We start from the raw sequence: 57,671 nt of genomic DNA, 5'->3' as shown, positions 1-57,671 counted from the left end.
ACTCCAAGATCGTCACCAGTTCGAGTTCGAACGGCAACTTGATTTTGTTCAACCTCTTTGTCTCCCACAACAATCATGTATGGGATACGCTGAATTGTATGCTCGCGAATTTTAAACCCGATCTTCTCGTTTCTCAAGTCCAGTTTTGCCCTAAAGCCCTTGGAATTGAATCTTTTTTCCAAATCTGAGCAATATTCGGCTTGTCGATCGGTAATATTCATAATCATCACCTGTTCTGGCGCCAACCAAACAGGGAATGATCCTTCAGTCTCTTCAATCAATATACCGATAAAGCGCTCTAGAGAACCAACAATTGCACGGTGCAACATAACCGGTGTTTGACGAGAACCATCTTCCGATACAAATTGCGCACTCAAACGATTAGGCATTGAGAAATCTACTTGAATTGTACCGCACTGCCACACTCGACCAATGGCATCTTTCAAAGAAAACTCAATCTTTGGCCCATAGAAAGCACCTTCACCTGGCAACTCTTCCCAATCCAATCCTGCTGCATCTAGAGCGTCCGCCAAAGCTTTCTCTGACTTATCCCACACATCATCAGAACCAACACGCTGCTCAGGGCGAGTTGAAAGACGATAGATAACATTATCAAAACCAAAATCTGCATAAACTTCATGCAACAAGCGAATAAATTCAGACACTTCACTCTGTATTTGATCTTCTGTTGCAAAGATATGCCCATCATCTTGTACGAAATTACGCACACGCATAATGCCGTGTAAAGCACCAGATGGCTCGTTACGGTGACAAGAGCCAAATTCGGCCATACGAAATGGTAGATCGCGGTAACTCTTCAAACCTTGATTGTATACTTGCACATGACACGGGCAATTCATCGGTTTCACTGCGTAATCACGGTTCTCCGAATGCGTTGTAAACATGTTTTCTTGGTACTTACCCCAGTGCCCTGATTTTTCCCAAAGAACACGATCAACAATCTGTGGAGTTTTTACTTCTTTATAGTCATTATCGAGCTGTTTTTGACGTAAATATTGCTCAATAACTTGGTATAAATGCCAACCTTTAGGATGCCAAAAAACCATCCCTGGCGCTTCTTCTTGAACATGAAAAAGATCCAGTTTTTTACCTAACTTACGGTGATCTCGTTTTTCAGCTTCTTCGATTCGAGTTAAGTATGCTTTTAACTCTTTCTTGTCATTCCACGCTGTACCGTAAATACGCTGCAACTGTTCATTATTGGAATCACCACGCCAGTACGCACCAGCCAGCTTCATCAATTTAAAATGACGTAAAACTCGAGTATTAGGGACGTGAGGACCACGACACATATCCAAATACTCTTCGTGATGATACAAACCAACTTCTGTTGTTGATTCATCCATATCATCAATAAGGGAAACTTTGTAAGTCTCACCACGCTCAGAAAACAACTGACGAGCCTCAGCAATCGGCGTCATTTTCTTAACCACATCATAATCCGTTTTCACTAACTCAACGATGCGTTTTTCAATTGCTGCTAAGTCTTCTGGTGTGAAAGGACGTTCGTACGCGATATCGTAATAAAAGCCTTCATTAATCACAGGACCTATGGCCATCTGCGCCGTTGGATACAATTGTTTTACTGCATGCCCAACAAGGTGAGCAAAAGAGTGACGAATGATTTCAACACCGTCTGAGTCCTTCCCTGTCACTATGCTTAATTCAGCATCGTCAGAGATTAACTCACACGCATCAACAAGTTGTCCGTTAATACATCCTGCTACAGTTGCTTTAGCAAGACCAGGGCCGATATCTTCGGCAACCTGCATAACAGTAACTGGATTAGAAAAAGAGCGTTGGCTGCCATCAGGCAAAGTAATTACAGGCATTTTATTCCCCTATCGGAGTCAGTGGTGCTCCATACTAAAGAGCACATGTAAATTTCAGCGCATAACCTACCATTTTTCTATTATTCATGCGAATCAAATTTAAATAAGACTTTTTAGTGCATGTAATGGACATCTATAAAAATCAAGCTTTTTTTCTCTCTTTCAGGCATAGACATTCTCTGTACTGAGCGTAAAATTGCCATCTGTTTCATGAATACTTTAATTGACTAATAAAACCTATGGCTCTTGATAATCTTGACGACTACTGCATTGAGACAACTCAATCAGAACCAGACCTTTTGCTTGAGTTGGTTGAAAAAACCTACTCTGACATGGGCTATCCAGATAAACTATCAGGTAAAACTATAGGACGTACATTAAAGCTTTTAGCAAAAATCGCCCAACCAAAACGTGCCTTGGAGATTGGCATGTTTACAGGCTATTCGGCCCTTTCTATTGCGGAAGGCATGCCTGTTAATGGTGAGCTGATTTGCTGCGAAACCAACCCAAGAGCGATTGAATTCGCCCAGTCTTTTTTTGATCGTAGTGAGCACGGAAAAAAAATCAATGCTATTTTTGGGCCTGCTCTTAATACGATAAATTCCTTGGAAGGGGAATTCGACTTTGTCTTTATCGATGCAGATAAGCGCAACTATTTAAATTACTATGAGGCAGTGTTGCCTCTTGTAAAATCAGGTGGCCTCATCATCATTGATAACTCTCTATGGCAAGGGCGCGTTCTAGATCCTAAAGAAAACAGTGACATTGCCGTCGACCAAGTCAACCGTTTAATCGCGCAAGACAACAGAGTCGAGAATGTCCATTTAAATGTTCGTGACGGTCTCAACATCGTCGTAAAACACTAACCCTATTTTTTAATAGAACCCTCTCACCTTTGGGTCTCCTTAGGCGATAGGGTTTTATTTGCTATTTAAAAGATACTAGTTAAGAGGCAACGATTTTGGTCGTTTTTAAAATCACAAATAATATTTCTGGAAAGCATTATATTGGCACCTCCTTTAACAGTGGATTCCAGCGTTTTGAGCAATATGTTGAAGCAACAAACGAAGGCTTAGACTTTCCTCTGTATAATGACATCAGGGAAAGTGGCATTGAAGCTTTTATTGTTGAGGAGCTTTTTGAAACCAGTGACAAGCAAGAGCTATATGAGCTGGAAACAGATTACATTTCAATTTATAACGGTGAAAGCCTACGCGGCTACAAGATTGCTCAAACAGCAGAAAAGTCGGTGAATCTAAATCTTGGCAAAAAGGCATTATTTGACGCAAATGGCGTATCCACAGCAGAGCAACCTAAGAAAACACGAAAAGCAGCGGTAAAAAAAACCGTTGAACTACCAAAGAAAACGGTTGAAGCCACACCAACAGCCAAATCTCTCTTTGGTGAGCTTATCAGTGAAGAGAGACTAGATGCACCCACTGAAAAAGTAACAGATAAAAAGAAACCGGTTACTCGCACAAAAAGCAAAGCTAGTATTCAAAAGATGCTAAACGAAGCTGAAAGAGCATCAAAGAAAGAGCGTGAAGAAAAACTAAAACTACAGCAGCAAGCTGAAGCGGAAGAAATGGCTCTTATCATGACAAAGATTGACGTAACATCCAAATCAGCCACCTCCGCTTTCAGAAAGCGTAAAGGCTAATTTAACGCCCCCTCACTCTTTTCAAAAGAAAAATCCCCGATTAAACACGCATTAATCGGGGATTTTTTTGTATATCGAACCAAACTTAAGCTCTTGATTTTTTCAGTGTCTCAGAAATCATAAACGCCAATTCCAAAGACTGATCTGCATTCAAACGAGGATCACAATGTGTATGGTAGCGATCAGCAAGGTCAGCTTCTGTCACCTCAAAAGAACCACCAATACATTCCGTCACATTTTGACCTGTCATTTCAAAGTGTACACCACCGGCATAAGTACCTTCTGTATTATGCACTTGAAAAAACTGCTGCACTTCTTTTAAAACATCATCGACACGACGAGTCTTATATCCCGTTGATGCTTTCACAGTATTACCATGCATAGGATCACTACTCCAAACAACCTGCTTCCCTTCTCTCTGGATAGCTTGGATTAACTTAGGCATTCCATCTTCAACTTTATCAGCCCCCATTCGAACAATCACATTCAAACGGCCAGCCTCATTTTCTGGGTTTAGCACATCACACAAACGCACCAAATCTTCAGGGTCCATAGAAGGACCGGCCTTCACTCCAATCGGATTTTTAACACCGCGTAAAAATTCAACATGAGCACCATCCAACTGACGAGTGCGATCACCAATCCATAACATATGCGCAGAACAATCGTACCAGTCACCAGTCAGGCTATCCTGACGCGTGAGAGCTTGCTCGTATGGTAATAACAAAGCCTCATGGGAGGTATAAAATTCTGTTTCTTTTAATTGCGCCAAACCAGAACCGACTCCGCAAGCCTCCATAAACTGCAGCGCATCATCAATCTTTCCTGCCACTCCATGGAAGCGATCGCCCACTGGGCTAGCATTTAAGAAGTCTAAGTTCCACTGATGAACTTGATGCAGATCGGCAAAGCCACCTTGAGCGAATGCTCGAAGTAAATTCATCGTTGAAGCGCTTTGATTATAAACTTGGATTAAACGCTCAGGATCTGGAACTCGTGCTTCTTCGGTAAATTCAATGCCATTAATAATGTCACCACGATAGCTTGGCAACTCAATACCATTAACCGTTTCCATTCCCGCAGATCTCGGCTTAGCGAATTGTCCAGCCATACGACCGACCTTAACAACTGGGCACTTGCCTGCATAAGTAAGCACAACAGCCATCTGCAACATAACTTTAAAAGTATCACGAATATTATTTGCATGAAATTCAGCAAAGCTTTCAGCACAATCACCACCTTGCAATAAAAATGACTGCCCATTCGACACTTGTGCCAATGCTTTTTTAAGTTGACGAGCTTCACCTGCAAAAACAAGAGGAGGCATGTTTCCTAACGTCGTTTCAACCTGAGATAAATGCGCTGCGCTAGGATAAACCGGCTGCTGTAATGCCGTTTTTTTTCTCCAACTTGCTAACTCCCACTCTTTCATAACTATTCTTAACCTTTTTCCATATTATTGTTTAGTATTTTCAACGGGCTACAACCCAAAGTATTTCGGCATCTTGTGAGGACAAAGACACCACCGCATGCCCCATAGTGGCATCATAATACACACTATCCCCTTCTTTTAATTCAATTGGTTCATAGAGCTCAGAGAAAAAATTAATTTTACCTTCTAAAACCAAAAGAAACTCTTCGCCGTCATGGCGCACCCACTCTTTAAATTCACCAAAAGACCGAGCTCGCACCTTGGTTTTAAAAGGTACCATCTTCTTACGACTAATAGAGTAATTTAATAACTCATGCTCATAAGTTGCTGTTGGATGGGGCTCTCCCTTTCCTTTTCGTGTGATATCTCTACGACCAGCAATCGAGTACTCACTCGCCTCAACAAAAAGCTGAGGCAAGTCCATTTCCAAACCATTTATTAATTTCTGGACGATGGTAAAGCTAGGAGAAACCTGGTCATTTTCGATTTTAGACAAGGTTGAGCGTGCTATGCCAGTTCTCTTTCCAACCTCTTCTAACGTCCAACCTTTCGCCAGACGTATCTCTTTTACCCGTTTCCCAAGCTCTAAGGGCTCAACAAAACGATCCGGGTCAGACGCGGTGGCAGTTTCTAATGAAGGACGACTAACCATAATATTCCAATACTACTTTTTAAATTTAACCTTACTTAAAAGCCAACAACCTAAGTACGCTTTTAAACCTCTACGTCTTCGCCAAAGGCTCCATTGCGGCAGAACAACGAGACAAGTCAAATCCTTTACCTGAGACTTGGGAAACCAACTCTTGATACCTTTCACCTTGAGCATTTTTCATCAATACCCACAAGACAGAGGAACGGGTACCCGTTCGGCAAAATGATAGCGTTTTCTCACCTTCTACCAAGGCATCACTCTGAACATCTACATGCGTCTGAGAAAGCTTAGGAAGCTCAATAGGGTTACTAACGTATTTCATACCAAGCATTTCCACTGCAACACGAATACTTTCACCAGAAGGCTGATCATCTGATTCACCATCTGGACGATTATTAATAATTTTCTCAAATCCTTGAGCTTTTAATGATGCAAGATCCTCCCTAACAATCTGAGGCGACACAAAATAAAATTCATCAAGTTGAACAAGACTACTCATAGCAGTTTCTCCACAATAGAAACATTTTAAGAACGATAAAGTACTTTTATTAAGTGAAAGCCAAATTGCGTTTTAACTGGCCCCTGTACTTTTAATAGGGGACCATTAAAAACGGCTTTATCAAAAGCTGCAACCATAGCGCCTTTTTTAAATTCCCCTAAATCCCCGCCTTTCTTTCCAGAAGGGCAAATCGAAAACTTTTTAGCTAGCTTATAAAAGTCACCACCTTTATCCAATTTTTCTTTAATAGACTCAGCTTCCGGTTTTGTTTTCACTAAAATATGGCACGCACTTGCAGTAGACATCTATAATTCCTGTTACTTAAATATACTAGATAAAACATGGTAACCTATTTAATATAATAGAAGCAGTTACTATAAATAATTAACTTCAGAACAATACAGCCGTCCATAATGGATTAACACCAACAACACTAGGCGAGTTTATCAATGAGCACTTATGCAGCAATTAGCGATCTTTCCTTTCTTCTTGTAGAGCCTTCAGACACACAAAGAAAGATTATTATAAAAGCACTGGAAGATGCCGGCATAAAGCAAATAGAATGTGTGAACAGCATCCAAGAAACGATGGACCTATTAACATCCTTCCCTCCAGATCTTGTTATTTCCTCTATGTACCTTCCTGATGGCTCAGCGAATGACCTTATCGATAAAATTCGCTCAAACGAAGACACTGAAGGACAATGTTTCATGCTAATTTCCAGCGAACGGAATAGAGATCATTTAGAACACCTTAGACAATCGGGCGTACTCGCCATTTTACCAAAACCTTTCAATCAAAAAGATCTCAAACGTGCTATACACGCTACTCTCGACTTAATCGTCGAAGAGGAAATAGATCTAGAAATGTTTGACCCTAGGACACTTCGAGTATTAGTCACTGACGACAGCCGTATGGCGAGAAAGCACATAAGCAAAACACTCAATACAATGGGAATTGTTGATATTGAGTTTGCTGAGAATGGTAAAGAAGCCATAGACATTCTGAATCAAGCAGAGTTTGACTTAATCGTAACGGATTACAACATGCCAGAAATGGATGGCAAAGAACTGACTGACGCAGTAAGACAAAGCACAGAATTAGCTCATATTCCTATTTTAATGGTAAGCTCAAATTCAGAAGACAGCCAGCTATCTAATATTGCTCAAGAAGGCGTCGATGCTATCTGTGGGAAACCTTTTGAACCAAGTGTCGTAAGAAAACTCTTAGCACAAATTTTGAACTAAAAAAAAGAGCTTCATGTTGAAGCTCTTTTTTTGACACTTAAGAATTAAACACTCAAGATTAAGTCATCCACTATTTCCAGATTCGCCTCAGGAAAGTCATAGGAAGATAAAGTCTGAACAGGCACCCAACGAACCTCTTGGCCTTCTTTTCCTATCGGGTTACCTTCAAAACCTGTAACCTGATAGAAAAGCAGATGAACTTTCTTATCGCCGTAATCATGAGAAATTTCTTTAAAGAAAGAGTACTCTGTCACAGAGATATCACACTCCTCTTTCAATTCTCGAATCAAAGCAATCTCAGCAGACTCTGAAGGCTCGCATTTACCTCCAGGAAACTCCCATAAACCACCTTGATCTTGATTACCCTTTCTCAAGGCAATAAAAACAAGGTCGTCTCTTAAAATAATACCTACTGCAACTCTAATTAACATTAGGTGCGGTACTCAGCATTAATAGTGACATATTCATGAGAGAAATCTGTCGTCCAAACCATATCAGATTCCTTACCCATACCTAAATCAATGCAAATATGGATTTCATCTGGCGCCATGGCTTTTTGGCCATGCTCTTCCAAATAGTCAGGGGATCTACCACCGTCTCGCGCGATCTCGAAACCATTAATATGCAACTGAACTTTATCAACATCTAAATTCTCAACACCTGCACGACCGACAACAGCCAAAATACGCCCCCAGTTAGGATCTGAAGCGAAAAGAGCTGTTTTCACCAGTGGTGAGTGCGCGATTTCAAATGCAGTTTTAGTCGCATCTTGTTGCTCAACGGCACCAACAACCTCAACAGTCACAAACTTAGTCGCACCTTCTCCATCTCTTACGATTGCATGAGCAAGCTCTTGCATTACTTCTGTAAAAGCCGAGATAAAGACTTGCGTCAAAGGCTCGTTAATAGAAGTCAATTTAACATTACTTGCCATTCCAGTAGCAACAGCAATACAAGAATCATTAGTTGATGTATCACTATCAACTGTAATGCGATTAAAGCTCTTATTTACAACGTCTTTTAAAATGCTGTGAAGCAAATCCTCATCCATTGAAATATCGCTGAATACATAACCCAACATGGTCGCCATGTTAGGACGAATCATGCCAGCACCTTTCGAAATACCCGCGACGGTATAAGTTCGACCTTCAAATTCAAAGGTGCGTACTGAGCCTTTTGGCAAAGTATCAGTAGTCATAATACCAACACCTGCCGCATTCCAATTATCCGCAGATAAGTTAGCAATCGCTGCCGGTATCGCATCAATGATTTTATTTACTTGTAAAGGCTCACCAATTACACCTGTTGAAAAAGGTAAAACAGCATCAACATCAACACCTACTTGAAGCGCTAACGCATCACAAGTCTTTAATGCATTTTCAAGCCCTGACTTTCCAGTACCGGCATTAGCATTGCCTGTATTAACAAGCAAATATCTACTGTTTGTCGTGCTTAAATGCTTCTGACAAATACGAACTGGCGCAGCGCAGAAAGCGTTTTGAGTAAACACACCAGCAACGGAAGCACCTTCACACAACTCAAAAAGAACAAGGTCTTTTTTGTTTGCTTTTTTAATACCCGCTTCCGTAACACCAATTCTCACACCTTTAATTTCAGGTATGAGAGGGAAATCATGCAACCCTACAGCCATTTAAATGCTCTCCAATTAAACTAGGCGACCGTGACATTGTTTGTATTTCTTACCAGAGCCACAAGGACAAAGCTCATTTCGACCTACTTTAGGGTACTCAGCACCATCATCAGACGATGAATCCGATTCATTCGATAATGAGTCTACAGAGTTGTGAACCATGTCCATTTTAGTCTTTTCTTCTTGCTGACGACGAGCTTCTTCAATCTTTTCAGCTTCTTCTGCAGACTGTATTTTTACTCTCGTGATAATTTGAATAACTTCAAATTTAATCTGGCTTAATAAACCTTGGAACAATTCAAATGCTTCACGCTTATATTCTTGCTTCGGATTTTTCTGAGCATAACCACGCAAATGAATACCTTGGCGCAGCATGTCCATGGTTTGCAAATGTTCTTTCCAAAGAGTATCAAGCACTTGAAGCAATACTTGTTTCTCAAATGATCGGAATGCAGGAGCTCCAGCAATCTCTTCTTTTTCCTTATGATTAGAAGCCACACTATCAAGAACCTTCTGACGAAGTGGCTCTTCATAAAGTTTTTTATCTTCTTCAACCCACTGAGCAATAGGCAAGTCTAAGCCGAATTCGTTGCGTAACTTCTCTTCCAGACCAGTAAGATCCCACATATCAAAGATACTTTGAGGCGGTATAAACTCATCAATCAAGTCAGAAATAACTTCCTCTCTCATTGCTGCAATAGCTTCAGATAAATCATCAGAAACCATCATATCAAAGCGCTGAGTATAGATTACTTGCCTCTGATCATTAGCAACATCGTCGTATTCTAATAACTGTTTACGAATATCGAAGTTACGACCTTCAACTTTACGCTGGGCTTTTTCAATCGCGTTAGAAACCATCTTATGCTCAATGGCTTCACCTTTTTCCATACCAAGTGCCATCATCATTTTCTTGATGCGGTCTGACATGAAAATCCGCATTAAATTATCTTCTAGTGATAAGTAGAAACGAGAAGAACCTACATCACCTTGACGGCCTGCACGGCCACGCAACTGATTATCTATACGGCGAGATTCATGACGTTCTGTACCGATAATATGCAAACCACCTGCAGTCAAAACAGCTTCATTACGTGATTCCCAATCTGCTTTAAGTGCATCAATACTTTCTTGGCTAGCGCTTTCACCAAGTTGAGCCAGCTCAACTTGCAAATTACCGCCAAGAACAATGTCGGTACCACGCCCAGCCATGTTAGTTGCAATGGTTACAGCCCCAGGTCGACCAGCATCAGCGACAATTTCCGCCTCTCTCTCATGCTGTTTGGCATTCAACACATTATGTTTTACGTTCTTTTTATTGAGATAGCTTGATAACAACTCAGAATATTCAATCGAAGCAGTACCAACAAGTACAGGGCGACCTTGATTAACCACTTCTTCAATATCTACTACAATCGCTTCAAACTTGTCTTCAGTAGACATATAAATCAAGTCATTGAAGTCTTTACGCTGAACTTGGCGATTCGTTGGAATAACAACAACAGACAAACCATAAATTTGCTGAAACTCAAAAGCTTCAGTGTCTGCTGTCCCTGTCATACCTGACAATTTTTCATATAAACGGAAATAATTCTGGAAGGTTGTTGAAGCCAAAGTCTGGCTTTCCGCCTGAATAGTCACACCTTCTTTTGCTTCAACCGCTTGGTGAATTCCTTCAGACCAACGGCGCCCAGCCATAGTACGTCCAGTATGTTCATCAACGATGACGATTTGATCACCTTGAATAACATAATCAACGTTTTTCTTGAAAATAACATGAGCTTTCAGACAAGCATGAACATGATGAAGCAAAGACAAATTCGCAGCTGCATAAAGGCTCTCACCTTCACCTAGCATGTCTTGCTCTACCAACCAACCTTCGACAAAAGAGTGGCCTTCTTCAGTTAATTCAATATTGCGCTGAGATTCATCATAAACATAATGACCCGTTATTTCGTCTTCACCTTCCGCTTCTTCTTGCTTAATAAGCAAAGGTGCCAGTTCATTGATTCGGCGATACTGCTCTGAACTATCTTCAACTGCACCAGAAATAATAAGCGGCGTTCTAGCCTCATCAATAAGAATGGAATCCACCTCATCGACAACAGAGAAATTCAATTCACGCTGCACACGATCTTCTAAACGGAAAACCATGTTGTCACGCAAATAATCAAAACCAAATTCGTTGTTGGTGCCATAAGTGATATCACATAAGTAAGCAGCTTTTTTGTCTTCTCGATCCTGCCCAGAAAAGACAACGCCAACACTCATATCTAAGAACTCATAAAGTGGTCTCATCCAATTAGCGTCACGCTTTGCCAAATAGTCATTCACGGTAACAACATGAATACCTTTTGATGATAAAGCGTTTAAATATACTGCCAGAGTCGCAACCAGCGTTTTACCTTCACCTGTACGCATTTCTGCGATACGACCTTCATTAAGTACCATACCGCCGATAAGCTGAACGTCGAAATGACGCATTCCCATAACTCGACGACTACCCTCGCGAACAACGGCAAAAGCTTCCGGTAAAATAGAATCTAATGATGCTCCGGCATGAAGACGCTCACGAAACTCACCCGTTTTTGCAGCCAAATCGTCATCAGACAATCCTTTTAAAGGCTCTTCAAATTGATTGATTTGTGAAACAACTTTTCTATATCGTTTAACTTCTCGGTCATTCTTTGTACCGATAATTTTTTTAATTACAGTTCCTAACATCTTGAACTCAACGTATCCAATTAGTAATAAACACAGTCTATCATGGTAATGTGTGACAAAACATGAAATATCAAGAACCTATATACAAAAAAACCAGACATTATGTCTGGTTTTTTTGTAATTCGATCAAGTTTTCAGCACTAGTAACTAGGCATTTGCAAAAACTGAATCCGTATAAGAAATAGGGTCAGCTTGCGCTTCATCCTCAAAGACAACATATTCCCAAGCATCTTGCTGCTCAAGCAAAGCCAACAACAATTTGTTGTTTAATGCGTGTCCAGATTTGTATGCTTTATATTCACCAATCAAACTATGACCTAGCAAATAAAGATCACCAATAGCATCTAACACCTTGTGACGTACTAGCTCATCTCTATAACGCAAACCTTCGTCATTCAATACTCTAAAATCATCAAGAACGATTGCATTTTCCATGTTTGCACCGCGAGCAAGGTTATTATTCTTGAAGTATTCAAGATCTTTCATAAAACCAAATGTTCTTGCACGACTAATTTCTTTGACAAAGGTTGTTGTCGAGAAATCGAATGAAGTACTTTGAACATCTTCACCAATTGCAGGGTGCTGAAAATCAATAGTAAAAGACAAACGAAAGCAAGAATGAGGCTCTAATGAAGCAAACTTATCGTCTTCTTCTACTTTAATTGGCTTTTTGACTCTGATGAATTTCTTAGGCGCGTTTTGAGCTTCCAATCCAGCAGATTGCAATAAAAATACAAAAGGACTCGCACTACCATCCATCAAAGGAATCTCACTAGCACTCACTTCAACATAGGCATTATCAACACCTAAACCAGCCATTGCAGATAACAAATGCTCCACAGTGCTAACTTTTACATCACCCTGACATAAAGCCGTAGCAAAATTAGTTGAACCTACCGATCGAGCATCACCAGGAATTTCTACAACAGGATCTAAGTCTGTACGAACAAATACAATGCCAGTATTTACAGGTGCTGGTTTAAGTGTCAAATACACTTTCTCACCAGAGTGTAAACCAACTCCAGTTGCTCGAATAATGTTTTTTAGTGTGTGTTGGCGTACCATTATATTCCTACAATTTTATGAATGGATACTAATCTTTGAAAAAATAGTATCAACAAGCTCTTGATTATACAATCCAACATATTGATATTTCATTATTTTTGCGCAAACTAGTCTAGTCAGCTTGTCTACGCAAGAATGCTGGAATGTCCAAATACGATAATTTATCGTCACTCGACGCTTCAGAAGAGTCAGCTGACTCTACTTTTTCATTCAAGCTTTTCTCTACCTCTTCAACCTTTGCATTAGGCAATGGTTGAGACTCAGACTGAGACGCTACAACTTGAGGCGTTTCTACACTCTCCACTACAGGTTCAGGTCTTGCCGTTACTGGTTGAGAGACAACAGATTCACCAACAGCAGATTTCATTTCAACTGCAGGACGACCCTCTAAACCAGTTGCCACCACCGTAACTCGCATTTCATCACCAACATTAGGATCAATTGCACAACCAATCACGACAGTAGCATCTTCCGATGCATATTCTTCAATAATGCCACCAACCTCAGTAAACTCAGACAAACCAACTTCTTCGTTTGCCGTGATATTTACCAGTACACCTCGCGCACCTTTAAGATTGATATCTTCTAATAATGGATTATGTATAGCAGCCTCTGCTGCAACCCTTGCTCTATCATCACCTGATGCAGAGCCCGTTCCCATCATCGCCATTCCCATCTCAGACATCACCGTTCTTACATCAGCGAAGTCAACGTTGATAAGGCCTGGTCGCATAATCAAATCTGTAATACCTTGAACAGCATTAAACAGAACATTGTTCGCTTCACCAAACGCTTTCAACAATGAAATATTTTTACCTAGCACAGGAAGAAGGCGTTCATTTGGTACTGTAATTAATGAATCGACATTTTCTCGTAATTCTTTAACACCTTCTTCGGCAACTTTTGCTCGACGGCGGCCTTCGAAAGGAAAAGGCTTAGTTACTACAGCAACAGTTAATATGCCCAACTCACGAGCAACTTTAGCAATAACAGGTGCCGCACCCGTTCCTGTGCCGCCACCCATACCGGCCGTGATAAACACCATATCGGCACCAGTTAGCAAATGTGTAATTTTTTCTTGATCTTCTAGGGCAGAGTCTCGTCCGACCTCAGGGTTTGCGCCAGCTCCAAGCCCTTTAGTGATGGCTGAACCTAATTGCAAAGAAACACCCGTATCAAAACCTATTAAGGCTTTCGAATCTGTATTGGCACAAATGAACTCAACGCCCTCTAGGCGATTTTGCAACATATGACGAACAGCATTACCGCCGCCACCACCAACACCAATTACTTTAATAACAGCATTATCGGACAAATTATCTTCTGCTAAATCAAAGACACTCATGGGCTTATCGCTCCTCAAATAAATTCATAATCAATTCTGACTAAATATAACTCTGAAACCAGTGTTTTAATTTCTGCCATGCCTTCGTTGCACTGAAAGATGGTTTAGTTTCCTTAGGTACCAGAATTGATGTTTCTCGTTTAGTTTTCGTCTTAGACATCGTCCGCTTTGAGATTTCAGTTACTTCGGTCTCTTTACTACCATAAGCCAATAATCCAACGCTTGTTGAATATATAGGGTTATCGACAATATCAGACATTCCTTTAGTACAATCTGGCACAGATAATCGAATTGGCATCTGAAAAATCTTCTCAGCCAAGTCTGCAGCGCCTTCCATAAGCGACGTACCACCAGTAATTACAATACCTGCTGGGATTCTCTCTGCGTAACCACTACGCCTTAACTCATCCAAAATTAAGGTGTAAATTTCTTCATATCTTGCCTCAACCACCTCTGTCAGGGTATGACGAGTGATTGATCTTGGTTGGCGATCACCAACACTTGGCACCTGCAAAACTTGATCTGCAGATACCATAGATGACATTGCGCAGGCGTATTTCACCTTTATTTCTTCAGCATGCTGAGTCGGTGTGCGCAACGCCATGGAAATATCATTTGTCACTTGATCTCCAGCAACGGGTACGACAGCTGTATGATGTAACGCACCATCAATCCAGACCGCAATATCTGATGTGCCAGCACCAATATCGATCAAACAAACACCTAAATCTTTTTCATCTTCACTTAATGAAGAATCACTAGAAGCGAGCTGAGAAAGAATGACGCCATCAACACCTAAGCCACAGCGCTTAATGCACTTTTCTACATTCATAACCGCATTAACGGCACCAGAAATAAGATGAACATTTGCTTCAAGACGAACACCAGACATACCTAAAGGGTCTTTAATCCCTTCTTGAGAGTCTATGTGGTATTCCTGTGGAAGAATATGGAGAACGCGTTGATCGGATGAAATTGGAACAGCTTGCGCTGCGTCTATCACTCTTTCTATATCTTCTTGCTGAACTTCACCGTTCTTAACGGCAACAATGCCATGAGAGTTCAAGCTACGAATATGACTACCTGCCACACTGACATACACAGAATGAATATTACATCCTGCCATCAGCTCAGCTTCTTCAACTGCTCGCTGAATAGATTGCACTGTAGATTCAATATTTATAACAACGCCACGCTTCATACCTTTGGCGCTATGAGAGCCAATACCGACAATTTCCAAACTACCATCAGCCAGTACTTCACCAACTAAACAGATAACTTTTGATGTGCCTACATCCAAACCGACTATCATTTCACCTTCCCGGTATTGCGTGTTTTATAACTACTGATGTTTGCGTTTATAAATAACAACAAACAAGTTAATGTCACTCTTTTGCTTTCCAACCCACTGCCACACCATGAGGGTAGCGAGCATCGACTGACGTAATTTGATCTATTCTACCCGATAAATCACTTTTATACACCGCTATAAAGCGCTGTAATCTCTCTAAAACTTCCTCTCTACCCAGCTTTACAACTATGCCGTTGGTAAAGGTAACATTCCAAGCGCCTCTAGGTTCTAAAGTTAGTGTAAAAATCCGCAAAGATGTTGCAGCCAATACCTGACTAATCAAACCAAACTGCTCAAGCACAACATCACTTGTGCCATCTGGGCCATATAAACGAGGAAGTGGCAGATCTGGAATTTGATTAGGTCTAATCACCACAGAAGATGTTGAGATCAACTGTCGATCACGCCAGTATGCGAGCGGAGTGTACTCATGAACAAGCACCTGCAATATATTTGGCCAAACTTTACGCACTTCTGCACTTTCAACCCACTCAGGCGACCTTGCAAGGTCTAAAGCATCTACCACAGAAAGACTTAACAGACTCTCGCCTAACAATTCAGAATAATGCGCTTCAAGCTCAGCTTCCGTAACATAATTCAAATCCCCTTCTATCTCGATTTTTTGAATAGCAAACCAAGTAACGGGGGAATCTTCATCCTGGAAAATGGCAACCAATATCAATAAAATCGCCCCAATAAGCGCCGCTATCCTCATAAATCAATCACGCTCTGCTTTTCCCCAAGCATCTATGGCAATTTTCTCCACCAATGAAGGGTAATCAATACCAACATGATTAGCTGCCATAGGGACAAGACTGTGAGTCGTCATACCCGGAGCTGTATTAACTTCCAACACCCAAAATACACCAGCCTGATCACGCATAATGTCTACACGCCCCCAACCAGAACAACCCAACGAACGATAAGCATCTAACGCAAGCATTTGCAGTTCGTTTTCGTCATCTTCATTCAAACCACAAGGCAATAAATATTGTGTATCTTCCGCTATATACTTAGCCTCATAATCATACAACTTGTGATCTGGCGATGCCTTCAAGCCAATTGCAGGGTAAGCAACATCATCAATGATTGTGATAGTAAACTCTGGACCATCAACGAACTCTTCAACCAACACATCGGAATCGTATTCAAGTGCTTTTAGAAGCGCCTCATCCAACTCTTCACGATTACTTGCCTTATTAATTCCTATTGTTGACCCTTCCCTAGAAGGCTTCACAATCATAGGATAAGACATGCTTTCTTCGATAACGTTCGCATCAACTTGATCAACAAACGATAAATAAGCGGGTGTTGGTATGCCAATACCATTCCAAAAACGCTTGGTTAAAACCTTGTCCATCGCTAAACCACACGCTAACGGCGAACTTCCTGTGTAGGGCTTACCTAACATCTCTAGCAAAGCTTGAACTCGGCCATCTTCCCCTTCTCCACCGTGGAGTGCTATAAACGCCAAATCAAACTCTATAGATTGAAGCTGCTGCACTGGATCTAGACTTGCCTTTTCGCCATATAAATCAAGGCCAATTACCTGACAACCTTTTGCTTTAAGACCTTCAACAACGAGCAGACCACTTTGCAAAGACACTTCACGCTCTGCAGAACGTCCACCATAGATGACAGCAATAACCAGTTCTTTTAATGACTTTGACATATCAAATACCGCTTACTGACAATTTTTTAGACACAGCACCGATATCCCCAGCACCTTGTGTAATTAACAAATCCCCATCTCGCAAAACATTACTCAAAATCGAGCGTAAATCAGATTCACCACCCACATGAATAGGGTCAACATTACCGCGCTGACGAATACTGCCACACAAAGATCGGCTATCAGCGCCATTAATTGGCGTTTCACCCGCTGCATAAACATCTAACAATAAGAGCACATCGACTTGCGATAAAACACGCACAAAGTCTTCATACAAATCTCGAGTACGAGTATAGCGATGAGGCTGATAAACCATAACCAAACGTTTTTCTGGCCACCCTCCGCGAATAGCTTTAATCGTCGCCAACACTTCACTTGGGTGATGACCATAATCATCGACAAACATCACTTCGGAGCCATTAGGAAGCGCCAGCGGCTTCTGCTCCTGAAAACGACGACCAACACCTTCAAAGCCCATTAATCCTGCTTGAATAGCGCTTGCATCCACACCAAGATCCGTTGCAACAGCAATTGTCGACAGAGCATTCAAAACATTATGCCTACCAGGCATAGGCAAACGAATCTTCAATGGTTCACCTTCTGGTCGATGCGCTAAAAACTCACAGTAGCGACCAGTTTGAACAATGTCAGTCGCATAGAAATCAGCTTGCTGCTCAATACCATAAGTCAATACAGGGCGACTCAATGAAGGTAAAATCTCCCGAACATTCTCGTCATCTACACACAACACAGCCAAACCATAAAACGGCAAATTATGTATGAACTCCACAAAAGTATGTTTTACTTTTTCAAAGTCACCATCATAAGTGTCCATGTGATCTTCATCGATATTCGTCACGATGACAGTTTGAGGCTGTAAGTGAAGGAATGAAGCATCACTTTCATCTGCCTCGGCCACAAGATAAGAGCTACTACCTAATTGCGCATTTGCACCAGCACTGGTTAAACGGCCACCAATAACAAAGGTAGGCGCTTCACCTGTCGCTGCTAAAATCGATGCCATTAAACTCGTTGTTGTTGTTTTACCATGAGTTCCCGCCACAGCAATACCATGTCGGTAGCGCATCAATTCAGCCAACATTTCTGCTCTACGAACAATTGGAATGCGATGCTCTTTACCCCAAATAATCTCTGGGTTTTCCTCGTTAATGGCTGTCGAAACAACAATAACGTGAGCGTCATAGACATTTTCTTCCAAATGCCCTAAATACACCTTAATCCCTAACTCTTCTAAACGCTCAGTCACCGCCGAGGATTTTAAGTCGGAACCAGAAACTTGATAACCTTGATTATGTAACACTTCCGCGATACCACACATCCCAACACCGCCAATACCGATGAAATGGATATTTTGAATGCGGCGCATAGTTGGAATATCGTATTGTGTCTTCTGATCAATCATCATTTTATTAACCTTAAACAGTGTGCAACCACATCTTGTGTTGCATTAGGGTGAGCCACCGCTTTCGCTTGCTCGCCCATTTTTATTAATGCTTCTTCGTTTTCAACAAACTCAGAAAGTAAAGATAGAATTTTTTCACAGGTCAGTTGTGGCTGAGGCAGCAAATACGCCCCGCCTACTTTCTCTAAATAACGGGCATTCTCAGTCTGATGATCATCAATTGCAAAAGGATATGGAATCAAAATAGAAGGCAATCCAGCTACCGCCAACTCGCTGACCGTCATAGCACCAGCACGACACAGAACAATATCCGCCCAATAATACGCTTGATCCATATTATCCAAATACGGCTCAACTCTCGCATCAACATTGGCATTTTTATATAAAGCTTTAACTTCATCAAAATTTCGCACACCTGTTTGATGCCAAACATCCAAACGCTGAGAAAAAGACCAATTAGCCAAAACCTGCGGCATCACATCATTAATTGCTTTTGCACCTAAGCTTCCACCGACAACCAACAACCGTAACGGGCGTGCTACATTTTCTCTGGTGACACGAACTTGCTGCTGCAATATATCATTTCGAATTGGGTTACCAACACTCAAAGCATTAGGCAGAGCACTATCAAAAGCTTGCAACTTCAAAGTGGCTACTTTAGATAACAATTTGTTTGTGGTTCCTGCAACCGCATTTTGCTCATGAATCACTAGTGGAATTCTCAACAGCTTAGCCGCAACGCCACCAGGGCCGGCAACAAACCCACCCATTCCCAACACAACATCAGGTTTTGTTTTTTGTAAAACAGCAACAGCCTGACCAATAGCATGCAAGACTCTAAATGGAGCAGCCAGAAGCCCTAATAAGCCTTTACCTCTTACACCTTTAATTGATAATGAATGCAGGCGAATATCATGTTCCGCGACAAGCTTTTCTTCCATCCCACCTTTTGACCCAAGCCATTCAACATCCAGACCTTTATCAATAAAAGCATGGACACAAGCTAGAGCAGGATAAATATGTCCGCCAGTTCCGCCAGCCATCACAATAACTTTTTTAGTAGCACTCATTCTGCTCTCTCTTTTTCTTGACTGTCACTTTCTAGCTTGGCGTCCGTGACACCGAGTTCCTTATCAGCGCGACGATTCTCTACATCAACTCGGGCAACCACAAACAAACTTCCCAAAGTGATAATCAAACTACTACCACCGTAACTAATTAAAGGCAGTGTTAACCCTTTTGTTGGCAAGAATCCAGTGTTCACACCGATATTAATAATCACTTGAGCTAAAATAAGAATCGCAAAACCAAAACACATGTAAGCAGCAAAAGGTCGCGATAAAAACATGGCTTTTCTGCCTATTTTAAATGTTCGCCCTATCATCACAGCAAACAAAAGAATCAGCAGCAAACCACCCAACATACCCGTTTCTTCAACCCAAATCGAAAATACAAAATCGGTATGCGCCTCAGGCAAGTAGGAAAGCTTTTGAACACTGTTACCCAAACCAAGACCAAACCACTCACCACGTCCATATGCGATAAGCGCCTGACTTAACTGATAGCCTTCATTAAAAGGATCCGCCCAAGGGTCAATAAAATTCATCAAGCGTTTTAAACGATAACTTTCAGATATCGCCACCACACCTAACATAGACACAGCACCTACCATCAAAAGCAAAAACTGGTATAAAGGCGCCCCACCTAAAAACAACAGAACCATCACAGTGCCGAGCAACACAACCGACGCCCCGAAATCTGGTTCAAGTAATAAAAACAGCAAGAAAACACTACAAAGACAAAGAGGAAGAAAGAAACCAACCCACCCTTCTCGCACTCGGTCAGCACGTCGTACCAAATAACCAGACATATAAACCACCACACAAACTTTCGCGACCTCCGAGGCTTGTAGGTTAAACACCACTAAATTAATCCAACGACGACTACCATTTACACTCTTCCCGATTCCTGGCACCAAAACCAATATCAACAAAATAAGAGACAAACCCATCATCAGGATGCCCCATTTTTGCAATTGGCTAGTGGGTAAAGACAACAAAGCCCAACCGAATACCAAACCAAGAATCAAGTACAAGGACTGACGCATCATGAAAAAGTAAGGGTGACCGTGAATGCTTTCTGACACAGAAATGGAAGCACTAGATACCATAACAATACCCAACGCCAAAATAGACACTACAGAAGACAAGAAAATAGCATCGATACGAGAAAATTCTCGCCAAGAAACCCGATCAAACATGTTTAACCATGTCATAAGGCAGTAACCAAGTTTACGAAGTGCTCGCCGCGCGCTTCATAGTTTTTGTATATATCCAAACTAGCGCAGGCCGGCGAAAAAAGGACCACATCATCTTCTTTTACCGTCGAAGAAATGTCATGAATAATTTCATCCAATGTTTCAAAGCGTTTGATATTAGCATCTAGAGACAATGCCTTCGCAATGTTATCCGCGTCTTTACCAAACAAATAAACCGTACAAACAAAATCAGATACAGGCTTTTTCAAGTCACTGAAGTCCGCCCCTTTCCCCTCACCGCCAGCAATAAGAGTAATGTTTTTATGTGACGTGGAGCCAAGCCCCTGTAAAGCAGCAAGGGTTGCACCAACGTTTGTACCTTTGGAGTCATTAATAAACGTGGCTCCGCGATAAGTACGAACACTTTCACAACGATGTGACAAACCGCCAAATTCCGCTAAAACCTTAGCAACAGCTTCTGATAGCACATCCATGCCCAATAATTCCAGCATAGCCAGTGCAGCCAAAATATTTGCGTAATTGTGCGTGCCTTTTAATGCAATTTGAGAAGTATGGTACAAGCGCTCAACACCACGACATAACCAAGCTCCATCATCATCTTTCAACATACCAAACTCTTTAAGGTCTGGACTTTTTGTCGTGAAAGCACGCACAGGGGTTGCTTCTGCCAGTAAAGGTGCCGTCAAAATATCTTGTTTGTTGCAAACTGCCGCTTTACAACCTCGATACACTCTTTGCTTCACGCGCTGATACTCGTAAAAATCACTATAACGATCCATATGATCTTCAGAGACATTTAAAAGACAAGCTACATCCGCTTGCAAAGCAGGTGTCGTTTCAAGCTGAAAGCTAGATAATTCCAATACATAATAATCCGTACCGGAAGAAAGGAGATCCAAAGCTGGCAATCCTAAATTGCCGCCTGCCTTAACATTTTTTCCGCACGCCTGAAGCAACAAAGCCACCAAGGTAGTGACTGTGCTTTTGGCATTTGAGCCTGTAATAGCGACGAACGGTGCGTCCACATAATCGCAAAACAAATCAATATCGCCTCGCATGGCCACACCCTTTTCAGCTAAACGAGACAAAACAGGCGTCCGCAATGCGATACCAGGGCTAACATACAATTCAGTTACACCAAGGGTTTCAAGTACCGCTAAATCACCTGTCAAAATACGATCTTCTGGACAAAGCAATTTTGCCTGTTCCAATCCTGGAGGGTTCTCACGAGAATCCACCACATAAAAATCAATTCCCTTGCTAGCTAAAAAGCGTACACAAGATAAACCTGTCGCTCCCAAGCCAACAACGGCTCTTACTCGATCTGACCCGATCAACGACATTTAAAACTCCTAACGTACTTTTAAGGTAGCGAAACCAATCAAAACAAGGCAAACAGTAATAATCCAAAAACGCACAATCACTTTAGGCTCAGCCCATCCTTTTAACTCAAAATGATGATGTATTGGCGCCATTCTAAAAATTCTGCGTTTTGTTAACTTATAGGAGGCGACTTGCAAGATTACAGACACGGTTTCCATAACAAAAACACCGCCCATAATAAACAATACCAACTCTTGGCGAACAATCACCGCTATCACACCCAGCGCTGCACCAAGTGCCAAGGAACCTACATCCCCCATAAATATTTGCGCTGGGTATGTGTTAAACCACAAAAAGCCCAATCCAGCCCCCGCTAAAGCGGCACAAAATACGAGTAACTCACCCGAACCATGCACATAAGGAATTAACAAATACTCAGAAAAGCGAACGTTACCGGTTAAATAAGCAAACACACCTAACGCGCCACCTACGAGTACAGTAGGTAAAATTGCTAAACCATCTAGACCGTCAGTAAGGTTGACTGCATTACTGGTTCCGACAATAACAAAATAAGTAAGCACAATAAAAAACGCGCCTAAAGGAATAGCCACATCTTTAAACAAAGGAACTATCAATGTCGTTTCGGCTGGTGTACTGGCTGTGTAATACAAATAAAACGCTGCCGCCAAACCGAATACACTTTGCCAAAAATATTTCCAACGGCTAGGTAAACCTCGAGAATTTTTTTCCACGACTTTTCGATAATCATCAACCCAACCAACAACGCCAAAAGCCAACATAACTAGCAAAACAACCCACACATATTGGTTGGTTAAATCGCCCCACAAAAGCGTACTGACCGTGATGGAAAAAATAATTAACGCTCCACCCATCGTTGGTGTACCGGCTTTGGATAAATGGGATTGTGGGCCGTCATCTCGAACAGCTTGCCCGATTTGCAAACGCTGCAATAAAACAATTACTTTATTGCCGATTAAAAGAGAGATAACTAACGCAGTGAGCACACCCAAAATGGCTCGAAGTGACAAATAATTAAACACTGCAAAAAAAGTGTGATACTTACTTAAATAAGTCGCCAGCAAAAGTAACATTGGTCAGGAACATCCTAATTATTTTAATGCTTCAATAACATTTTCCATTTTAGCGGAGCGAGAGCCCTTCACTAAAATGGCGTGATTTCTTCCAAGCGAACAAACTAACGCTGCCGCTTCATCATGTGAATTACACAACTTTGCATCACCGCCTTTTTCCATAAAAGCAGCTCCTGCCACACCTGCAACGGCACCAACACAAATCAAACAAGAAATACCTTTTTCTTTAGCGTATAAACCTAGATTTCGATGGACAGCTTCCTGTCGTTCACCAAGCTCTCCTAACGCCCCCAAAATCAGCCATGTTTTATCAACTGACTGCATAGCAAGCACATCAATTGCGGCCTCTACAGATGTTGGGCTGGCATTGTAACAATCATTAATTAAGAGAGCTTCATTTTTTGTTCTAAGGCGCTCTAATCGCCCAGATATATGCACTGGAGATTCCAATTTTTGCACCGCATCATGGAAACTCATGCCAGTTGCCATTAAAGCCAACACAACCGCCATACCATTAGCAATTTGATGTTTACCTGCACTTGCTATAAATACAGATAGCACTTCACCTTGATAGCAAAACTTTGCCTGACTAGATTCAGCGTTTAGCTCTAAATCAAAAGCATAAAGATCCGCAGACTCACCGAAACCAAAAGACAACACAGGACGCGAACCAGCCAACTCACACCAATAAGGATAAAAACCATCATCAGAATTTAGAATAATTGTCGCATCAGGGTGAGCGCCAGAAATCAAACACCCTTTTTCCTTAGCAATGCCCTCAAGACTTCCAAAACCTTCAAAGTGACTACCACTTGCATTGGTTAAAATCACCACATCTGGAAAAGCAATCTCAGCCAATCGCTCGATTTCACCCGGAATACTGGTTCCCGTTTCTACCACAGCAACATCATGAAAAGACGCTAAACCTAACAAAGTTTGCGGCACACCTATTTGATTGTTCAAATTGGCCTGCGTTTTTAACACTTTTTGATCGGTAAAGGATTGTGCCAACCAATCTTTTACAGTTGTTTTACCATTACTACCTGTAATACAAACAACTAGCTCTTTAAAAGCGTCTCGTACCAAGCGAGCAACACGTCCGTACGCAACCTTAGTATCTGTCACTTTGACATAAGATTCGACATCCACATCACGATCAACCAATACACCAACCGCACCAGAATTCATCGCAGCGGCAGCATAATCATGACCATCAAAACGCTCACCTGTTAATGCGACAAACAAACAACCATTCGATATTTTTCGAGTATCTGTTACTACCAACTGAATACTTTGGTTCGGACCAACCAGCTCTCCATGACAAGCCGCAGCGATATCCGCCAGAGTAAGATCAACCAACATAAGCTTCCAACGCCTTTAAGGCTTCCTCTTTATCATCAAAATGGTGTTTCACACCCTGAATATCCTGATAGTTTTCATGCCCTTTACCAGCAATAAGAATCACATCGTTTACATCTGCAGAGGCAATCGCTTCGCTAATTGCCATACGACGGTCAAATTCAAGACAGAACCTCTTATCATCAGATTCAACTTCCGACAAAACATCAGAAAAAATTTGCTCCATTGACTCTGTTCTTGGGTTATCAGATGTCAACCAAACATAATCCGCATTAGACAATGCCGCCGACATCATTAAAGGCCGTTTACCTCTATCACGATCACCACCACAACCGAAAACACAAATAAGCCGACCATTGGCATGCTTTTTTACTGCCTGCAACGCAACCACTAACGCATCAGAGGTATGAGCGAAATCCACAACAACAAGAGGGGCACCAGCCACTTCTACTTTGTCCATTCGACCTGGCGCGCCTCGCAATTTCGACATACCTTCGATAAGAAGCGCTTTATCGCTCGTTTGGTACCAAAGACTCGCCAAGGCTGCCAAGGCATTTTGCACATTAAAACGTCCCAACAAAGGAAGTTCAACATAGCTTTCCCCTTCAGGATGGCACAGCACAAAACGAAAACCAGAAACATCAAGCACTAGATCCTTTACGTAAAAATCCGCCAATGCATTTTCAGCACTATAATAGTGGCAACTCGAATTCAGCGCGGCTTTTGTCATAAAAGTGGCATATTCATCATCAAGACAGAAAACAGAATGAGTCAGCGTTGGAAAAGTAAATAAACGCTGTTTGGCCAAAGCATAAGAGTCCATATCACCATGATAATCAAGATGATCACGAGACAGGTTTGAAAAGACAGCTGTTTGAAAAGGAACCCCTTCAATTCGCCCTTGATCCAAAGCATGCGAAGACGCCTCAAAAGCAACAAACTCCACACCAGAGTCAGCCATTTCAATGAGTGTTCGATGAAGAGATAATAAATCTGGAGTAGTTTGTTTCGCCTCTTGCAGATTATCTAATGCGCCAACACCGAAAGTCCCCACCAAACCACTCTTTAAACCAGAATACTGTGCCAGCTGAGCCATATAGTAACAAATAGACGACTTGCCATTGGTACCTGTAACAGCCACCATTTGCTTAGGCATAGCACCAAAAAACTGCTGTAAACAAGCGACTAAAAGTTTGGCAGGATCTTCAACCGAGATAAGCTCAATTTTATCATGGTGCAAATCTATATTATTCGGAACAACAGCAACCCGACAGCCAAGAGAAGCAACATTGTCTAAGTAATCCCAACCATTAGAGCTCACTCCCGGCAAAGCAAAAAAGATCGTATCTTCATTGACTTTTCGGCTGTCTGTTTCAACAAGATTATAAAACGCAGAATGCGAGTTTTCTCCGACGGAGAAACCCGCTAAAGTAAGTAACTGCTCATGAGAGAATTGAACCATTTAACCACCTTGTACGACTTGAAGAGGGACAGTTTTCTTCGACTCCAAACGCACTTCTCTAAGACCTTCTGGTAGATCAGGGTAAATATTCAATGTTGTCAACGCTCCTTCCATGACTCGAGAAAATACTGGCGCCGCCACTTCACCGCCGTAATATTCTCGCCCTTTAGGGTCATTTATCATGACAACCATGGCTAAGCGCGGATTTGACGCTGGAGCAACGCCAGCAAATAAGGCAATGTATTGATCATATTCATAGCCTTTCGAGCCAACTTTATGAACGGTACCTGTTTTTCCCGCCACTCGGTAACCTGGAATCTGAGCCGCTTTACCAGACCCTTTTTGAACAACAGCCTCCATCATTTTGACCACGTCTTTGGCGACCTTACGAGGAATCACTTGTTTACCATTAGCAGGAGAATCTTGTTTAAAAAGCGTCACAGGAACACGATAGCCATCGTTCGCTAACGTCATGTAAGCCTGCGCCAACTGCAAAGTCGATACAGACAAACCATAGCCATAAGACAAGGTTGCAATTTCAGATGGATGCCATTTAGGATGCGACGGCAGCACGCCAGAGGCTTCACCAGGGAAACCTATTCCTACAGGAGAACCGATACCAAGCTCATAATCCATATTCCATATAGCATCTTGAGGCAAAGAAAGTGCTATTTTTGAAGCACCAACGTTACTCGACTTGATGAGCAGCTTCTCAAAATCCATATCACCATAGTTAGTCGCATCGCGAATGGTAAAACGACCAAAGCGCAAATAACCTGGCGACGTATTAATAGTCATTTCCGTGGTGTATTGCCCAGACATCAAAGCCGCAGAAACAGTAAAAGGCTTCATAGTTGAACCTGGTTCAAACAAATCGATTACCGCTCTATTTCGTAACTCCTCGTATTCCAGTTTAGATCTATCATTCGGGTTATAAGAAGGCTGATTCACCATCGCCAAAATCTCTCCCGTTTTCACATCTAGAATAACGGCAGATGCAGAAGTTGCACGATGCTCAGTTACTGCCGCTTTTAACTCTCGATAAGCCAAATACTGCAGTCTAAGGTCGACGCTCAACTCTATATTTTCACCAGGGTGCTCTGCCTCATCAACACCGATTCCGCGAATAATATTTCCTGAAAGATCCTTAACATAACTACGACGTCCCGGCTCACCTTGCAATGCTCGGTCATACGCTAACTCAACCCCTTCTTGGCCTTTATCATCAATATTGGTAAAGCCAACAACATGGGAAGCTACCTCACCAGCAGGATAAAAGCGCTTATATTCTTTCGTTTTTGTAACACCGACGACTTTCGCAGCCATAATAGCGTCCGCCTCATGAGGCGATATTTGACGACGCAAATACATAAAAGACCGCTTTTTGTTTGCTTCAAATTTTTCTTCTAACCAAGCACGTCCAACACCCATCACTTCGGCGAGGCGTGTAATTTCTTGATCTGGCCCAGAATTCGTAGATAGATCACGCTCTAAATTCCAAAGCGCTCTAGGGTTAGCCACTACAGTCCAAGTAGGCGTACTCACCGCCAAAGGCTCGCCACGACGATCTAAAATCATGCCACGAGTGGCAGGAATAGATTCTGTTCTTACTGCTCTAATTTCACCTTGATTCTGTAGAAAATCTCTATCAACAACCGTCAGGTGAAAGAGTCGCCCGCCTGCGACAAGAAACAACATCAAAGCGATAAGATAAACAAATCTAAAACGCCATTTGGCTGGGGTGTAAACACTATTTTCAGTACTCATGGTTTTACTATTACCAATTCATCCGGTGAAGGTGAGTGCATATTTAATTTTCTAATTGCCGACTGCTCTAAACGGCTCGGCTGAGTGAGAGCACTTTGTTCAAGCAACAACTGCCCCCATTTCACTTCGTAATCCACTTCGCTTTGCTTCAACGCTTGAAGATAAGAGAAGTTTTTTCTGAAGTCATAAACTTGAGCAACGACCGCTACAGAAACGATCGCCAACATCAAAACACAGGCGATAAATATCAAAGGCGAAAAAGTCGGCCTAATCACTTACTCGCTCCAAAACTCTTAACACCGCGCTTCGAGAGCGAACATTCTCACTCACTTCAGATTGAGACGGCTTAATGGCCTTACCCACTGTTTTAAATTTGATGTTGAGATGTGCATTCTGAATAGGTAAATGCCTTGGTAACTCAGGCCCTTTGGCTTTTAACTTCATGAAGCGCTTAACAATACGATCTTCAAGAGAATGAAAACTGATGACAGCCAATCGTCCGCCAACTTTTAAAGCTTCGGCAGCGGCATCAAGCCCTAACTCCAAATCACCAAGCTCGTTATTGATGTAAATACGAATACCTTGAAAAGCTCGAGTTGCAGGATTTTTGCCTTTCTCCCATGCAGGATTAGCTTCAGCTACAATTTTCGATAATTGAAGAGTGGTTAAAATAGGAGTGTGAGCACGATATTCACAAATGGCTTTTGCAATACGACGAGAGAATCGCTCTTCACCGTATTGATACATAACATCTGCAATCTCTTTTTCTTTTGCTACAGCAATCCACTCTGCCGCACTCATCCCTTCGTTAGGGTTCATGCGCATATCAAGCGGACCATCGTTCATAAAACTAAAGCCGCGTTCAGCGTCATCAATTTGAGGAGAAGAAACCCCCAAATCCATCATCACACCGTCAACCCTATCCACACGGAACACATTAGGAATTTGCATCGCCATATTGGCAAAACTGTCTTGTACAATAGAAAAGCGAGGATCTTCTTGCTCTAGCTGTTTACCATGTTCTATTGCCACAGGATCTTTATCAAAACCAAGCAAGCGACCTTCTTTCAGCCTGTTTAGCACTAAACGAGTGTGACCACCTCGGCCGAAAGTACCATCGACATAAAGGCCGTTCTCGTCAGTCACTAGCATATCGACGGACTCATGAAGCATGACGCTTATGTGTTCTGCCATCGTATTTGTCATAAAGAAATATCCATCATGGTTTCTATTTGTAGATCCTCAAGCGCGTCTTGAGCCAAGTAATCTTCACGTTGTGCTTCCCACTCTTCATAGCTCCAGATCTCTAATTTCTTACCTTGACCCAAAATCGTGAGTTTTTTATCTAAGCGAGCAAACTCTCGAAGTGGCGCTGGCAACAAAATACGCCCTGCTTTATCCACCTCTAAATCTGTTGCATGACCAACAAGTAAACGCTGAAGCCGTCTGGCTTGAGGCTGAAATGTCGGCAACTTGTCTAATTTTTGTTGAATTAAATCCCACTCAGATAAGGGATAAAGCAACAAACATCTGGACACTGGATCAATTGTGACGACGACGCCTTCATCGTCGTATTGGGCTAATTCATCACGCAAACGTGCAGGGAGCGACATACGCCCCTTCACATCAACGCTTACTTGATGAATTCCTCTGAACACAACCAAACCCCACTTATAGACACTTTATCCCACAATTTAACACTTTTTTATCAAAATAGTAAAAAAATATTAGTAGAAAATAGAAAAACGGGCACAACGGATACTAAAACACCGCCCAAAAGCGGTGTTTTTATACGTTTTTTCGTTTAAAGACAGTTAAATAGAAAAATCAGCAGAAAATTGAGAGCAAACAAAAAACACAGACACAAAAAAGCCGAAAACAATATAAATTAGCTTTCTGACAATTAAGATTAGAAATTGGGAAAAATAGTTAACGCGGGAAGAGAGAAAAATTGCAAGTTGGCCGATAAGCCGGGTTCTGTCGTGGACAGTCATTCATCTAATCCGTACATCACTGCACGTCTCTAGCAACCTACCCGAACTCAGCGCGGGTCACGCCAAAGAGTTCCTATTTGGTCTTGCTTCAAGTGGGGTTTACCATGCCACGAACTGTTACCAGTCGCGCGGTGCGCTCTTACCGCACCATTTCAACCTTACCGGCATTAAACTGCTTAGGCGGTATATTTTCTGCTGCACTTTCCGTAGGCTCGCGCCCCCCAGGCGTTACCTGGCACTTCACCCTGCGAAGCCCGGACTTTCCTCCCCTCAATAAATTGAGCGGCGACTGCCTAGCCAACTTGCGAGGCGCATCTTACTTACCTAGTACAACAATAACAAGCTCTTTTTCTGACGACCGCAGAAAAAGCCAAGTCGATCATGCCAAAGGCAATTGAAAACAAACTTCTAAACCACCTTCTTCATGATTTCGAGCTGAAATAACTCCTTTATGAGCTCGAATAATACGCTGCGAAATAGTTAGCCCTACACCAAAACCACCACTATTTGTCTCACGCGCTTCAGACGACCTATAAAAAGCGTGGAAGATTTTTTCCAATTTATCCTCAGAAACACCAGGCCCATTATCTCGAACATAGATAAAAGCAGAGCCCGATTTTTCTTCAGTAACCACTTCAATGTCACCACCTTCACCTGCATAGAAACAGGCATTTCGCAGAACATTTTCTATCGCATGACGCAGCTGAAGAGGATCACCCAATATGGTTTTAGGAAAACGACCGGACTTGGTAACAGAGATTCCTTTTAACTGACTCTCAAAACTAACATCATCCACAATATCATCAAGCCACTCTTGAAAGTTCATTTGCTCTTTTAAAAGCGAAGCCGCTTCTAAACGACTCAAAGTTAACACTTGCCCGATTAACTCATCCAACTCATGTAACTCGGTACGAATCCGACATAAATAACCTTTTTGAGTTTCAATTGCGTATTTGTCTTCAGCAATAGTTAGAGCAACTTCAATACGTGCCAAAGGAGTCCTTAGTTCATGAGATACATCTCTCATCAAACGCTCTTTAGACGATAAAAGCGTCTCAATACGAACTGCCATTTCATTAAATTCTTGAGCCAACTTACCAATCGCATCACGGCGTCGAGCTAATTTATCTTCCACCCTCGCCGTCATATCGCCTTGACCGAAAGAGCGAGCCACTCTTTGCAATTTAAGTAGCGGACCCAAAAGCCAATAAGCCAATACACCACTCGACACCAACAAACCCAACAAAGAAAACCCAACTACAGCCTCCGGCGCCAAAGAATCAATCTTTGGATCCGGCTTAAAGATCAGCAGATATTGAACATTATTCCCACCAATCACCTGTATAAACTGACTATGTAAAAAGTCAGCCGCTGGACGACTCGCTGAATCATTCGTATTTTGCCCTCTAAAATTACGAGGCAATGATTTAAGAAGTGGCCGACCATTTTCTTGATAAAGGTAAATCGTCCCAGATAACCTTTTTTCTGCTTTTTCGACCTCAGCCTTCAGAGACCTCAGCCCAAACTTTTCATACCCTGCAACCAATTGAACACCGACATCTCCTAAGACATCCGCTGACACTTGATTGCGTTTCTGAATAAACTGCACCATCCCCAAACCAATACTGACAACAACAATATTAGACAACAGCACCACAAGAAACACGCGTAGAAAAGTATTCTTCATAAAAGCTTAAGCGCTCTGCTCATTTGACACAAAAATATAGCCAACACCACGAACTGTCTTAATTCTAGGGTCGCCCGTTTCTAAGTTACCAATCTTCTTACGCAAATTACTTATATGCATATCCAAACTACGATCATACATAGTTAGTTTGCGACCAAGTGCTTTCTCTGAAAGCTCTTGTTTTGTTAATACTTGACCAGGTGCCATCAACATACACTCTAATAATGTGTACTCAGATGTTGTCAGCTCAACCAATTCACCTTCCAAATAAACCGTACGATCTTTGCGGCGCAACAAAACACCAGACAAATCGATATCGGCTGTTGGGTCATCTTCACGCTCTTGGCTTGCACGACGCAAGATTGCTTTAATACGCGCTAGCAATTCTCTTGGATTAAATGGTTTAGACAAATAATCATCTGCCCCCATTTCCAGCCCAAGAATGCGGTCAATATCATCACCTTTTGCTGTTAGCATAATCACGGGGACAGCACTCTTATTTCGAATTTGCTTTAATGTTTCAAAGCCATCTAGCTCAGGCATCATTACATCTAGAATAATAATATCTGGCATGTCTACTGACATTAACTCTAGTGCCTCACGACCATTCCAAGCGTGGGCCACCTCATAACCTTCACCATCAAAGTATTCTTTAATTAAATCTGATAAACGAGCATCATCATCAGCAAGCAATAACCTTACCATCACTCTTCCCTCTTATTTTTCCAATTATTAGCAGGCAGTTAGATCGCCGTAAACTTAATTGTAAATATTACCTTAGCAGCTAATAAACTCGTCCCCCTCTTTTCACTCTATTTACAAAGAATACTAATATGATGAACTTAACAGACCTCAAAACACAAAAAAGCCGCAATAAAGCGGCTTTTCTAATTATTACGAACGACTTTTAATCAATTATTGGTTAAAAGGATCGCGGATAACAATCGTCTCATTTCGATCTGGACCAGTAGAAATAATATCTACAGGGACACCAACTTGCTCTTCTAGGAAAGAAATATAGTCTTGAGCATTTTTAGGTAATGCTTCAAAGTTTGCCGCACCAACTGTGGATTCAGTCCAACCAGGTAGCTCAACATAAACAGGCTTCGCTTGCTCGTAACCTTCACTATCAACAAGTGAACCAGCAACCGGCTTACCTTCTGCATCTGTATAAGACACACAAACTTTGATTACTGAAGAACCATCTAGCACGTCAAGCTTAGTCAAACACATACCAGATACTGAGTTAATTTGAACCGCATGACGTAAAGCAACAGCATCAAACCAACCACAGCGACGAGAACGCCCCGTTGTCGCACCAAATTCATGGCCGCGAGTACCTAAGCGCTCACCATCTTCATCGAATAATTCGGTCGGGAAAGGACCAGAACCAACACGGGTTGTGTAGGCTTTCGTAATACCCAAGACATAATCCAAATACAAAGGACCAAAACCAGTACCAGCGGGCGCGCCGCCAGCAGTAGTGTTAGATGATGTAACGTATGGATAAGTACCGTGATCAACATCCAACAATGAACCTTGAGCACCTTCAAACATAATGTTCGCGCCTGACTTGCGCAAGTCATGCAGTAGAGTAATTGTATCTGCAACCATTGGGCGCAAGAACTCTGCCATCTCTAGACCAGCAGCATAGACCTCATCATAAGAAATTGGCTCAACTTTGTGGTATTGAGTCAATACAAAATTGTAGTATTCAAGCACTTCTTTAAGCTTGCTTGCAAAGCGCTCAGAATCCAGCAAATCACCAACACGAATAGCACGTCGCGCCACTTTATCTTCATAAGCCGGCCCGATACCACGGCCAGTTGTACCGATTTTCTTTTCGCCTTTAGCAAGCTCACGAGCCTGATCAATAGCAATGTGGTAAGGAAGAATCAAAGGGCAAGCCGCACTGATTTTCAAACGATCTACAGCGGGAACACCTTGTTCAAGAAGCTCAAGCACCTCTTTCTGCAACGCTTCAGGCGACAGCACAACACCATTACCAATAATACATTGAACACCTTCACGTAAAATACCTGATGGTATTAAATGCAAAACTGTTTTCTTACCATCGATAACCAAGGTATGACCAGCGTTGTGTCCACCCTGAAAACGCACCACCGCAGCAACGTCTTCAGTCAACAAATCAACAACTTTACCTTTACCTTCATCACCCCATTGAGTGCCTAGAATAACAACATTTTTACCCATAATTTCAGGTCTCATTTAGATAGTTCTTAAAGAAAGTTCTAGTTTTTAATTGACACTAACTGCCAAACACCGTCAACAAAATCCAGCTTAAACTCCGCTTCACTTGAATAAAGGTCGTCTAAAACCTCAACGACACGATAGCCTTCCGCGCGCAAAGTGTTAATTCTCTGCCAAAGTGCGTCACTTGTACAAACAGGCGACAAAACCATTTTTGGCTTATCTACCACAACATCTGTTAAAGCCACTAAAGCCTTCACATCAGTACTAAAGCCCGTAGCAGGACGAGAGCGACCAAAAACCTGACCGATATTATTGTATCGCCCACCTCGAGCTATAGCATTACCATGACCGGGAACATAAGCAGCAAAAACAACACCTGTATGATAGCTATAAGAAACCAAATCACTTAGATCGAAATGCAAACCGACTTCTGGAAAACGCTGACAAACGACGTGACTCAAAGTTTCCAACAATGTAATTGCACCATCAATTGTGTCACTTACACCATTCAATAATGTCGTTGCTCGCTCCAATACTTCTTTACCACCACATAATCGAGGCAAACCAACCAACCATTGCTTTTGTTGATCAGGTAAAGACAATCCTTCAACGAATCGATCAAGTTCAGGTAAGTCTTTGGTTTTATACAACTCAATCAACTTACCTTCATTTGTTTTATCAAGATGACAAGCAGCAAGCACACCACTAACAACATCTACATGTCCCAAATCAAGGACAAGATTAGGAAGCCCGGCAGTGGAAAGTGTTTGCAACATCAAAGACAAAACTTCGATATCACTTTCAACACCACCATGACCATAAATTTCTGCACCTAATTGAATAGGGCTACGAGTACCATCTAAACCTGCGGGTACCGTTCTTAATACACTGCCGCAATAACTTAATCGTTTAACACCTTCGCCTTTTAGGCAATGAGCATCAATACGAGCTACCTGAGAAGTAAAGTCGGCACGAATACCTAAAAGACGACCAGATAATTGGTCAATCACTTTAAAGGTTTCAATTTCTAGGTCTGAGCCTGCGCCTGTGAGAAGTGAATCCAGGTACTCTAAAAGAGGAGGTATTACTAGATGGTATCCCCAACTTTCATGGAGATTAAGCAGAGTTCTTCTAAGGTGTTCAATTTTAGCCGCCTGTACTGGCAACGCTTCATCGACTCCCTCAGGAAGCAACCAGCGATCTGCTAATGTCATTAAATTATCCTCTTAGCGTCGTGTCAGCAAAAGAAGCATTAACCCAAGAATCATACTAACCATACCCAGAATACGTAAATTAAAGTCTGAGCTCACGATTGCTTTCTTCATTATTTCTCGCCATAAATTTGGAGCGAGAAAAGGCAAAAAGCCCTCGACGATCAATAAAAGGCTGACGCCAACCAACAGCGACTGCAGCAATTCTTGCATAGATTCTCTTTATTTTGACCATTAAAAAACCGGGCCATGCCCGGTTTGCGTAATAGTACCATGTTTCCTATTTTAACAAATAGGCCTCATGTACGATTATTAATGAATATCCACTCTATTTAGCAGTGCCATTTGTAGAGCTATTCAAATATTTGAAAAATTCACTGTCTGGCTCTAGGACAAACAAGTCACTATTACCATTAAAGCTCTCACGGTATGCCTGAAGGCTACGGTAAAACTCGTAGAACTCAGGATCCTGTGTATAAACATTAGAGTAAATCGCTGCAGCTTTCGCATCACCGTCACCACGAATCATTTCCGCGTCACGCTGAGCTTCCGCTTCAAGTACAACTTGCTGACGATCTGCATCGGCACGAATACCTTCTGCAAGCTCCAAGCCTTTCGATCTATGTTCACGAGCTTCACGTTCACGCTCTGTTCTCATTCGTTGATAAACGGATTCACTTACATCTGGCGGAAGATCAATTCGTTTCACACGTATATCAACAATCGAAATACCCAACTCATTCTGAGCAACAATATTTAGATCGTCACGCAATTCAGTCATTAACTGGTCACGTTCGCCAGACACAACTTCGTGCATAGTTCTTTCACCAAACTTATTCCTAAGTCCTGTATCTACTCGAGAAGACAATACACGGTTAGCAACGATTTCATCACCAGATGTTGCCTGATAGAACTTAGCAACCGAATCAATTTTCCATTTCACGTAAGAATCAACAATTACCGCCTTTTTCTCTAGCGTTAAATAACGCTGAGGTCGAGAATCCATTGTTAAAATTCGAGCATCAAACTTCTTAACTTCGTTCATAACAGGCAATTTAAAGTGAAGGCCAGGCTGAACATCTTCCTGAACAATTTCACCAAACTTAAGGACTACTGCTCGTTCTGTTTCTTTCACAACAAATAACGTCTGTGAAGCAAACAAAACACCGAGAAGAACAACAAATAAAACTGAAAAAGAAAAGCTTTTCATTAGTTTCGGCCCTCTCTACGAACAGTGGAACTTTGACGTTTACGAATTTCGTCAATAACTTGATCCGTTAACGACCCGATATTTGTGGAACCAATCACACCAGAATCAGAAGATGCTGCACGCTGTTTCATTAACTGATCCAAAGGAAGATACATCATGTTATTCCCACCTTCGGTGTCAACAACAACCTTATTCACATCTTTGTAAACGGATTCCATTGTTTCGATATACAAACGACGACGAGTTACATCAGGTGCTTTTGTATATTCACGGTACAAACGATCAAAGCGATCTGCCTGACCACTTGCACGAGCCACAATTTCAGAGCGGTAAGCTTCAGCTTCCTCTCGAATACGTTGAGCACGACCACGAGCTTCAGGAATAATACCGTTAGCATAAGATTCAGCTTCGTTACGTACACGTAACTCGTCCTCTTTTGCTTTGATTACGTCATCAAAAGCTTCTTGCACTTGTGTGGGTGCTTGAGTGTTTTCAACGTTAACTTTTGAAATCAACAAACCTGCACCGTAAGCGCTACTGTAATCTTGAATACGAGCTTTAACTTCTGTTGCCAACAACTCACGACCTTCCGTTAAAATTTGATCCATTTCAGAGCTACCAACAACATGACGGAGTGCACTTTCTGTAATCTGAGCCAAAGACTCTTCTGGATTACGAACATTCACCAAAAAGTCTTTAGGTTCTTGAACGGAATACTGTACAGAGACACCTACTTCGACAATCGCATCATCGACCGTCAGCATTAATGCTTTGTGATCATGTGAACGAACTTTCGTCACATTCACTTTACTCACACTGTCAATTAGCGGCGGATTCCAATGAAGCCCTGGCAAAACAGTAGAGTGATATTCACCTAAACGAAAGACAACACCACGTTCCTGTTGATCAACCTGATAGATACCTGTTGCAGCCCATAGCGCACCAACAGCAATCAAAGCAATAGCAATCAAACTACCACCAAATTTGCCAGACATGCCTGAACCACCACCGTTGGAGCCAACCGACTTCCGAGTTTTCTTCACCCCAAACATATCCATCAACTTCCGAAAGGCTTCATCAAGATCTGGTGGACCTTGCTCTTTCCCGCCAGACGGACGACCCCAAGGATCATTGCTATTGTTGGTATCTTTATCACGACTTTCGTCAGGGCGCCCAGCACCATTATTACGGTTTTTATCTGGATTCCATGGGTCATTGTCGTTATTACCCGGTTCATTCCAGGCCATACTGCATCTCCACTTTATTTTAATGATAATCCGGTAAAACTATGCGGCAAATATCTGATCTTCAGACATGCCTGCACGAGCTAAAATCTGTAAATAATCTTTCTTAGGCAACTTAACTTCAAGTATAGAATGCCCTTCTTCATCGAAACGCTCCGCCTTTACAGCGCCATGCTCAAAAAGCATTGCTCTGAGACGACCATACTTGTTTGACAAAGAGAGCGTCTCACTAAAAACGTCCTCCGCCAAAAGCTCTGCGATCGCTTGCTGCAATAAATCAAGCCCTCGCCCATCACGAGCAGACAACCAAACTCGATAGGGGTTCCCATCGGCGTCTCTATCTATACGAGGCTCACCGGTAGGAAGTGCATCAATTTTATTAAAAACTTTTAATGTTGGAACTTCATTGGCACCAATTTCTTCCAGAACAGAGTCAACATGAGTCATATTTTCATCACGAGCAATGTCCGCAGCATCAACCACATGCAATAATAAATCAGCCTCTGATGACTCTTTTAGTGTTGCCTGAAAGGCTTTGATTAAACGGTGAGGTAATTGACGAATAAATCCAACTGTATCCGCTAAAATAATAGTTCCAACTTGCTCAATATCTAAACGCCTTAACGTCGGATCCAAAGTCGCAAACAGCTGATCAGCCGCATACACTTCCGCTCCAGTAACATGATTAAATAAGGTAGATTTGCCTGCATTCGTATAACCAACCAATGAAACCGTTGGTATTGCAGAACGAGAACGTGAGCGACGATTTTGGTCTCGTTGAGAGCCAACTTTATCCAATCGTTTTTGAATAGACTTAATTCTCTCTCGCAACAAGCGTCGGTCTGTTTCAAGCTGAGTTTCACCCGGCCCACGCATACCTATACCACCTTTCTGGCGCTCTAAGTGAGTCCAACCACGAATTAGACGTGTTGACATATGCTGCAACTGAGCAAGCTCCACCTGCAACTTACCCTCATGAGTTCGTGCACGTTGAGCGAAGATATCCAAAATAAGCCCTGTGCGATCAAGCACACGACACTTTAAAATACTTTCTAGATTTCGTTCTTGAGAAGGCGATAAAGCATGATCAAAAAGCACAATTTCTGCTTCTTCTCGATCAACAATTTCTTTAATTTCTGAGAGTTTACCAGTACCAACAAAGTATCTAGCATCAGGTCGCTGACGAGACCCCGAAACAACTGCAACAGGATCCGCGCCGGCGGAAATAGCAAGTTCAACAAACTCTTCCGGCCCATATGTTTCACCTTGAACATGAAAATCTATATGAACCAATACAGCTAGATCACCGCTATCAGGGCGTTCAAAAAACAATATAATATTCCTCTGTTTGTCTTAATGCAGACAAACTATTCAATATCATCTTCTGGTTGATCAGGAGATGGAACACGGATAGTACGAGAAGGCACAACAGTAGAAATTGCATGCTTATAAACCATTTGACTAACTGTATTCTTTAACAAAATAACGAATTGATCGAATGACTCAATTTGACCTTGAAGTTTAATTCCATTAACAAGAAAGATAGAAACAGGCACTCTTTCTTTGCGTAGAACATTTAGATAAGGGTCTTGTAATGATTGCCCTTTTGACATTGGAATCTCCTTAAGTATGCGTAAAATTTTAAATTAAATACCGATAAAACAATATTGTAGATACTACACCAAATTTTTAAGTATTTCCCCTATATAATCCTGCTTTCTATATAATTCAAGGCCTCGGAAACAAGATCTTTCGATAAACTATCGAAAATCATCAAATCCTCCCAACCTCGCAGCCAAGTTAGCTGTCTCTTCGCCAATTGACGAGAAGCAACAACGCCCTTAAAGATAGCATCATCTAGAGAATCCATACCGTCCAAGTGCTGCCACAATTGTCGATAGCCAACACATCGCATAGAAGGCATATCGATCGACAAGTCACCACGACAATAAAAACCTTCCACTTCCGCCAAAAAGCCTTGCGCCATCATTTCATCAAACCTTTGCTCAATCCGCTGATGAAGAATGCTTCTCTCTTTAGGCATAACCGCCATATTAATCATTTCAAAGGGCATAGAAGCGGCTTCTTGCTCAGCCCAAAACTGCGTCATAGTCTTACCTGTCAAACGATACACTTCTATCGCTCTTTGCAACCTCTGAGGATCATTAGGGTGAATCCTAAGAGCTGCTTCAGGGTCAATTGTTTGCAAATATTCATGTAGCGCAGGCCAACCCTTTTCAGCCGCCTCTTCTTCGATTTCAGCTCGCACTTGAGCATCAGCCGTTGGCATTTCCGCCAAGCCCTTTTGCAAAGCATTGAAATACATCATGGTACCGCCGACAAGCAGAGGCGTTTTCCCTTTTGAAACAATGTCAGCAACTTCTTTAACAGTATCAGAGACAAAATCGGCCGCTGAATAAGACTCTAGCGGATCAATAATATCGATCAAGCGATGTGGAGCTCTTGCCAATAAGCCAGCATCAGGTTTAGCCGTACCTATGTCCATTCCCTTGTAAACCAACGCCGAATCAACACTGATAATTTCATAGTTGTGATGCTGAGCCAGCTCGACAGCCAGCCCAGTTTTTCCTGAAGCCGTCGGCCCCATCAAACAAACCACATTCGGTTTAGCCATTTTATCGCCCTCTCAGAAAGAGTTTATCCAAGTCCGACATACTCAAATGCGCCCAAGTCGGCCGACCATGATTACATTGCCCGCTTCGCTCTGTCACTTCCATATCACGGAGCAAGCTGTTCATTTCGGTAATGGTTAACTTACGGTTTGCCCTAACAGCACCATGACAAGCCATAGAGGCCATCAGCTCGTTGGCTCGTGACTCCATAAGATCAGACACACCATTAGCGGACAAATCACTGATCACATCACGAATCAAACCTTCAACATCGCCTCGAATCAAGATTACCGGAACTTCTCGAACCATGACGCTTTCTAATCCCGTTCTTTCTACTCTAAAACCAAAAGATTCAAAAACCTGCCCATTCTCTTCTACAAGATCCGCTTCACTTTGAGAAACCGAAATACTAATAGGTACCAATAAAGGCTGAGAGGCTATATTTTTTTGGTAAAACGCATTTTTCATTCGCTCATACACAATTCGCTCATGGGCCGCATGCATATCAACTAAAATCAAGCCCTGCTCACTCTCAGACAATATATAAACCCCATGCAACTGAGCAACAGCAAAACCCAAAGGCGGAACCGCTTGATAATCCCCTTTATGCTCGAAAGCGCTTAAATCAGTGTTGCTTGCCATCCCCATTCCCAAGGAGCCAGACGGAGCCACTTCTTTAATTTCACCTGTTTCAGGATCAATCTGCTCTGTTTGAGAAGCATATTCTTGAGCATAACCAGAAAGTCGCCCCATTCCTTCCAACTGCCCACGCACTTCAGATGAACCAAAAGCATTAGACGCAGGTCTCATCCAATCCATTCCAGCTGTTGCAGAGCGATTAGATAAAGGCAAAGCTGATTGCTCAGTGATTTCAGGCTCAGAACTTGCTGTTTCCTGAATACCGGTTGGCGCGGCATCCGATTCTGGGCGAACATCTGCAATGGCTTTGTGTATACGACTAAATAAAAAGTCATGCACTAAACGGCCATCACGAAAGCGTACTTCATGTTTCGTTGGATGCACATTCACATCTACTGTAGAAGGGTCTAATTCAAGATACAAAACAAAGGTAGGATGACGGCCATTATATAAGACATCTCGATAAGCTTGGCGTACAGCATGTGCCACCAGCTTATCTTTCACCACTCGTCCATTTACAAAGAAGTATTGCAAGTCTGCCTGAGAGCGTGAAAACGTCGGCAAACCAATCCACCCCCATAAACGCAAACCTGCCGCCTCGACATCAAGGGTCAATGAGTTCTCTATGAACTTCTTACCTAACAAGGTCGCCAGCCGATGTTCCGCATGAAGCTGATCTGTCACAGGGCGCAAATCATAAACCTGCTTACCATTATGACTTAATCGAAAACCTGTCTCATAGCGGCTCAAGGCAAGGCGTTTCACTACTTCTTCTAGATGGCTAAATTCAGTTTTTTCTGTTCGCAAAAACTTGCGGCGAGCAGGCGTATTAAAAAACAAATCACGCACATCAATGGTTGTACCTTTAGGGTGGGAAGCTGGGCGAACCGCCGCAGCCATATCTTTCCCTTCTGCCTCAACACGCCAAGCTTCCATTTCACCTTCCGCTTGAGACGTTAAATGCATTCGAGAGACAGAGCTAATACTCGCCAGAGCTTCACCACGAAAGCCTAGTGTACAAACAGCCTCTAAATCATCAAGCGTAATTATCTTACTGGTTGCATGGCGGCTCAAAGCCAAAGACAAATCATCTTTAACAATACCGGCACCATTATCACGAATTTTAATACGGCGAATCCCACCTTGCTCCACATCAATATCAAGCTGTGAAGCCCCTGCATCCAGACTATTTTCAAGCAATTCTTTTACAACAGATGCTGGACGCTCAACAACTTCACCCGCTGCAATTTGGTTCGCTAAACGCGGTGATAAAAGATTAATTCTCTTCATGAACGACCTTTAAATTGAAAAACTTTCGATTAAAAATCAAAAGTCATATTAGGTTTAGCCGGCAGGAATGACGAGTTTCTGACCAATCCAGATCACATCATTTTTCAGCTTATTTGTTTGTCGCAAAACGCCCAAAGAAACATTATTACGACGCGCGATCTCAGACAATGTATCGCCTTTTTGAACAGCATAGACATAATCAGATCGCTTTGTTTGTTTCCATGCGAGTAAGGTACCGTCTGGTGCATTTTTGGTAAAATAGCCCACAACTCCTGTCGCAATAGACGCCGCCAGCTTAACTCGATAAGTACGACTAGATAAGTTCTTTGCTTCTGTTTTATTCGAAACAAACCCCGTTTCAATCAATATAGATGGGATATCAGGCGACTTCAAAACAACGAAACCGGCTTGTTGAACACTGTTTTTGTGTAAAACAGCAACACCTTTCATTTCACTTAAAACACTTTCACCTATATTAAGGCTCATTTGAATCGTCGAGTTCATCGACATATCGAGCAAAACTTCAGCTAATAACTGATCTTTGTCATCCAAAGAAATGCCACCAACTAAATCTACTGAGCTTTCTTGCTGAGCTAACCAACGTCCCATTTCCGAGCTCTTACCGCTTAACGACAAAGCCCACACCGAAGCGCCTCTCGCACTGGATTTCGTAAAGGCATCAGCATGAATAGATACCATTAAATCTGCATTGGCTTCTCGCGCCACTCGAGAACGATCACGTAATGGCAAATAAATATCCGTAGAACGAGTCAATACCGCTTTGAAACCATCAACAGCATTTATTCGATTCGAGAGCTCCTTCGCGATAGACAAAACAATATCTTTCTCACGTACTTTGTATTGCCCCAAAGCTCCTGGGTCTTTACCACCATGTCCAGGGTCGATAGCAATGACAATATCACGCTTTTCTTTAGCCAAATTCGTCAAACTTTTAACAACAGTAACAGGCTTACGCTGACCGTATTCAAGCTCGATCAGAATTCTAGGGCCATACGTATCATTCGCCGCCAATACGGTACTTTTCGCTTTTGCAGACTGAGTCAAATCAAACACAAATCGCCCACCACTTTCACGGCGAGCATAACGCACGCGAGTCAAGACATCGGAAGAAAGACCAGACAATACGTTAGATGCAGAAGGGCTGAGTTTGGCATTTGTTATATCCAATACGATTCGATCTGGATTAGAAAGAGGGAAAAGACGATGATCAGAAGCGCCTGACAATTCAAATACCAAACGCGTCACCCCTTCTTGCTGAGCGACACGAATATCTCTAACTTCTGCAGCGATTGCATTCAGAGCTACAAAAAACAGAATCAGATAAATAAAAACATTAAGACAAGTACGAAATTTAGTATGCATATCAGACAGCTAGCTAGAATATCTGTAACACTATAACTGCTGATCAAGTTGATCTCAATCCTGCTTATAGTAAAGACATTGATACATCAAGAAGCCCAGTCACCTCATAAAGATACTAAAGCGGCTGACGCTTTTGCTGTTTTTGCTTCCACCAAAACATGTCGCCCTTCTTTAATACGATCAATAGAAACAATAAAGTCAGCTTCTGGAAGCACCCCCACCCCCATTTCAGCCCATTCAATTAAACATAAACAGAAACCTGAAAAGTAGTCACGAATCCCCATATACTCTAATTCTTCAGGATCCGACACTCGGTACAAATCAAAATGAAAAGCTTCTATATTCATCACATCATAAGGCTCAACGATCGTATAAGTTGGACTTTTTACAGGACCATCATAGCCAAGGCCACGCAAAACACCTCGAACGAATGTTGTTTTCCCCATCCCTAAATCACCTTCAAGGAAAACAACACCACCTTTCTTCAATGAAGAAGCAAAGGATTCTCCAAGCTGAACCATGGCATCTTCACCATAAACCTCTTTCTCTATTCGCATTAAGTCTTCATCCTCTCTCCATTACTGTGGAGTATTACAACAATGAAACAATTCTATTACATAAGCCTTTTTAAACCAGCACCCATGAATCAAAATCAGACTAGACTCGCCTTTTACAAAGCCGACAAAACGACAAAACGACAAAACGACAAAACGACAAACTAAAGGTTATTCATGAATTGGTTGTTCATATTGCTCATTGCATTGGCCGTGTTAATAACAGGCATATCAAAAGGTAGTTTTTCTAGCGCCTTTGGTGTTATCGCCACTCCACTCATATAATTACAAACATCACCCACACTCACTGCCGCCATTATGCTGCCAATTCTCTGTGTCATGGACATTTTCGCTGTACAAAAGTTTTGGAAGAAATGGAGTACAGAACAACTCATAAAATGCATTCCCACTGCCATTGTTGGCGTCATTGCCATCGACTTCACAATCAACTCTTGGCCAAGAAAGAACAAAAGCTCAAAATCAAAACCCTTGAATGCACTTGCTGGGAAATTCTGGTGTGCTTTAAGTGGCTTTACAAGCTTCATTACCCACGCCGGTGGCCCACCAATAAGCGTATATTTACTCTGAACACAATTAGACAAAACACAATATATGGCAACCACTACAGTCATCTTTGCTACCATCAATGATGTCAAACTCATTCCTTACTGATTATTTGCCCAGCTCAATATCACAAACATTCTGCTGCCATTAAGTTTTGCACCTATTGCTGATTTAGGCGCTCAGCTGGGTGCTTGGCTGCACTATAAAATACCAACCGAACGCTTTTTTAAGTTTACCTACTTTATTTCTGTGTTTAACGGGAGTAAAAATTATTTGGGATAGCACTTCTGCACTTTTCTAAAACTAAACAGCATCCAAACCAAACATGGTTTTACGATAATGCTTAAGCTCACCAATGGACTCCAAAATATCGTCCATTGCCAAATGAGAACCAGATTTAGAAAAACCTTCTAGCGCTTCAGGCTTCCAGCGTTTAGCCAATTCTTTCACCGTGCTTACATCAAGGTAGCGGTAATGAAAAAAGCGCTCTAATTCTGGCATGTAGCGATATAAAAAGCGGCGATCTTGACCAACGCTATTACCACAAATAGGCGACGCGCCTGCTGGTACATATTGCGCCAGAAATTCAATCGTTTCTTTTTCCGCCTGCTCCATACCAATAGTCGAAGACAATACTCGCGCAGTTAACCCAGAATTTCCATGATGCTGGGTACACCATTCATCCATTGCATCCATAACCGCTTTATCCTGATGGATTGCCAAACTAGGACCTTTCGCCAAGACGTTCAAATGCTTATCTGTAACAACCGTCGCAATCTCGATAATAGTGTCTGTTTCAGGATTCAACCCCGTCATTTCTAGATCAATCCACACTAAGTTTTCTTCATTTACGCTCATAATCTTCCAAATCCTTTATTATCAATGCCAAGCATTATACTCTATGTGCCTTAATATAGGACCAGACGAAACGAATGTCGAAGCGAAAACTTACCAAACAACAAACTTGGCGAATCGAAAGAATTCAAAAAGAACGCGTTGAGCGCACCAAAAAACGCAGTGATATTGCCGAAGAGCTACTACAATCATCCGATCTTGGACCTGAAACATCAGGCATTATCATTTCTCATTTTGGCACTCAGGTGGAAGTTGAAGGTACGCAAGCCCCCTTTATTGGCGTTTCTACACGCTGCAATTTACGCGCGAATTTAGGACAACTCGTCACAGGCGATAAAGTTGTCTGGCGCCCAAAACAAAATGAAGGCGGTGTCGTTGTAGCTACGACACCACGACACACATCATTAAGCCGTCCAGATATGCATGGCCGCCTCAAGCCTGTTGCAGCAAACATAGACCATATTGTCGTGGTTATCGCAGCTGAACCTGTTGCACATGCCAACCTTATCGACCGCTACTTGGTCGCAGCTGAAACCGTTGGCATTCCCCCTGTTATTCTATTAAACAAATGCGATTTAATAGACGACAAAAACAGGGATGAACTAAACCAACTATTGAGCACCTACGAGGCGCTAGACTATAAAATCATTCGTACCTCTACCAAAGACCAAAAAGGCATGGAGTCTCTTTATAATTTCTTAGAAGACAAAACAAGCGTCTTTGTTGGTCAATCTGGTGTGGGCAAATCCTCGCTAATCGGCACACTTCTTCCAAACATAGACATCAGCGTTGGTGAGTTATCACAGAAAAGAAAGAAAGGTGTTCATACGACAACCACCGCTCGTCTTTTCCATATGCCAAAAGGCGGTGACTTAATCGACTCACCAGGAATACGCGAGTTTGGCTTGTGGCATATTTCTGAGGATGAACTATTAAACGGCTTTATTGAGTTTCGCCCACACATCGGCTATTGCCGTTTCAGAGATTGCGCCCATGAAAAAGAGCCTGGTTGCGCTATTTTAGACGCTTTAGAAAAAGGTGATATTACAGAACACCGCTTTCAAAGCTTTTTACGCATCAAACAATCCATCAGAGAAAATCACGCCTTTTAAAAAACGCTTTCTGGGGCTAAATCTAACTCAGATTGACTACTAGGACTGCCAAAATTTCGACGATTCTGGTCTAGCATTTTCTTATAAGCATCATCTGTTAATAGTGTAATGCTAATCCGTCGGTTTTCTGCACTGTCTGTATCAAAACGATTGTACGGCACGCTGTCTGCTAAACCGATGACTTGAGCTATTCTCCGATCCTCAACACCACCCTCTTCTAATATCCGGCGAGCTGCATTGGCTCTTAATGCAGAAAGATCCCAATTATCTAAACTTTGAGAGCCATTAAACTGAGACGAATCCGTATGCCCTGTAATAACGACGGGATTTTGCACTTTATTAAACAAAGGCGACATACTCAGCAAGGTGTTTTCAATGTCCGGCATCATACGCGCGCTACCACGCTCAAACATAGGCTTATCTGGACTATCCAATAACGTGATACGCACACCAAGCGGCGTAATCTCAATGCGCAAATTATTCTCTTGTGACAAAACAATATTACTTTTCTCCAATTCCTCTTTGAGCAAGTCGTTAATACTGTTAGCCTCATCTGCCTCAGCACCATTCCCAAGTGCATTGTCATTAAGCGGCACATCCGTGCTGCCAGGCTCAGGCAATTGGGTATCAAGCTTTTTGTCTTTACTCTTAGCGGGACTCCCACCAAGATCAATTGGGTTAGCACTATACCCCGCCGTAGAAGCACCCAAGGGATCTTGAAAATAACCTTCGATGCTGGCCAGTTCTTCAGGGCTGGAAACACTCAGCAACCACAACACCAAGAATAAGGCCATCATAGCCAAAGCAAAATCAGCTAAAGCTATCTTCCAAGCACCACCATGATGACCGCCCTTTTTGATCTTTTTAACTCGACGAATGACCAAACCTTGAGAACCTACGGCCACATCATATCTCCGTTAATTCGACAAAAATTCATCTTAACGATACTGCTTTAGTTCAATAGACAATTCGGCAAAGCCTGGACGCATATCTGGCGGAAGTAATTTACGCCCGGTCTCTACCGCTACTGGAGGCGGATAACCTGAAACAATCGAATTCAAACAAGCTTTAACACATAAATAAGCTTTCAGCTCATGCGTACCCAAACTCTCCAAATGGGAAGCAGCAGGCCCCACAAAACCATAACCAAAAAAGATACCCAAAAATGTTCCAACCAATGCTGCCGCCACATGAGCCCCAATTTCTTCCAAAGGCCCACCAATTGAGCCCATCGTAATAACAATACCCAATACCGCAGCTACTATACCAAAACCTGGCAAACCTTCTGCGACACGGGTTAACGCATGACTCGGAGCAACAAGTTCTTCTTGTATTTGCTCTATTTCATTATCCATAATGGCTTCTATCTCATGAGAGGGAAGACCTGTTAATGTAAATATGCGGTAGTTGTCTGTTAAAAACTCAACTAATTCATGGTCTCGAATAACATCAGGAAAACGTTTAAAAAGTTCGCTTGTAAAAGGCGATTCGATATCCTCCTCAATAGATAAAAAACCATCTTGTCGGCTTTTCTGAAAGAGGCTGTACATGACACCTAACAGCTGTAAATAAAATCTTTTATTATGTCGGCTACCAGAAAACACTTGCGGTAACATAGTAAGAACTTTCTTTTGGACTATAAATGGATTGGCCACCATAAAGGCACCTAGCGCAGCACCACAAATAATAATCACTTCAAATGGCTGCCATAAAGCTAAAATGCTGCCATGAGATGCCAGGTAACCAGAAACAACACTGATGATGACAATTAGAACGCCTGCTATTGCAAACATATTCCGTTCCTTAATAATGACAAAGTATGCTCTCACTTCAATATACAGTATGATGAATGAGATCAAAATATTAGAACGCCTCAACATACATAAACAATCAGGTCACTAATGTAACTAGCTATGAAAGACAAGTCACCTTTTGGCCTAAATGAATGGCTTCATTTTCTTAAAGAAAAAAAATTTCCAGTTCAATCTGTAAATTTATCGAGACTCAAAACTCAACTAAAAAGAACTGAAGACACGCTTGATGGGATGCAAGCAAACATAACATCAGAGCCGTTACTTGCATTCGCTATTTTGAACGAGGCAAACCGAACTCTATCCAACAAAAACAGTGAAATTAACACCCCTTTTCACGCAGCCGCTTTAGTGGGTACAAATCGTATCACTAAACTGTTTCCTCGCTTCGAAGCCTACGAAATAACAAAGCGCTCTCCACCTAATCTCATCGCTTTCTTATCGGAAGTACAAACAAGTTACGAAGCGGCATCAATGGCAAGATTTTGGACAATTCAGAAAATCTCTGGTCACGAAGACGATATTTTTTGGACAACCCTGTTCCGAGATGCAGCAAGGTGGCTGTTATGGTTTTACGCTTATCCAGTGATGGAAACTATCACAAAAAAAATCAGACAAGGCGAACAAGCAAGTAAAGTGGAAAAAAGCATTCTGGGGTGTCGAATTGATGAAATCACAGTGCACTTATGCACTTATTGGAAAACTCCCAGCAAGATCATTGAGTCCTTTCTAAGCAAGCACATCCCCAACAAGAAAGAGATGCAGACGCTTGCTCACCTAGCCCATCACCCAGATGAGCTTCCCGGTTTTATTGATGACAAGAAGCTGACTATTTTGGCGAACAACCCTCTTATTTATTCTTACTGCGCGACAAAGGTTGCCCATGATGCAAACCTTTTAGGCTGGGAGTCAAAAAATCTCTCATTTTTCTATCGAGTGGTTGCCACTTCAATGCACAAGCATCTAGGTGATGTTATTCAAACTGCCCATAGATCGAGCACAGAAGCGGCTAGATACTATAATTTAAAAGGCAAAATACCACTTGCTCTGCAACTTGTTGATCCAGACTTGTTTACGCACAAACAAAAATCGCCTACAAAAGTTGTGCCGCCTTCGACTCACCTCATACAACTCAAACAGGCTCTCAATCAACAAATTCACTTTGCGATAAAGCAAAAAGCAAAGTTAGCTTTAAAAGCCATTAAGCACGAAATCCCTAACACTCAATCTTGTATTATCTTTAAATACTCCTTTGGTAAAGTCTCTCCACTTTATCAATCTGGTTATAGCGTAGACTCTATTAAATCCATACAATGGAACGCATCGTCCAGCGTATTCGATAAACTCAAAAATAAAAAATCTGCTGTTCACTTATTTGGAGTAAAATTAAAAAGTCTGTTAAGTGAATTCCCTCATCAAGCAGGACAAATCATAGAAAAGAATAGTCACTTATTTTTAGCCTCAACCTTATCAACAGAAAATGAGATGATGATATTCTGGCTTGAAGCAAGTTCCGAGTTTGATGAGAGCGACTTTAAAAAATTTAAACAAATTGTGTCTTTAACAAGCCACAAAATACACTAATGAAAATAAATCAGGAAAAACAAAGTGACTAAAGACCAACTGTTTGCCTTTGCACAACACATTACCCCTCAAAAAACTTTATCTCGTGTTATAGGAAAAATAGCTGAGTGCGAAAGCAATTGGGTAAAAAACACATTCATTAGTCAATTTGTAAAAAAATACCAAGTCGATATGTCAGAAGCCATCAATAGCGATGCCCTGTCTTATCGCAACTTCAATGACTTTTTCACTCGTGCTATTCGCCCAGAGTTACGCCCAATTTGTGACGAAGGCAATAGCATCGCCTGCCCAGCAGACGGCGCCATCAGCCAACTGGGCAACATCGAACACGGCACAATATTCCAAGCTAAAGGCCATCACTACAGCCTAACGACATTGCTTGGTGGTGACGCTTCATTATCTGATCAGTTCCTTGGTGGCACCTTTGCAACGGTTTACCTATCACCAAAAGATTATCATCGTGTTCACATGCCACTAACCGGCAAGCTAACCAAGATGATTCACGTGCCAGGCAAATTATTCTCTGTAAATAAAGTCACAGCAGAACAAATACCAAACGTGTTCGCTCGAAATGAACGTACAGTTTGCTTGTTCGAGACAGAAGCGGGCCCAATGGCTGTCATTTTGGTAGGTGCTATGATTGTAGCCAGCATCGAAACCGTTTGGGCAGGACAAGTCACACCATTCAATAAAAACGTTGTAACGTGGGACTACGAAGCGCTCAATAATGTTGAACTACAGAAAGGCGAAGAAATGGGTCGGTTCAAACTGGGCTCAACAGCGATTGTGTTATTCGGGAAAGACGCCGTAGAATGGGACGAGTCTCTAGCAGCTGAAACACCAACTCAAATGGGCATGAAATTCGGTGAAACATTGAACAAAACCCAAGACAAAGAAGCAGCAGAATAACCACTTCTTTACTCAATTAAAAAAGTCTGCTTAGGCAGACTTTTTTAATTCGTTTTTTTCTAAAAAACTGATCACTGGCTATCTCTTACAGCTGGAATAATATCCGTACTAACCATGCTATGTAACAAGTCTCGATAACCAGTTCGCCCGGAGGGTAAATTCTCATCAGAAGTGATAGCGACAGTCAGTTCTAAATCAGGGAAAACATAAATCATTTGCCCACCGTACCCCCAACCATAATAGCCCTGCTCACCCGCAAAGGTTTGTATAAACCACCCATAGCCATATTTCCCTCGATGAAAACGAGAGTGAGTTCTTGGCGTCCAACTCTCCTCAATCCACTGCTCTGATATCAAACGCTTGCCAGATTGAGTCAAACCACCACGTCGATACAACTCTCCAAAAGCCAGCAAAGAAGACGGAGTCATACCGACTTGATTCCCCCCCATTGGGATTCCTTGCGGATCCGTTTCCCAACTCTGGATTCTCACCCCAGAACCTTTCAACCATTGATTAGCAAGGCGATAAGTATGCTGACCGCTCTCCTGCATAACAATGGCAGACAGCAAATGCGTATTCGCCGTTGAATATTGCATATCACCACCTACTTCTTCGACAAACGGCCACGACAATGCGGTTTTCACCCAATTATCACTGACAACCCAACGGCCGTAATTGCGCCCAGAAGCACGTTCCAAACCCGCCTGCATGGAAAGCAAATGACCAAGGGTAATCTCCTCTAAACGAGGATCGGAATTTTCTGGTAACTGATCTTTCAATAAGGAGACAACAGTCTGATCAACTCCATCAACCACACCTCGCTCAATCGCCATACCAACAATGGCAGACATCACAGACTTTGAAGCCGATTTAATATTTGCTACCGCTTTTATATCAACACCATTGTAAGCTTTTGCCCATACAAGCTTCCCTTTGTACGCGATGTGAACAGTTTTGATATTCGAAAAGCTTTCAGCGGTTTTATTCATCTCGTTGAGATCTAAAGCAAAAACCTGCAGACTGAAAACCAATGATAATGAAAGCAACACAAAACGCATAGAAACACCCTTTAAATCTCATCCATCAATACACAAATATAATGATATAAAAAAGCCTGCATTAAGCAGGCTCTTTTGGCAAAAGCGTAAGAAGATAATGCTAAGGAAGCTCGTCTTCCAGCTCTTCTTTTGGTACTGGCACCAAATCTTCTCTCTTTACATCCATTGCAAGCAACAAATTAGCCGCCACAAAAATAGAAGAGTAAGTACCGATAATGACACCCACCAACAATGCCATTGAGAAATTATGAATCGCTTCACCACCTGCGACAAATAACACCACCAAGACAAACAAAGTTGTCAAAGAAGTGATTACAGTACGACCTAATGTTTGATTAATGGACTCATTCACCAAATCATAAGGCGTCATATCTCGCATGATACGGAAGTTCTCACGAATACGGTCACACACAACAATGGTGTCATTCAAAGAATAACCCACAACAGCAAGCAAGGCTGCCAATACAGTTAGGTCAAATTCCACTTCAAATAAAGAGAAGAAACCTAACGTAATGATAACGTCATGCGTCAAAGCAATGACAGAAGCAACCGAGAACTTAAATTGGAAACGAACTGCCACATAACCCATCACAATAAGCAGCGCGAGCAACATGCCCAAGCCGCCTTGTTCACGCAACTCCTCACCCACTTGAGCACCAACAAACTCTGAACGCTGAAGAGACACACTTGCCTCCCCATGATCCTGAAGTGTCGATAAAACCTCATCACCCAATGTTGGCGTATAAGCATTAGCCAATCGCACAACAATGTCGGTCGGTGAACCAAAGCTCTGAACAACGACATCATCATAGCCATTCTGGCCAAGTAATTCACGAATATCGTCCAATTTAGGCGCTTCTTCGTAAGCAACTTCAATCAGCGTTCCGCCGGTAAAATCTAAGCCGAACTGCAAGCCTTTCGTAGCCAATGCTCCGATAGATACCAAAATCAGCACCAATGAAAAAGCCGCTACGACTTTACGCATTGCCATAAATGGAATATTTGTCACTTTCATGGCGCTCTCCTAAATATACAGTTTCTTGTTTTTACGGCCGCCATACACAAGATTCACTTGCGCGCGCGTCACTACAATAGCCGTAAACATGGAAGTAAGAATACCGAATGATAAAGTCACCGCAAAACCTTTGACAGGACCAGTCCCAACGGCAAACAAAATAACAGCAACCAGCAAGGTTGTGATATTGGCATCAAAAATGGTCGTAAATGCACGATTAAAACCAGAATGTATTGCTTGCTGGCTCGGCGTGCCATTTGCCAATTCCTCTTTTATTCTTGAGAAAATCAACACGTTTGCATCCACCGCCATACCCATGGTTAGTACAATACCGGCAATACCTGGCAAAGTAAGCGTCGCAGAAAGCAAAGACATACACGCCATAAGTAAAATGATATTTAAAGCCAATGAAATATTCGCAAAAATGCCGAATACCTTGTAGTACACCAGCATGAAGAGCATAACTACCAATAGGCCAATTTGTGCAGAAGTGACGCCTAACTTGATGTTTTCAGCACCTAAGCTTGGTCCAATCGTACGCTCTTCAACAAAGTACATAGGCGCAGCCAAGGCTCCAGCACGAAGCAAGAGTGCAAGCTCAGAGGATTCTCGAGGACTGTCTAGCCCTGTAATCCGGAAGGAGTTACCTAACGTTGTTTGAATCGTTGCCAATGAGATAATACCTTTCTCACTGTAACTACGGCGCACTTCTTCAAAAGTGCCATCTTCTTTCTCTACAACACGTGTACGTGCTTTATGTTCTATGAAAACAACCGCCATATTACGACCAACAGCGGAGCGCGTAACTTTTGTCATTTGCTTGCCGCCTTTGGAATCAAGGCTAATGTTTACTTGAGGCTGACCGTTTTCATCAAAAGAAGAACTCGCGTCAGAAACACTTTCACCTGTCGTAATAAGGTCACGCTCTAAACGCGCCGTACGTCCGCTGCCATCACGAAAAGTCAGTGTTTCAATATCTGCGCCGCTGTCATCCAATCCTGCTTCTAAACGGAACTCAAGGTTAGCCGTCGCACCGATAATACGTTTCGCTGCCGCGGTATCTTGAACGCCCGGCAACTCAACCACAATACGGTTACTACCTTGGCGTTGAACCAATGGCTCAGCAACACCAAGCTCATTTACGCGGTTACGCAAGGTTGTTAGGTTTTGCTGTAATGCATAAACCTCAATTTCTTTGGTTTCAGCTTCTGTGAAAGCAACATCTAAATAGAAGTCATTACCTTCTTGACGAGTATCATAACGATATTCAGAGAAATCGTCTTCCAACAGGTTTTCCGCCAAGGACAAATCTGACTCTTGCAAGAAACGAATCGAAAGCACACCGTTGTCAACCGTTACGCTACGGTAACGAATACGATCAGAACGCAATGCAGCCTTCATCTCACTTGACGTTACTTCCAATCGCTGCTTAAGTGCCGCTGGCGTGTCAACTTCTAACAAAAAGTGAACACCACCACGCAAATCAAGGCCTAACTTAGCTGGACCAGCACCTAAAGAGGCTAGCCAATCCGGTGTTGTTGGCACCAAATTCAACGCCGTTACAAAGTCTTCACCCAGTGCAGCAGATACAACAGGTTTTGCTGCAAGTTGGTCCTCACCACTATTAAAGCGCAAGGTACCGCCAGCAGAGGTAAGCTCTGCTTCTTTTAATTCTATATTCGCTTTTGCAAGGGCGTTTTTAGCCTTCCCTAGCGTTTGTTCATCAACGACAGAAGTTGTTTTTTGAGCAGACAGTTGTAGCGCTGGATCATCTGGATAAAGATTTGGGAAAGCATAAAGTAGCCCCAAAGCCAAAACAAGAAGAATTAGCAAATACTTCCACAAGGGGTACTTGTTAAGCATGTAAAATCCTTTAAACCTGAAAAATAAATGAATCGATTAAAGAAGAAAAGCGCCAGCTGTTTTAAAAACAGAGGCGCTTCTCCAAGAAGGTTAAATTGACTTTAACGTTCCTTTTGGTAGTACAGCTGCAACAGAAGATTTTTGAAATTTCATTTCAATACCTTCAGAAACTTCTAGTACAACGTAGTTATCATCTACTTTAGATACTTTACCTAACACGCCACCGCCTGTTACTACTTCAGTACCTTTCGCTAAAGAAGCAATCAAGTTTTTATGCTCCTTAGCACGTTTTGCTTGTGGGCGCCACATAAGGAAGTAAAAAATAACAACGAAACCTGCAAGCAATACAAGGTTAAAAATACCTGCATCAGCAGGTGCGCCACCTTCAGCATACGCTGGTGAGATCAATGCGATCATGGGATTAACTCTCCAATGGTTTATGAAACTTTCGTGTTTTTCTTATCAAATAGAGGAAAACCACATTTTTTGTTTATTATTCACTCAAGGCAGGCGTTTCTAAGCCACGCTTTGCATAAAACTCATCAACAAAGGCGTCAAATCTACCTTCATCGAGCGCTAGACGCAATCCTGCCATGAGTGTTTGATAATATCGTAAGTTATGAATGGTATTTAATTGTGCACCAACCATTTCTTGACACTTATCTAAATGATGTAAATAAGACCGAGAAAAGTTTTTACAAGTATAGCAATCACATTCTTTATCTAAAGGCCCAGTATCATGACGATATTGAGCATTACGAATACGCACAACACCTTCAGAAGTAAATAAATGACCGTTACGGGCATTTCGTGTTGGCATAACGCAGTCGAACATATCAACACCACGACGCACACCTTCGACTAAATCTTCAGGCTTACCAACCCCCATCAAGTAACGAGGTTTGTCTTCTGGCATTTTTGGTGTTGTATGATCCAACACCTTCATCATCTCTTCTTTTGGCTCACCAACAGAAAGACCACCAATTGCGTAACCATCAAAGCCGATGTCGACCAGACCTTCTAAAGATTCATCACGTAAGTTTTCATACATGCTGCCTTGAATAATTCCGAACAAAGCGGAAGGACTGTCGCCGTGTTCATCTTTTGAGCGTTTAGCCCAACGCAAACTCATGCGCATAGATTTCGCCGCCACTTCTGGCGTCGCAGGGTATGGCGTACATTCATCGAAAATCATCACAATATCAGAGCCTAAATCGCGCTGTACTTGCATAGAGATTTCAGGACTTAAGAAAACTTTTGAACCATTAATAGGAGAACGGAAACTCACGCCCTCTTCGGTAATCTTTCGCATTTCTCCCAAAGAGAAAACCTGGAAGCCACCGGAGTCGGTCAAAATAGGTTTTTTCCATTGGGTAAAGTCATGAAGATCGCCATGAGCTTTAATCACTTCGGTACCAGGGCGAAGCCACAAATGAAATGTGTTACCCAAAATAATATCCGCACCGATTTCCTCGATGTCTTTGGTTAACATACCCTTTACTGTGCCGTAGGTTCCTACTGGCATAAAGGCTGGCGTTTCAACTTTACCGCGAGGAAAAGTTAAGGTCGCACGGCGCGCTTTTCCTGAGGTAGTGTGAAGTTCAAAATCCATAAAACATTCTGGACGCTTATCAGACATTCGTCTTATTCCTCAATCTGCGGGCCTTTCGCCTGCGCATTTCGTGTAATAAACATGGCATCGCCATAACTAAAAAATCGGTATTTCTGCTCAACAGCTTCTTGATAAGCAGACATCACATGATCGTACCCAGCAAAGGCGCTAATCAGCATAATGAGCGTTGATTCCGGTAGATGGAAATTGGTAATTAAAGCATCTACCGTTTTAAATTCGTAACCAGGATAAATAAAAATACTCGTATCATCCTGCATAGGCGTAATTTCGCCACCTTGACTGGCCGACTCAAGACTACGCACACTAGTCGTTCCAACTGCAATTACTCGCCCTCCATTGGCTTTCGTCGTTTTCACTTGATCAACAACCTCTTGATCAACTTCAACATACTCAGCGTGCATAATATGATCTTCCACATTACCTACCTTCATTGGCTGAAAGGTTCCGGCACCAACATGCAAGGTGACAAACGCCACGTCCACGCCTTTGGCTTTTAGTTTAGACAACAAGGCATCATCAAAATGCAAACCAGCGGTTGGCGCCGCTACAGCACCCGGTTTTTCGTTATAAACAGTTTGATAACGCTCCTGATCACTTTCTTCATCAGGGCGCTCAATATAAGGCGGCAAAGGCATGTGTCCAACGCGAGATAATACATCCAACACTGGTTCTTCAAAAACAAGATGGAACAAGGCACCAGAACGACCAATCATTGTCGCCTCGATTTGTTCACCTTTATCTTGTCCTAAAAAGACCTTGCTGTTTTCCTTTGGCGATTTGCTGGCACGAACATGAGCCAAGGCTTCATTCGTACCGACAACACGCTCGACCAAAACCTCCACTTTGCCGCCAGATTCTTTCTGGCCAAATACACGAGCAGGAATAACACGAGTGTTGTTAAACACCATCAGATCGCCTGTCTGAACAAGCTCTAACACATCCGGAAACTGACGATGCACAACGCCGCCACTCGGGCCATCAAGGTGCAACAAGCGACTAGACGTTCTATCTGGTGTGGGATAATTGGCGATCAAAGAATCGGGCAAATCAAAGTGATAATCGGAAACGAGCATGAAAAGAAAACTACCTAGAAAAATCGACGCCGCATTTTAACGAAATTTTCCATAAAAAGTTAGCGAAAATCCAAGTAAAAAGGCACCTCCCATCATACCGACATGAAAAAGATAAAAAATAATGTATCAAAGCGTTGACTCTGATTAAAATTCGCATAGAATACGCATCACCTTTTTCAAGGCCAGTGTGGTGGAATTGGTAGACACGACGGATTCAAAATCCGTTGCCGAAAGGCGTGGCGGTTCGAGTCCGCCTACTG

The 57,671-nt window shown here is 42.2% G+C and carries 53 protein-coding genes and 1 other RNA gene (1 of these 54 running past the window's edge); 6 read left to right on the top strand and 48 right to left on the bottom strand.

The annotated features are described in order from the left end of the window. Window positions 1-1,853: the 5' portion of a threonine--tRNA ligase gene (gene thrS, locus ABFY09_RS13460; protein ID WP_347984822.1), read on the bottom strand. 85 nt of this gene lie to the left of the window's left edge; 1,853 of the gene's 1,938 nt are visible here — the first part of the coding sequence; its start codon is at window positions 1,851-1,853; the stop codon falls past the left edge of the window. A gap of 239 nt (window positions 1,854-2,092) precedes the next feature. Here thrS and ABFY09_RS13455 point away from each other — a divergent pair, with 239 nt between their 5' ends. Both ABFY09_RS13455 and ABFY09_RS13450 read left to right on the top strand, forming a co-directional pair. Next, window positions 2,093-2,719, top strand: coding sequence for a class I SAM-dependent methyltransferase (locus tag ABFY09_RS13455; RefSeq protein ID WP_347984821.1), 627 nt, complete (start codon window positions 2,093-2,095; stop codon window positions 2,717-2,719). Window positions 2,720-2,814: 95 nt separating this feature from the next. Then, the gene (locus ABFY09_RS13450) at window positions 2,815-3,513 is read left to right on the top strand and encodes a GIY-YIG nuclease family protein (protein WP_347984820.1); all 699 of its coding nucleotides are present in this window, start codon (window positions 2,815-2,817) and stop codon (window positions 3,511-3,513) included. Window positions 3,514-3,598: 85 nt separating this feature from the next. Here the strand turns inward: ABFY09_RS13450 and ABFY09_RS13445 are convergent, their stop codons facing one another. The 4 genes from ABFY09_RS13445 to ppiC form a co-directional block, all read right to left on the bottom strand. Continuing rightward, entirely contained in the window at window positions 3,599-4,945 is a 1,347-nt protein-coding gene (locus tag ABFY09_RS13445) for a 3-deoxy-7-phosphoheptulonate synthase class II (protein ID WP_347984819.1), read from the bottom strand. Between the two features lie 40 nt (window positions 4,946-4,985). Continuing rightward, entirely contained in the window at window positions 4,986-5,597 is a 612-nt protein-coding gene (locus tag ABFY09_RS13440; RefSeq protein ID WP_347984818.1) for an XRE family transcriptional regulator, read from the bottom strand. A 70-nt stretch (window positions 5,598-5,667) separates the two neighbouring features. Beyond that, window positions 5,668-6,096, bottom strand: a complete 429-nt coding sequence (locus tag ABFY09_RS13435; RefSeq protein ID WP_347984817.1) for a TIGR01244 family sulfur transferase — start codon at window positions 6,094-6,096, stop codon at window positions 5,668-5,670. A gap of 26 nt (window positions 6,097-6,122) precedes the next feature. Next, window positions 6,123-6,401, bottom strand: a complete 279-nt coding sequence (ppiC, locus tag ABFY09_RS13430) for a peptidylprolyl isomerase PpiC (RefSeq protein ID WP_347984816.1) — start codon at window positions 6,399-6,401, stop codon at window positions 6,123-6,125. Between the two features lie 144 nt (window positions 6,402-6,545). On the opposite strand from ppiC, the gene ABFY09_RS13425 reads away from it, so the two are divergent. After that, window positions 6,546-7,343, top strand: coding sequence for a response regulator (locus tag ABFY09_RS13425; protein WP_347984815.1), 798 nt, complete (start codon window positions 6,546-6,548; stop codon window positions 7,341-7,343). 44 nt (window positions 7,344-7,387) lie between these two features. Here the strand turns inward: ABFY09_RS13425 and mutT are convergent, their stop codons facing one another. From mutT to orn, 35 genes are all read right to left on the bottom strand, one after another. After that, on the bottom strand, window positions 7,388-7,774 hold the full coding sequence (mutT, locus tag ABFY09_RS13420) for an 8-oxo-dGTP diphosphatase MutT (RefSeq protein WP_347984814.1): 387 nt from the start codon (window positions 7,772-7,774) through the stop codon (window positions 7,388-7,390). After that, window positions 7,774-8,994 (bottom strand): bifunctional glutamate N-acetyltransferase/amino-acid acetyltransferase ArgJ, encoded by a 1,221-nt coding sequence (argJ, locus tag ABFY09_RS13415; protein ID WP_347984813.1) that lies wholly within the window; start codon window positions 8,992-8,994, stop codon window positions 7,774-7,776. The genes mutT and argJ overlap by 1 nt, the downstream gene beginning before the upstream one ends. A 15-nt stretch (window positions 8,995-9,009) precedes the next feature. After that, window positions 9,010-11,718, bottom strand: a complete 2,709-nt coding sequence (secA, locus tag ABFY09_RS13410) for a preprotein translocase subunit SecA (RefSeq protein ID WP_347984812.1) — start codon at window positions 11,716-11,718, stop codon at window positions 9,010-9,012. 147 nt (window positions 11,719-11,865) lie between these two features. Further along, window positions 11,866-12,783, bottom strand: a complete 918-nt coding sequence (gene lpxC, locus ABFY09_RS13405) for a UDP-3-O-acyl-N-acetylglucosamine deacetylase (protein ID WP_347984811.1) — start codon at window positions 12,781-12,783, stop codon at window positions 11,866-11,868. 112 nt (window positions 12,784-12,895) lie between these two features. Next, window positions 12,896-14,128 carry a cell division protein FtsZ gene (gene ftsZ / locus ABFY09_RS13400; RefSeq protein ID WP_347984810.1) on the bottom strand — a complete coding sequence of 411 codons (1,233 nt, stop codon included), beginning with the start codon at window positions 14,126-14,128 and terminating at the stop codon, window positions 12,896-12,898. Window positions 14,129-14,168: 40 nt separating this feature from the next. Beyond that, window positions 14,169-15,440, bottom strand: a complete 1,272-nt coding sequence (ftsA, locus tag ABFY09_RS13395; protein ID WP_347984809.1) for a cell division protein FtsA — start codon at window positions 15,438-15,440, stop codon at window positions 14,169-14,171. Between the two features lie 73 nt (window positions 15,441-15,513). Next, window positions 15,514-16,194 (bottom strand): cell division protein FtsQ/DivIB, encoded by a 681-nt coding sequence (locus ABFY09_RS13390; RefSeq protein WP_347984808.1) that lies wholly within the window; start codon window positions 16,192-16,194, stop codon window positions 15,514-15,516. A gap of 3 nt (window positions 16,195-16,197) precedes the next feature. Beyond that, on the bottom strand, window positions 16,198-17,151 hold the full coding sequence (locus tag ABFY09_RS13385; RefSeq protein ID WP_347984807.1) for a D-alanine--D-alanine ligase: 954 nt from the start codon (window positions 17,149-17,151) through the stop codon (window positions 16,198-16,200). A gap of 1 nt (window position 17,152) precedes the next feature. Then, window positions 17,153-18,574, bottom strand: a complete 1,422-nt coding sequence (gene murC, locus ABFY09_RS13380) for a UDP-N-acetylmuramate--L-alanine ligase (protein ID WP_317005997.1) — start codon at window positions 18,572-18,574, stop codon at window positions 17,153-17,155. Beyond that, window positions 18,574-19,644: an undecaprenyldiphospho-muramoylpentapeptide beta-N-acetylglucosaminyltransferase gene (murG, locus tag ABFY09_RS13375; protein ID WP_347984806.1), complete on the bottom strand. Its 1,071-nt coding sequence runs from the start codon at window positions 19,642-19,644 to the stop codon at window positions 18,574-18,576. The genes murC and murG overlap by 1 nt, the downstream gene beginning before the upstream one ends. Then, a complete protein-coding gene (gene ftsW, locus ABFY09_RS13370; RefSeq protein ID WP_347984805.1) occupies window positions 19,641-20,849 on the bottom strand; it encodes a putative lipid II flippase FtsW in 1,209 nt (402 codons plus the stop codon). Before ftsW ends, murG begins: the two co-directional genes overlap by 4 nt. Further along, the gene (gene murD, locus ABFY09_RS13365; protein WP_347984804.1) at window positions 20,846-22,195 is read right to left on the bottom strand and encodes a UDP-N-acetylmuramoyl-L-alanine--D-glutamate ligase; all 1,350 of its coding nucleotides are present in this window, start codon (window positions 22,193-22,195) and stop codon (window positions 20,846-20,848) included. Before murD ends, ftsW begins: the two co-directional genes overlap by 4 nt. 9 nt (window positions 22,196-22,204) lie before the next feature. Further along, window positions 22,205-23,287 carry a phospho-N-acetylmuramoyl-pentapeptide-transferase gene (mraY, locus tag ABFY09_RS13360; protein ID WP_347984803.1) on the bottom strand — a complete coding sequence of 361 codons (1,083 nt, stop codon included), beginning with the start codon at window positions 23,285-23,287 and terminating at the stop codon, window positions 22,205-22,207. A gap of 18 nt (window positions 23,288-23,305) precedes the next feature. Continuing rightward, on the bottom strand, window positions 23,306-24,649 hold the full coding sequence (gene murF / locus ABFY09_RS13355) for a UDP-N-acetylmuramoyl-tripeptide--D-alanyl-D-alanine ligase (protein WP_347984802.1): 1,344 nt from the start codon (window positions 24,647-24,649) through the stop codon (window positions 23,306-23,308). Then, window positions 24,639-26,108: a UDP-N-acetylmuramoyl-L-alanyl-D-glutamate--2,6-diaminopimelate ligase gene (locus ABFY09_RS13350; RefSeq protein ID WP_347984801.1), complete on the bottom strand. Its 1,470-nt coding sequence runs from the start codon at window positions 26,106-26,108 to the stop codon at window positions 24,639-24,641. Before ABFY09_RS13350 ends, murF begins: the two co-directional genes overlap by 11 nt. Continuing rightward, entirely contained in the window at window positions 26,109-27,875 is a 1,767-nt protein-coding gene (locus tag ABFY09_RS13345) for a penicillin-binding protein 2 (protein WP_347984800.1), read from the bottom strand. Next, a complete protein-coding gene (ftsL, locus tag ABFY09_RS13340; protein WP_347984799.1) occupies window positions 27,872-28,150 on the bottom strand; it encodes a cell division protein FtsL in 279 nt (92 codons plus the stop codon). Before ftsL ends, ABFY09_RS13345 begins: the two co-directional genes overlap by 4 nt. Beyond that, window positions 28,143-29,081: a 16S rRNA (cytosine(1402)-N(4))-methyltransferase RsmH gene (gene rsmH, locus ABFY09_RS13335; protein ID WP_347984798.1), complete on the bottom strand. Its 939-nt coding sequence runs from the start codon at window positions 29,079-29,081 to the stop codon at window positions 28,143-28,145. The genes ftsL and rsmH overlap by 8 nt, the downstream gene beginning before the upstream one ends. Continuing rightward, the gene (gene mraZ / locus ABFY09_RS13330) at window positions 29,078-29,533 is read right to left on the bottom strand and encodes a division/cell wall cluster transcriptional repressor MraZ (protein WP_317004256.1); all 456 of its coding nucleotides are present in this window, start codon (window positions 29,531-29,533) and stop codon (window positions 29,078-29,080) included. The genes rsmH and mraZ overlap by 4 nt, the downstream gene beginning before the upstream one ends. Window positions 29,534-29,825: 292 nt before the next feature. After that, window positions 29,826-30,174, bottom strand: an RNA gene (gene rnpB, locus ABFY09_RS13325) — RNase P RNA component class A. Window positions 30,175-30,248: 74 nt separating this feature from the next. Next, entirely contained in the window at window positions 30,249-31,556 is a 1,308-nt protein-coding gene (locus ABFY09_RS13320; protein WP_347984797.1) for an ATP-binding protein, read from the bottom strand. 6 nt (window positions 31,557-31,562) lie between these two features. Next, entirely contained in the window at window positions 31,563-32,261 is a 699-nt protein-coding gene (locus tag ABFY09_RS13315) for a response regulator transcription factor (RefSeq protein WP_347984829.1), read from the bottom strand. 210 nt (window positions 32,262-32,471) lie between these two features. Continuing rightward, on the bottom strand, window positions 32,472-33,770 hold the full coding sequence (locus ABFY09_RS13310; protein ID WP_347984828.1) for an adenylosuccinate synthase: 1,299 nt from the start codon (window positions 33,768-33,770) through the stop codon (window positions 32,472-32,474). A 38-nt stretch (window positions 33,771-33,808) separates the two neighbouring features. Beyond that, on the bottom strand, window positions 33,809-34,984 hold the full coding sequence (locus ABFY09_RS13305; protein WP_347984796.1) for an ATP phosphoribosyltransferase regulatory subunit: 1,176 nt from the start codon (window positions 34,982-34,984) through the stop codon (window positions 33,809-33,811). 12 nt (window positions 34,985-34,996) lie between these two features. Next, the gene (locus tag ABFY09_RS13300; protein ID WP_347984795.1) at window positions 34,997-35,194 is read right to left on the bottom strand and encodes a DUF2065 domain-containing protein; all 198 of its coding nucleotides are present in this window, start codon (window positions 35,192-35,194) and stop codon (window positions 34,997-34,999) included. Between the two features lie 115 nt (window positions 35,195-35,309). Further along, window positions 35,310-36,191, bottom strand: coding sequence for a protease modulator HflC (gene hflC, locus ABFY09_RS13295; protein ID WP_347984794.1), 882 nt, complete (start codon window positions 36,189-36,191; stop codon window positions 35,310-35,312). Next, a complete protein-coding gene (hflK, locus tag ABFY09_RS13290) occupies window positions 36,191-37,438 on the bottom strand; it encodes an FtsH protease activity modulator HflK (RefSeq protein WP_347984793.1) in 1,248 nt (415 codons plus the stop codon). Before hflK ends, hflC begins: the two co-directional genes overlap by 1 nt. Before the next feature lie 39 nt (window positions 37,439-37,477). After that, a complete protein-coding gene (gene hflX / locus ABFY09_RS13285; protein ID WP_347984792.1) occupies window positions 37,478-38,767 on the bottom strand; it encodes a ribosome rescue GTPase HflX in 1,290 nt (429 codons plus the stop codon). A gap of 35 nt (window positions 38,768-38,802) precedes the next feature. Continuing rightward, on the bottom strand, window positions 38,803-39,048 hold the full coding sequence (hfq, locus tag ABFY09_RS13280) for an RNA chaperone Hfq (protein ID WP_347984791.1): 246 nt from the start codon (window positions 39,046-39,048) through the stop codon (window positions 38,803-38,805). A gap of 89 nt (window positions 39,049-39,137) precedes the next feature. After that, a complete protein-coding gene (gene miaA, locus ABFY09_RS13275) occupies window positions 39,138-40,070 on the bottom strand; it encodes a tRNA (adenosine(37)-N6)-dimethylallyltransferase MiaA (RefSeq protein WP_347984790.1) in 933 nt (310 codons plus the stop codon). Window position 40,071: 1 nt separating this feature from the next. Beyond that, entirely contained in the window at window positions 40,072-41,997 is a 1,926-nt protein-coding gene (gene mutL / locus ABFY09_RS13270) for a DNA mismatch repair endonuclease MutL (protein WP_347984789.1), read from the bottom strand. A gap of 54 nt (window positions 41,998-42,051) precedes the next feature. Next, window positions 42,052-43,380: an N-acetylmuramoyl-L-alanine amidase gene (locus ABFY09_RS13265; protein ID WP_347984788.1), complete on the bottom strand. Its 1,329-nt coding sequence runs from the start codon at window positions 43,378-43,380 to the stop codon at window positions 42,052-42,054. 104 nt (window positions 43,381-43,484) lie between these two features. Then, window positions 43,485-43,937, bottom strand: coding sequence for a tRNA (adenosine(37)-N6)-threonylcarbamoyltransferase complex ATPase subunit type 1 TsaE (gene tsaE, locus ABFY09_RS13260; RefSeq protein WP_347984787.1), 453 nt, complete (start codon window positions 43,935-43,937; stop codon window positions 43,485-43,487). A 161-nt stretch (window positions 43,938-44,098) separates the two neighbouring features. Further along, window positions 44,099-44,566, bottom strand: a complete 468-nt coding sequence (locus ABFY09_RS13255) for a hypothetical protein (protein WP_347984786.1) — start codon at window positions 44,564-44,566, stop codon at window positions 44,099-44,101. A 235-nt stretch (window positions 44,567-44,801) separates the two neighbouring features. Continuing rightward, window positions 44,802-45,356 (bottom strand): oligoribonuclease, encoded by a 555-nt coding sequence (orn, locus tag ABFY09_RS13250; protein ID WP_347984785.1) that lies wholly within the window; start codon window positions 45,354-45,356, stop codon window positions 44,802-44,804. A gap of 74 nt (window positions 45,357-45,430) precedes the next feature. On the opposite strand from orn, the gene rsgA reads away from it, so the two are divergent. Next, a complete protein-coding gene (rsgA, locus tag ABFY09_RS13245) occupies window positions 45,431-46,465 on the top strand; it encodes a small ribosomal subunit biogenesis GTPase RsgA (RefSeq protein WP_347984784.1) in 1,035 nt (344 codons plus the stop codon). Here rsgA and ABFY09_RS13240 read toward each other — a convergent pair. Together ABFY09_RS13240 and motA are read right to left on the bottom strand one after the other, a co-directional pair. Next, window positions 46,462-47,370, bottom strand: a complete 909-nt coding sequence (locus tag ABFY09_RS13240) for a flagellar motor protein MotB (RefSeq protein WP_347984783.1) — start codon at window positions 47,368-47,370, stop codon at window positions 46,462-46,464. The genes rsgA and ABFY09_RS13240 overlap by 4 nt on opposite strands. Window positions 47,371-47,403: 33 nt before the next feature. Then, entirely contained in the window at window positions 47,404-48,258 is an 855-nt protein-coding gene (motA, locus tag ABFY09_RS13235) for a flagellar motor stator protein MotA (RefSeq protein ID WP_347984782.1), read from the bottom strand. A 120-nt stretch (window positions 48,259-48,378) separates the two neighbouring features. On the opposite strand from motA, the gene ABFY09_RS13230 reads away from it, so the two are divergent. Beyond that, window positions 48,379-49,860 (top strand): HDOD domain-containing protein, encoded by a 1,482-nt coding sequence (locus tag ABFY09_RS13230; protein WP_347984781.1) that lies wholly within the window; start codon window positions 48,379-48,381, stop codon window positions 49,858-49,860. 24 nt (window positions 49,861-49,884) lie between these two features. After that, the gene (gene asd, locus ABFY09_RS13225; RefSeq protein WP_347984780.1) at window positions 49,885-50,769 is read left to right on the top strand and encodes an archaetidylserine decarboxylase; all 885 of its coding nucleotides are present in this window, start codon (window positions 49,885-49,887) and stop codon (window positions 50,767-50,769) included. A 71-nt stretch (window positions 50,770-50,840) separates the two neighbouring features. Here asd and ABFY09_RS13220 read toward each other — a convergent pair whose 3' ends face one another. From ABFY09_RS13220 to queA, 6 genes are all read right to left on the bottom strand, one after another. Beyond that, window positions 50,841-51,827 (bottom strand): serine hydrolase, encoded by a 987-nt coding sequence (locus ABFY09_RS13220; protein ID WP_347984779.1) that lies wholly within the window; start codon window positions 51,825-51,827, stop codon window positions 50,841-50,843. Window positions 51,828-51,927: 100 nt separating this feature from the next. Then, window positions 51,928-52,842 carry a protein translocase subunit SecF gene (gene secF / locus ABFY09_RS13215; protein WP_347984778.1) on the bottom strand — a complete coding sequence of 305 codons (915 nt, stop codon included), beginning with the start codon at window positions 52,840-52,842 and terminating at the stop codon, window positions 51,928-51,930. Window positions 52,843-52,851: 9 nt separating this feature from the next. After that, window positions 52,852-54,705 carry a protein translocase subunit SecD gene (secD, locus tag ABFY09_RS13210; RefSeq protein WP_347984777.1) on the bottom strand — a complete coding sequence of 618 codons (1,854 nt, stop codon included), beginning with the start codon at window positions 54,703-54,705 and terminating at the stop codon, window positions 52,852-52,854. 90 nt (window positions 54,706-54,795) lie between these two features. Further along, complete coding sequence (gene yajC / locus ABFY09_RS13205; protein ID WP_012070335.1) at window positions 54,796-55,122, bottom strand: preprotein translocase subunit YajC; 327 nt, start codon at window positions 55,120-55,122, stop codon at window positions 54,796-54,798. Between the two features lie 76 nt (window positions 55,123-55,198). Next, a complete protein-coding gene (gene tgt, locus ABFY09_RS13200) occupies window positions 55,199-56,317 on the bottom strand; it encodes a tRNA guanosine(34) transglycosylase Tgt (protein ID WP_347984827.1) in 1,119 nt (372 codons plus the stop codon). 32 nt (window positions 56,318-56,349) lie between these two features. Further along, a complete protein-coding gene (queA, locus tag ABFY09_RS13195) occupies window positions 56,350-57,411 on the bottom strand; it encodes a tRNA preQ1(34) S-adenosylmethionine ribosyltransferase-isomerase QueA (RefSeq protein WP_347984776.1) in 1,062 nt (353 codons plus the stop codon). Between the last annotated feature and the right edge of the window lie 260 nt (window positions 57,412-57,671).

The sequence above is a fragment of the Marinomonas sp. 5E14-1 genome (assembly GCF_039939215.1).
Classification (GTDB): domain Bacteria; phylum Pseudomonadota; class Gammaproteobacteria; order Pseudomonadales; family Marinomonadaceae; genus Marinomonas.
This window is presented reverse-complemented; position numbering and strand designations above follow the sequence as displayed.

What these genes read in the sequence shown, in the direction of transcription:
- ABFY09_RS13350 (WP_347984801.1), bottom strand. Translation starts at nt 26,108, where the DNA reads ATGGTTCAATTCTCTCATGAGCAGTTACTTACTTTAGCGGGTTTCTCC.
- ABFY09_RS13455 (WP_347984821.1), top strand. Translation starts at nt 2,093, where the DNA reads ATGGCTCTTGATAATCTTGACGACTACTGCATTGAGACAACTCAATCA.
- lpxC (WP_347984811.1), bottom strand. Translation starts at nt 12,783, where the DNA reads ATGGTACGCCAACACACACTAAAAAACATTATTCGAGCAACTGGAGTT.
- ABFY09_RS13320 (WP_347984797.1), bottom strand. Translation starts at nt 31,556, where the DNA reads ATGAAGAATACTTTTCTACGCGTGTTTCTTGTGGTGCTGTTGTCTAAT.
- murC (WP_317005997.1), bottom strand. Translation starts at nt 18,574, where the DNA reads ATGATTGATCAGAAGACACAATACGATATTCCAACTATGCGCCGCATT.
- ABFY09_RS13435 (WP_347984817.1), bottom strand. Translation starts at nt 6,096, where the DNA reads ATGAGTAGTCTTGTTCAACTTGATGAATTTTATTTTGTGTCGCCTCAG.
- hflC (WP_347984794.1), bottom strand. Translation starts at nt 36,191, where the DNA reads ATGAAAAGCTTTTCTTTTTCAGTTTTATTTGTTGTTCTTCTCGGTGTT.
- ppiC (WP_347984816.1), bottom strand. Translation starts at nt 6,401, where the DNA reads ATGTCTACTGCAAGTGCGTGCCATATTTTAGTGAAAACAAAACCGGAA.
- rsmH (WP_347984798.1), bottom strand. Translation starts at nt 29,081, where the DNA reads ATGACAAATACGATGGCAGAACACATAAGCGTCATGCTTCATGAGTCC.
- ftsZ (WP_347984810.1), bottom strand. Translation starts at nt 14,128, where the DNA reads ATGAGTGTCTTTGATTTAGCAGAAGATAATTTGTCCGATAATGCTGTT.
- murF (WP_347984802.1), bottom strand. Translation starts at nt 24,649, where the DNA reads ATGTTGGTTGATCTTACTCTGGCGGATATCGCTGCGGCTTGTCATGGA.
- ABFY09_RS13345 (WP_347984800.1), bottom strand. Translation starts at nt 27,875, where the DNA reads ATGAGTACTGAAAATAGTGTTTACACCCCAGCCAAATGGCGTTTTAGA.
- ABFY09_RS13390 (WP_347984808.1), bottom strand. Translation starts at nt 16,194, where the DNA reads ATGAGGATAGCGGCGCTTATTGGGGCGATTTTATTGATATTGGTTGCC.
- mraY (WP_347984803.1), bottom strand. Translation starts at nt 23,287, where the DNA reads ATGTTACTTTTGCTGGCGACTTATTTAAGTAAGTATCACACTTTTTTT.
- ftsW (WP_347984805.1), bottom strand. Translation starts at nt 20,849, where the DNA reads ATGACATGGTTAAACATGTTTGATCGGGTTTCTTGGCGAGAATTTTCT.
- orn (WP_347984785.1), bottom strand. Translation starts at nt 45,356, where the DNA reads ATGAGCGTAAATGAAGAAAACTTAGTGTGGATTGATCTAGAAATGACG.
- ABFY09_RS13265 (WP_347984788.1), bottom strand. Translation starts at nt 43,380, where the DNA reads ATGCATACTAAATTTCGTACTTGTCTTAATGTTTTTATTTATCTGATT.
- ABFY09_RS13445 (WP_347984819.1), bottom strand. Translation starts at nt 4,945, where the DNA reads ATGAAAGAGTGGGAGTTAGCAAGTTGGAGAAAAAAAACGGCATTACAG.
- rsgA (WP_347984784.1), top strand. Translation starts at nt 45,431, where the DNA reads ATGTCGAAGCGAAAACTTACCAAACAACAAACTTGGCGAATCGAAAGA.
- tsaE (WP_347984787.1), bottom strand. Translation starts at nt 43,937, where the DNA reads ATGCGAATAGAGAAAGAGGTTTATGGTGAAGATGCCATGGTTCAGCTT.
- miaA (WP_347984790.1), bottom strand. Translation starts at nt 40,070, where the DNA reads ATGGCTAAACCGAATGTGGTTTGTTTGATGGGGCCGACGGCTTCAGGA.
- ABFY09_RS13425 (WP_347984815.1), top strand. Translation starts at nt 6,546, where the DNA reads ATGAGCACTTATGCAGCAATTAGCGATCTTTCCTTTCTTCTTGTAGAG.
- ABFY09_RS13385 (WP_347984807.1), bottom strand. Translation starts at nt 17,151, where the DNA reads ATGTCAAAGTCATTAAAAGAACTGGTTATTGCTGTCATCTATGGTGGA.
- hflK (WP_347984793.1), bottom strand. Translation starts at nt 37,438, where the DNA reads ATGGCCTGGAATGAACCGGGTAATAACGACAATGACCCATGGAATCCA.
- mutT (WP_347984814.1), bottom strand. Translation starts at nt 7,774, where the DNA reads ATGTTAATTAGAGTTGCAGTAGGTATTATTTTAAGAGACGACCTTGTT.
- murG (WP_347984806.1), bottom strand. Translation starts at nt 19,644, where the DNA reads ATGAGTGCTACTAAAAAAGTTATTGTGATGGCTGGCGGAACTGGCGGA.
- ABFY09_RS13300 (WP_347984795.1), bottom strand. Translation starts at nt 35,194, where the DNA reads ATGCAAGAATTGCTGCAGTCGCTGTTGGTTGGCGTCAGCCTTTTATTG.
- ftsA (WP_347984809.1), bottom strand. Translation starts at nt 15,440, where the DNA reads ATGATAGTCGGTTTGGATGTAGGCACATCAAAAGTTATCTGTTTAGTT.
- secA (WP_347984812.1), bottom strand. Translation starts at nt 11,718, where the DNA reads ATGTTAGGAACTGTAATTAAAAAAATTATCGGTACAAAGAATGACCGA.
- ABFY09_RS13305 (WP_347984796.1), bottom strand. Translation starts at nt 34,984, where the DNA reads ATGACATTAGCAGATCGCTGGTTGCTTCCTGAGGGAGTCGATGAAGCG.
- secD (WP_347984777.1), bottom strand. Translation starts at nt 54,705, where the DNA reads ATGCTTAACAAGTACCCCTTGTGGAAGTATTTGCTAATTCTTCTTGTT.
- ABFY09_RS13230 (WP_347984781.1), top strand. Translation starts at nt 48,379, where the DNA reads ATGAAAGACAAGTCACCTTTTGGCCTAAATGAATGGCTTCATTTTCTT.
- murD (WP_347984804.1), bottom strand. Translation starts at nt 22,195, where the DNA reads ATGTCGTTGATCGGGTCAGATCGAGTAAGAGCCGTTGTTGGCTTGGGA.
- ABFY09_RS13310 (WP_347984828.1), bottom strand. Translation starts at nt 33,770, where the DNA reads ATGGGTAAAAATGTTGTTATTCTAGGCACTCAATGGGGTGATGAAGGT.
- motA (WP_347984782.1), bottom strand. Translation starts at nt 48,258, where the DNA reads ATGTTTGCAATAGCAGGCGTTCTAATTGTCATCATCAGTGTTGTTTCT.
- ABFY09_RS13255 (WP_347984786.1), bottom strand. Translation starts at nt 44,566, where the DNA reads ATGACTGTAGTGGTTGCCATATATTGTGTTTTGTCTAATTGTGTTCAG.
- secF (WP_347984778.1), bottom strand. Translation starts at nt 52,842, where the DNA reads ATGAAAGTGACAAATATTCCATTTATGGCAATGCGTAAAGTCGTAGCG.
- ABFY09_RS13315 (WP_347984829.1), bottom strand. Translation starts at nt 32,261, where the DNA reads ATGGTAAGGTTATTGCTTGCTGATGATGATGCTCGTTTATCAGATTTA.
- yajC (WP_012070335.1), bottom strand. Translation starts at nt 55,122, where the DNA reads ATGATCGCATTGATCTCACCAGCGTATGCTGAAGGTGGCGCACCTGCT.
- argJ (WP_347984813.1), bottom strand. Translation starts at nt 8,994, where the DNA reads ATGGCTGTAGGGTTGCATGATTTCCCTCTCATACCTGAAATTAAAGGT.
- hfq (WP_347984791.1), bottom strand. Translation starts at nt 39,048, where the DNA reads ATGTCAAAAGGGCAATCATTACAAGACCCTTATCTAAATGTTCTACGC.
- queA (WP_347984776.1), bottom strand. Translation starts at nt 57,411, where the DNA reads ATGCTCGTTTCCGATTATCACTTTGATTTGCCCGATTCTTTGATCGCC.
- ABFY09_RS13220 (WP_347984779.1), bottom strand. Translation starts at nt 51,827, where the DNA reads ATGCGTTTTGTGTTGCTTTCATTATCATTGGTTTTCAGTCTGCAGGTT.
- ABFY09_RS13440 (WP_347984818.1), bottom strand. Translation starts at nt 5,597, where the DNA reads ATGGTTAGTCGTCCTTCATTAGAAACTGCCACCGCGTCTGACCCGGAT.
- mutL (WP_347984789.1), bottom strand. Translation starts at nt 41,997, where the DNA reads ATGAAGAGAATTAATCTTTTATCACCGCGTTTAGCGAACCAAATTGCA.
- tgt (WP_347984827.1), bottom strand. Translation starts at nt 56,317, where the DNA reads ATGGATTTTGAACTTCACACTACCTCAGGAAAAGCGCGCCGTGCGACC.